The sequence below is a fragment of the Bradyrhizobium sp. genome, from assembly GCF_035652035.1.
Lineage (GTDB): Bacteria > Pseudomonadota > Alphaproteobacteria > Rhizobiales > Xanthobacteraceae > Bradyrhizobium.
Genome location: NZ_DASREO010000098.1, coordinates 111703 through 168236 on the forward strand (window position 1 = coordinate 111703; position 56534 = coordinate 168236).

Below are 56534 nucleotides of genomic sequence, written 5' to 3' on the forward strand. Positions count from 1 at the left end.
CCGACGGCCTGGGGACGCGCCGATGTCAGGGCCGCATCGATCCAGCCGACGTCTGTCACTTCGCCCTCGTTCCGGCGTCGAACAGGCCGACCGGGCGAATCTCATAGGCCCCGCCCGGATTGGCGGCGCCGAGGTCTCGCGCGACGTCGAGCGCAGCATCGAGATTTTCGCAATCGACGATATAGAAGCCGAGCAGTTGCTCTTTGGTCTCGGCATAGGGGCCGTCGAGCACGACCGGCGGACCGTCCTTGCGCAAGGTCGTGGCCGCGGTGGTCGGCAGCAGCCGGGCGACCGGACCCAGCCGGCCTTCCTTCTTCAATTTGTCCTGAACGACCGAAAGCTTCGACATGACCGCGGCGTCCTGCTCCTTGGTCCAGGAGCCGACGAAATCCTCGTCGTGATAGCAAAGTATGGCATACATCATGGGCAAGGCTCCTTCTCAGGTCCCTAGGACGGGCGGGATGGCCCCGCTCCGACATTGCTTACGGAAAAATATTCGTGCTGAAAACTAGCCCGGGTTCCGGGATGAGAGGTGAAATGACGACGAAAAAAGGCACGTTGGCGCTGTTGATCCATGGCGGCACCGAAAACTGGTCGCCGGCACGATGGAAACAACGATTTGACCAGGTCTGCGCCGACCGTCCGGTCTGGCTCGCGACTGACAGCGGCGGCGATCCGGCCAGCGTTCATTACGCCGCGGTCTGGAAGCCGGTGCCGGGCGAGTTGGCGTCGTTTCCGAACCTGAAGGTCATTTTCAACCTCGGCGCCGGCGTCGATGCGCTGATGGCCGACAAGACCCTGCCGAAAGTGCCGCTGGTGCGCGTCTCCGTCGGCGATCTCACCCACCGCATGACCGAGTATGTCGCGCTGCATGTCCTGATGCACCACCGGCAGGAACTTTATTTGCGTGACAGCCAGCGCGCGAAGCGATGGCAACCGAAATATCAATGGCCGGCCGAGGCGATCACGGTCGGGGTCATGGGGCTCGGCACGTTAGGCGCGGATGCCGCGGAAGTTTTGGTGCGACTCGGCTTCAAGGTGGTCGGCTGGAGCAACAGCCCGAAAACCATCAAGGGTGTCGAATGCTTCCACGGCAAGGCGCAGCTCGATGCGTTCCTGCAGCGCACCGACATTCTTGTCTCGCTGCTGCCGCTGACGCCGGACACACGGCACATTCTCAACCGGGAGCTTTTCGCAAAGCTGAATCGAACGAGCCCGCTTGGCGCACCGGTCGTGATCAATGCCGGCCGCGGCGGCTTGCAGAACGAAACCGATATTCTGTCGTGTCTCGACGACGGCACGTTGGGCGGCGTCTCGCTCGACGTCTACGCGACCGAGCCGTTGCCGCCGGATAGTCCGTTCTGGACCCATCCGAAGGTGGTGCTGACGCCGCACAACGCCGCTGACACAGATCCCGACGAAATCTCGAAATATGTCGCACGCCAGATCGCGCAGTTCGAGGCCGGTGAGCCGCTGGAGAATCTCGTCGATCCTACCCGCGGGTATTAAATTCTCCATGTCGTCCCCGCGTACGCGGGGACCCATAACTACGGGTCTTAGATATTTTCATGAAAGCGTCGGCTCGCACGCCAAAACGTGAAGCCGCGGCGTATGGGTCCCGGCTTTCGCCGGGACGACGACATTATTGTGTGGACGTTCCGCACATCACGCCGATCGCGCCCTTCACGATCGCCTCCAGCTCCTTACGGGGGACCCGCGCTCGCGCGCGGATGGCGATGGTGTGAATGGTGGCGGACGCCAACTGCGCCAAAACAATGGGATCGGCAGACGGCGGCAATTCGCCCTTTTCCCTGGCGCGGCGGAAGGACGACGCGAAGGCCTTGTCGAGTTCGACAAATCCGTCGAGCACCATCGCGCGAATTTCGGGATCGGCCACCGCTTCGGAAGCGGCCGTCATCACGGTGAAACAGCCTTTCGGATCCGACGTATCGGCAACATAGATATCGAGCGCCGCCGCATAGACGCGCTTCAGCCTTTCGCGGATCGGCATTTCGCCCCTGAAAATCTCGATCATCGCCGCGCGGGCGTCGGTGCGATAGCGCGCATAGCTCTTGATGTAGAGTTCGCGCTTGTCGCCGAACGCGCCGTAAAGGCTCGGCCGGTTCATGCCGGTCGCCGCGCTGAGATCGTCGAGCGAGGTCGCCGCAAAGCCGCCCTTGCGAAACAGCTCGAGCGCCTTGCCCAGCGCGACGTCCGGCTCATAGGCGCGCGGCCGTCCGCGGCGCTTGGGAGCTTCCGCATTGATTTCCGGCGGCTTTTTACTTTTTTGTACCATTTCGCAATAAATTCCTTGACGCACCTTATATTATGCGAAACAGTATAAAAATCAACCGCGCTCGAATGACACGAGCCGAATCCGGAAAGGAGCCGCCATGGATCTCTATTTCTCACCGCTCGCCTGCTCGCTTGCGACCCGCATTGCGCTTTACGAAGCCGGCAAAAAGGCGACCTATCTGGAAGTCGATGCGAAGACCAAGGTCGTGCAGAACGACGGCTCTGATTTTCGCAAAATCAATCCGCTCGGGCTGGTGCCGACCCTGCGCACCGATGAGGGAGAGGTGCTGACCGAGAACGCCGCGATCCTGCAGTATGTCGCCGATCGCTTTCCGGAAGCAGGCCTCGGCACCTCGTCAGGCATGGACCGAAGCCGGCTGCATCAATGGCTCTGTTTCATCGGCACCGAACTGCACAAGGGGTTGTTCGTGACGCTGCTTGACAAGAAGGCACCGCCGGAGGCCAAGACCTACACGCTCGGCAAGGGCCTTTCGCGGCTCGATTATCTCGAGCACCATCTCAAGGGCCGCGAATTCCTGCTCGACCATTTCACCGTTGCCGACGCCTATCTCGTCACCGTCATCAACTGGACCATGGCGACCCCGCCGATCGAGCTGGCGAAATGGCCTGCGGTGAAGGCCTATTACGAGCGGCTGCGCACGCGCCCGAGCATCGCGAAAGCGATCGCCGAAGAGTTCGAGCTGTATAAGGCCGAAATCGCACGGCACAAGACCGCGGCTTGATGGACGCTCGTGTTCCGGACGCGATGCAGCGTATCTTCACGTCGCATCGCAGATCCGGGACCTGGCAAAAGCGACGTGGACCTCGGATCAGCAGCGCACCGGAATCGCGCTGCGCGTCCGGGGAACGCGAGTGAGCTCACTAGAACGGGCTATCACCCAATCCCGGCACATCGAGAGGCCGCGGTCCCGGCGCGGGCCAATGGAAGCGGCGGTCTTTTTCGGAAATCGCGATGTCGTTGATGCTGGCTTCGCGCCGGCGCATCAGACCGTGCTCGTCGAACTCCCATTGCTCGTTGCCGTAGGAGCGGTGCCACTGGCCGCTCGCATCATGCCATTCATATTGAAAGCGCACCGCGATGCGGTTGTTGTCGAAGGCCCAGAGATCCTTGATCAGGCGATAGTCGAGCTCCTTCGCCCATTTGCGCGTGAGAAACGCAACGATCGCGGCGCGCCCCTCAAACACTTCGGAGCGGTTACGCCAGCGGCTGTCTTCCGTGTATGCAAGCGCCACGCGTTCAGGGTCGCGTGAATTCCAGGCGTCTTCCGCCATGCGCGCCTTCTGCGCGGCGGTCTCGCGGGTGAACGGCGGCAATGGCGGACGCGACATGATCATCTCCCGGCTGTTTTCGATTGCGAGCCAAGACTATCGCTTCAATCGTGGGAGTTCGATGGCCGTGTTGCTATCAGTCGATTGCGAGAACCAATCGACGCTGTTCCGAAATGCCTAGTCGAGATCGGCCTTCATCAGGGCGCGGATCGATTTCGGTATCGGCTGCGCCCTGCCCTCGCTGATGAACGCGACCCGCACCTCTGCCGTGACAAGAACGTCGTTGCCGCGCCGTACCTCCTGCGCCAGGACGATCGAGGCGCCCTTCACCGCGACCGGCCAAGTCACGACGTCGAGCACATCGTCCATCCGCGCTGGTTTGAGGAAATCGAGCTTCATCGAGCGCACCACGAAGGCAAAGCCTGGCGTCTCGGTCTCGGCTTCCGAAAACAATGCGTGCTGCTCGGCGCCCATCAGCCGCAAATGGTTGGTGCGGCCGCGCTCCATGAAGCGCAGGTAGTTGGCGTGATAGACGATGCCGGAGAAATCCGTGTCCTCGTAAAAGACGCGGATCTGCATCTGGTGGCGACCGTCGCGGATTTCGCCGTCGAGATGGGTTAAGGTCAATTGCGCACCACGTTTTGGCTTTTTCACGGTTTTGCGCAAAATCCGCCTGCCGCGCAAGCGCAGGCTGTAATGTTGAGGCGTTACGAGAGAACTGGCGCAGTTTTGCCCACCGTCACGAGCACGATTTCCGGCGGCACGCCGAGCCGGAACGGCACGATGCTGCAACCAAGCCCGCCGGAGACGACGACGTCGCAGTTCATGCGGATATGGCCGTAAGCAAGCCGTTGCCCGGAAGGCGCGACCGGCGACCAGCCGAGAAGCCTCACCTGACCGCCATGGGTATGGCCGGAGAGCTGGAGCGCGACCCGCGACGGCACGCGATGTACGACGTCCGGCTCATGCGCCAGCAAAATGACCGGCGCGTCGTCCGTCACCTTGGCGAGCGTTGCGGAAAGATCGTCGACGCCCCTCCGCCTGACGAGGCCGTAGCGGCGCGCAAAAACAAAGGCGAGTTGATCGCCGAGGCCGGCAAGCCAGAAAGGGCGGCCAGCCTTGCTCAGGCGCTGGACGTCGTTCTCGTAAACCGGAATGCCGGCGCCTTCGAGCGCGCGGCGGGCAATCGTCGTTCCTGCGCCCTGTCGCTGCACAATCAGGTCTTCCCAATAGTCATGATTGCCGAGCACGGCATGCACGCCGAGCGGCGCCTTGAGACCAGCGAGAACAGAGGCCCATTCGTTGGCCGGAATAACCCGCGTCACGTTGCGGTGACCGGCGACATAGTCGCCAAGCAAAACCGTCACGTCGGCGCCGAGCATGTTGGTGTGGTCGACGATCGTCTGGATGCGCTCCAGCGACATCCAGGGATCGCAGGCGTGAATATCGGTAATGACGGCGATCTTGAGATTGAAGTCGGCCGGCCATTGCGGCGGCGAAACGTGATAGCGCGTGACCCGAAGCTGAAGTTCCGGCTCGCTGAATCCGTAAGCGACCGTCGAAACGCCGGTAACGCCGAGACCAGAAAATGTACGCAGAAAATGGCGGCGTGAGAGCATAAAGAGCCGATTGTGATGCAGCCTGCTTTTCGCCGGAGAATACAGCTGAATTACGGAACGTTTGTGCAGATATTGCGCAGTAAGGTTACTGATTCTTCATCTGCACGAGACGATCGCGCAACAACGGCGCGCGGTGTCATTCGTCCTCGCTGTCGTTGCCGAACAATCCGAACTGCGCCGGATCGCGCGCAGGTTCCGCCAAGCCCAGGTGACGGAACGCATGCGACGTCAACAGACGCCCGCGCGGAGTGCGCTGCAGATAGCCGCACTGGATCAGAAACGGCTCGATGATGTCTTCGATCGCATCGCGCGGCTCCGACAGCGCCGCGGCAAGCGTCTCGACACCAACCGGCCCGCCGGCATAGTTCATCGCAATCGTCGTGAGATAACGGCGATCCATCGCGTCAAGGCCCGCCGCATCGACCTCCAGCGCGCTCAGCGCAGTGTCGGCAATCTTGCGATCGATGGAATCCGCATCCGCCGCGGACGCGAAGTCTCGTACACGGCGCAACAGCCGCCCGGCGATGCGCGGCGTACCGCGAGCACGGCGGGCGATTTCGTTGGCGCCATCGGCGGTCATGCCGATTTGCAGCACGCGGGCGCCGCGGGTGACGATCTTTTCCAACTCGTCTTCGGTGTAGAAATTCAGCCGCACCGGAATCCCGAAACGGTCGCGCAAGGGATTGGTCAAGAGCCCAGCGCGCGTCGTCGCGCCGACCAGTGTGAACTTGGCAAGATCGATCTTGACCGAGCGCGCCGCCGGTCCCTCGCCGATGATGAGGTCGAGCTGGAAATCTTCCATCGCGGGGTAGAGATGTTCTTCGACCGCGGGGCTCAGGCGATGGATCTCGTCGATGAAGAGCACGTCACGTTCTTCGAGATTGGTGAGAAGCGCGGCGAGTTCGCCGGCCTTGGCGATCACGGGGCCTGAGGTCGCGCGAAAGCCGACGCCGAGTTCGCGCGCAACGATCTGCGCGAGCGTGGTCTTGCCGAGACCAGGCGGACCGACGAACAGCACATGATCGAGCGCCTCGCCGCGCTTGCGCGCTGCTTCGATGAAGATCGAGAGATTCTTGCGCGCCTGGGCCTGACCGACGAAGTCGGACAGCGATTGCGGGCGCAGCGCGGTATCGCCGCCATCCTCAGCGCGGCGCTCGGGCGTGACCATGCGCGGGGGATTCATTCGTTGCCCCGCCGGTATTTGTTGGGCAACAATTCGCCGATCGTCACTACCTTCGGCGTGCGTCCGTTGTTGGGCACGATCACTTTCGCCTTGGCGTCATAGTCGTGAATCAACTCGCGGCAGATGCCGCAGGGCGAGACCACCGCGATCTTGCCGGGCTCATCGGGCTTGGGGTGACGCACGGCGACGATGGTCTCGATGCCGTGGTCGCCGCTCTCGGTGATGGCGCGGCCGATCGCAATCGCTTCGGCGCAAACCGCGATCCGGCCGATATAGGCGTCGATATTCACGCCGGTAATGATGCGGCCGTCGCGCGTGCGCATTGCCGCGCCGACTTCCTGCCAGTCGTTGCGATAGCGCTCGCTGATTGCCTTGGTGGCGGCGGCGATCAGTTCCTTGTCTTTCTTGCTCAGCATGGTCGACGATGCATTTCCTTCGAGGCGGCGGCTAGCAACGAATAACCTACTTCGCCAGTTCCTTCAGGCCCAGCCGGATGAGCTGCGCGGTCTCGGCTTTTTCACCGGCGCTGCGCGAGGCCGCGGCAATCGCGGCGGCCGCTTGCGGCTGGCCGTAGCCGAGATTGACCAGCGCGGAGATCGCATCCGTCACCGGGCGAGGCGCGCGAGAGTCGTCGATCGCGCCGGAGAGACTGACGACCGCCGGATCGACATTGGCAAAGTGAGGCGCCTTGTCCTTCAATTCGGTGACAATGCGCTCGGCGACCTTCGGGCCGACGCCGGGCGTGCGCGTCACCGCCGCCTTGTCGCGCAGCGCAATCGCATTTGCGAGGTCGGACGGCGAGAGCGTGCCCAGCACGGCGAGCGCGACCTTGGCGCCGACGCCCTGCACCGTCTGCAACAGCCGAAACCATTCGCGCTCGATGTCGCTCTTGAAGCCGAACAGCTTGATCTGGTCCTCGCGAACGTAAGTCTCGATCGAGAGCACCGCCGCCTCGCCGGGCGCGGGCAAGCCTTGCAAGGTGCGCGAGGAGCAATGCACCTGATAGCCGACGCCGCCGACATCGAGGATCACAAAATCCTCGCCGTAGGAATCGATCAGACCCTTGAGCTTGCCGATCATAGACCGACCACCTTGAGCCGCATTGCAGCGCTGGTGCGGTGATGGGCATGCGTGATCGCAACGGCGAGCGCGTCGGCCGCGTCAGCGGACTTAGGCTCGGCCTTCGGCAGCAGCACCTTCAACATCACCATGATCTGGTTCTTGTCGGCGTGGCCGGCGCCGACCACCGTCTTCTTCACCTGGTTGGGCGCGTACTCCGCAACCGAAATGCCGAACATCGCAGGCGCCAGCATCGCGACGCCACGGGCCTGGCCGAGCTTGAGCGTTGCCACGCCATCCTTGTTGACGAAGGTCTGCTCGACGGCAGCCTCGGCGGGGCGAAAATCGCCGAGGACAGTGGCCAGTCCCTCATGAATGGCAAGCAGGCGGCTCGAAAGCGGCAGATCGTCCGGCGGCTCGACCGATCCGCAACCGAGATAAACGAGCCGGTTGCCTTCAACCTCGATCACGCCCCAGCCCGTGCGGCGCAGGCCTGGGTCGATGCCGAGGATCCGGATAGGAGGGCGAATCGGCTGGGAGGACATGGGCACTTATACCCAAGATTCGCGTTTGGCGTCGCCGTTGGCGGTCGGCCGGGCGACCTTATCCGCCCATCTTGGCCACAAGCGCGTCGGAAATCTCGAAGTTGGCATAGACGTTCTGGACGTCGTCGTGCTCGTTCAGAAGGTCCATCAGCTTCAACAGCTTCTCGCCGGTTTCGTCGTCGACCGCGACCGTATTTTGCGGCTTCCAGATCACGGCTGCCTTGCGCGCCTCGCCAAACTTCGCCTCCAGCGCCTTGGCGACGTCGCGAAAGGTTTCCTGCGAGGCATAGACTTCGTGGCCGCTTTCGCTGGACAGCACGTCGTCGGCGCCGGCGTCGATTGCCGCTTCCAGCATGGCATCGTCGGACGCCACCTTGGCGTCGTATTCGATGATACCGGTGCGATCGAACATGAACGAGACCGCGCCGGTTTCCCCGAGATTGCCGCCGGATTTGGTGAAATAGGAGCGGATGTCGGAGGCCGCGCGGTTACGGTTGTCGGTCAGCACCTCGACGATCACGGCAACGCCCCCCGGGCCGTAACCTTCGTAGCGGATTTCGTCATAGGTCTCGCTGTCGCCGCCGATCGCCTTCTTGATCGCGCGCTCGATATTGTCCTTTGGCATGTTTTCCTGCCGCGCGGCGATCACCGCTGCCCGAAGCCGCGGGTTCATCGCGGGGTCAGGCGTCCCCAGCTTGGCCGCGACCGTGATTTCGCGCGCGAGCTTGCCGAACAGCTTCGACTTCTGGGCGTCCTGACGCCCCTTGCGGTGCATGATGTTCTTGAATTGGGAATGTCCGGCCATGCCTGATCTCTGGAAGTCGAAAACTAGTGGTCCGATTCTAACATTTGCATCCCGTCGCAGCGGGCGCTTTTGCGAATGTTAGAATCGAAGGACCACTAGCAAAAACATAGGTTTCTAGTGGAGTTTCGGATTTTACATTCGCTTGACGAGCCCGCTGCGAATGGGCAGCGAATGTAAAATCCACTCCACTAGGTGATTTGGGTGGAAAGCGCGGCCTTATAGGCTTCCCACTGGCTGAAATCAAAGATTTGGCGACGTTTTCGGTACCAAGGTAGCGGAAACTGCCTCCAAGTCAGGCATTTGTTAACCATGATTTCACGGCGGGGTGGGACGATGATCGTCAACATACCCGCTTACTGAGAAACCCATGGCGATTGGATTGTTCCGGAAAGCCGCCCTCCCGCCACCCGCGCCTGCGCCTCAATCCCAGGCGAAGCCGGCTCCTGTGACGGAAGATGGCGATTACTCCGAAGCCGAATCGGTCCGGCAGATTCTCGAACTGCTCGAAATCGAGCTCGGTGGCATGATCCGCCAGCTCGAACGCGCGGCGAGTGCAGTTGCCGGCGGCGCAGACGCCACCGCAGCCACGCTTGCCGCCGTCCGACAGCGTACCGACGCGCTGAGCGCGCGCTCGAACGAGGCCCAGAGCACCGCAACCATTTTCTCTCAGGCCGCCGACAAGTTCGCCGATTCGGCGAAAGGCATTGGCTCGCAGGTCCGCGATGCCGGCAAACTCGCCGACGAGGCAGCCGCGGCCGCGCACGAAGCCAGCGCCAATGTCGATCGCCTCAAGGATTCCTCGGCCGCGATCGGCAATGTCGTCAATCTGATCGCGCATATCGCGCGGCAAACGACCCTGCTCGCGCTCAACTCGACCATCGAAGCCGCGCGCGCCGGCACGGCCGGACGCGGCTTCGCGGTGGTCGCCTCCGAGGTCAAGGCCCTGGCGGTGCAGACCCAGGACGCAACCGAAGAGATCAAGAAAAAGATCGACGCGCTGCAACGCGACGCCGCCGGATCGGTCGAAGCGGTGCATCGGATTTCGCAAGCCATCCAGGCAATCCGCCCGGTGTTCGAAAACGTCAACGGGGCGGTGGCCGAGCAGCAGGCGACCACCCAGGAGATGACCGAGAACGTTGCGACCGCCTCGAACTTCATCGCTTCGGTTGGGTCCAGCGCCAGCGAGATCGATCACGCTGCGAAGGAGGCGGAGGCGCATCGCGAGCATGTCGCCAATGCCGGCAACGCGGTCACCATCTTCGCGCAAAAGCTCAAGACCCGCTGCGCGGTGCTGCTCGGCCACGACCTGCGGGCCGACCGTCGCAAACAGGAACGGCTGCCCTGCAACCTGAGGATCGAGATCGACACCCCGCAGGGCCGCATCGCGGCGCAGGTCTACGAGATTTCCGTCGAGAGCATCCTGATCGGCGGTCCGAACGCCGCCAATGTGCCGCTCAATCAAGCCCTCAACGCCACGTTGCAGGATATCGGCGCCTGCAAGATCCGCAGCGGCGAACGGTCGAGCGCTGGCGTTCAGGCGAGCATCATGACCAACGATGCGGCCCTCATCGAGACCATCGAAGACAAAATGTGGGCGATCCACGACGAGAACACCGAGTTCGTCACCCGCGCGATGGAAGCCGGTGTTCAGCTCAACCAGATGTTCGAACAGGCGGTCACAAGCGGCGCGATCTCGATGGAGGCGATGTTCGATACGGACTATGTCGAGATATCCGGCACCAACCCGGTGCAGCACCGCAGCCGTATCCTCGATTGGGCCGATCGCGCGCTGCCGGCGTTCCAGGAAGCCTTCCTCGCCAAGGATTCGCGCATGGTGTTCTGCGTTGCGATCGACCGCAACGGCTACCTGCCGGTGCACAACAAGGTCTATTCCCATCCGCAGCGGCCAGGCGACGTCGCCTGGAATACCGCCCATAGCCGCAACCGCCGCATCTTCAACGACACGGCCGGCCTTGCGGCGGGCCGCAACCAGCGCACCTATCTGATCCAGAGTTACGCGCGCGACATGGGCAACGGCGTCACGGTGATGATGCGCGAGATCGACGTGCCGATCCGCGTCAAGGGCAGGCACTGGGGCGGATTCCGCACCGCCTATAAACTTTAGGGTGGATTGCTGGCTTTCAAGGCGCGTTGCATAAGATGAGCGAGAACCCGAATCGGTTGGAGTCAGGCGATGTCCGCCGCAAAGTCTGCTGGACCTGAAGTTTCTCCCGTGCGGTCGGAGGGTGAACGGCTCGTCGATCAGCTCAGCAATCAGCTTGGCGGCCTCGGGGTCGAACTTGCCGACGTCGCCGGCAACGTGCAGGAGGTCGCCAGCCGGGTTTCGACGCAATCGGAGCACTTTGCGCATCTGCAGAAGACCGCGGAGACGATGGTCTCCGCCAACCACGACATCGCCGATGCCTCGCGGGCGGTCCAGTCGGCGTCGTCGGAGACTGTCGACGAAATCAATCAGTCGCGGGGCGCGGTCGAGGCCGCGATCAAACACATTTCGGAACTGGTCGAATCGGTCGGCCGGATCGAGGACAGGCTGAGCGCGGTCTCGTCGGCGCTGGCGCAGGTGACGAAGGTTTCTAGCTCGATCGAGGCGATCGCCAAGCAGACCAATCTTCTGGCGCTGAATGCGACCATCGAGGCGGCCCGCGCGGGCACGGCCGGCCGGGGCTTTGCGGTCGTTGCAAGCGAGGTCAAGAGTCTTGCGGAAGCCACCCGCCAGGCGACCCACCAGATCGGCGACACCATGCGCGACCTCGACGGTCAGCTCGGCAACCTGATCGGTGAAAGCGGCGAAGCCTCCTCGCGGGCCAAGACCGCGAGCGAAGGCGCCACGCAGATCCAGAACATCATCGCTCGCGTCCAGGAAGGCTTCACCAAGGTCGGCCAGGAGATCGACGGCGTCGCCAAGGCTGCAACGTCCAATCTCGGTCACTGCGATACCGTGATCGAGGAACTGCGCAACCTTGCCAAGGGCGTCGATCTCTCCTCGAGCGACCTGAAGCATGCGGACGAGCGCGTCACCAAGCTGCTCGATCTGTCCGAAAGCCTGATCGCCGCGATCGCCGACAGCGGCGTGGAAACGTCGGATGCACCACTCATCCGCGTCGTCGTCGAGACCGCCGGGCGGATCGCGGAAGTTTTCGAGGCGGCGGTCGCGCGCGGCGAGATTACGCTCGACGCGCTGATGGACGAGAACTATCGCGTGATTCCCGGGACCGATCCCAAGCAATACATGACGAACTACGTCGAGTTCACCGACCGCGTGCTGCCCACCATTCAGGACCCGATCCAGAAATCCGATCCGCGCATCGTGTTTTGCGTGGCCTGGGCCAAAGGCGGGTATCTGCCGACCCACAACCCGAACTATCGCTTGCCGCAGGGAAAAGATCCGGTCTGGAACAACGCGAACTGCCGCAACCGGCGTCTCTTCAACGATCGCGCCGTGAAAAAGGTCGCGGCCAACACCAAGCCGTTCCTGCTGCAGACCTACCGGCGCGACATGGGCGGCGGCAATTTCGTGCTGATGAAGGACGCCTCCTCGCCGATCTTCGTCCGAGGACGCCATTGGGGCGCGTTCCGCCTCGGCTTCCGGCAAAGCTGACTCGCACAAGCCTGACGCGCGGGTCCACGTTGCGCTTAGCTCGTCCAGAATTCCGGCATCGCCGGCGACAGCCGCCCGCCGGTTCGAACGGCCTCGACTTTCACCGCGAGCCCCGTCGCATCGTCGGTCTCGACCGCGACACCGCTCAATGTCGCCGGCCCCATCGCCGGCTCGAAGCGCGCCGCCGGAATGCCCGACGTAAATCTGCGGATCGGTTCGTCCTTCTGCATGCCGATGATCGAATCGTAATCGCCGGTCATGCCGGCGTCGGTCATGTACGCCGTCCCGCCTGCGAGAATCTGGTGATCGGCTGTGGGCACATGGGTATGCGTGCCGACCACGAGACTGGCGCGGCCGTCGCAGAAATAGCCGATCGCCTGCTTTTCGCTTGAGGCCTCGCCGTGGAAATCGACCACCACCGCGTCCGCCGCCTCGCGCAACGGACAGGCGGCAAGTTCGCGGGCCAGCGCTGCAAAGGGATCGTCGAACGGCGTCATGAAGACGCGGCCGATGGCGTTGACGATGAGCGCGCGCTTGCCGCTCTTCGTCTCGATCAGCGCCGCACCGCGGCCGGGCGTGCCGGACGGAAAATTCGTCGGGCGAATGAGCCGAGGCGCGCGCTCGATGAACACCAGCGCCTCGCGCTGATCCCAGGCGTGGTTGCCGAGCGTGATCGCGTCGGCGCCGGCATCGAGCAATTCCTGATAGATCGCTTCGGTAATCCCGAAACCGCCGGCCGCGTTCTCGCCGTTGACGACGACCAGATCGAGCGACCAGTTGCGGATCATCCCGGGTAGATATTCGGTCACCGCGGTGCGGCCGGACCGACCCACCACGTCACCGACGAACAGAATTCTCAATTAAGTGCTCCGAAAATCGAACGTCTTCTTCTCCGTTAGCACATAATCGAGCGCGACGTCGTGCGCGAGTGCGGGGACAGCCTTGATTTCCTGGGCGGCGAAGGCAAGGCCGATGGCCGTGATCGGCTTCATTTTCCGCAAATGGGCGAGTGTGAAGTCGTAATGACCGGCGCCATAACCGATGCGGTGGCCGAGGCGATCGAAAGCGGCAAGCGGGACCAGCATGATGTCGGGAATGAGTTCGGCCCTGGCCGGCGACGGCTCGAGAATGCCGAGCGGGCCCATCGTGAGACGATCGCCGACGACCCATGCGCGGAACGAGAGCGACTTGCCGCGCCCGAGGATCGCCGGCAGCGCGAGTTTTGCGCCTTGGCCTGCCAGTTTGCGCATCAAGGGCTCGGGATCGAGTTCGCTGCGGATCGGCGAATAGCCGGAGACGATGACGCCAGGGGATATCTCGAACGGCAGACCGCGCGCAGCCAGCTTCTCGCTGGCGGCAGTGCGCACCGCCGCCTCCATCGCATCGCGCGCATCGAGCGCGCTCTTGCGCAAGTCACCCTTGGATGGAAGTGCGGACATGCGAGGCCCCCTGCCACATCACACCAACCAGAGAGAAAGTGCGAAGCCGCGGTCGCCGTTGAAGCGCTCGATCCCGGAGTTCCCTACGAAAGTAGGTGGGCACCATATGTCCGGATCCACGGACCCGGCCAGGGACAGTTCCCTAAAGGATCGATAAGGCCCCGGGGATATATGGCTCCTGACGCGCGACGCAGCCTCGCGGGAATCAATGTAACAACGATGCGGCCGGACCGCCAGCGGCGGCCCACCGCTCTCCCGCCCAGATGTCGTCCCTGCGAACGTCCGCGGCCGATGTCACCCGTCTCGTGACGCCGCCACGTCCATCGCATCCCGCGCTACCCACGTTGGTGACGATGCGCAACGCCCCTCGGATCGGGCGCGAGACGGGGCGAAGAGCTAGCGGTGATTTGCCCGACGGGGCAAGGGGGAATTTGGCTGCCGTCCGCAAACCGCTTCGCGCAGAGCACTTTGCTCGGTCGTCATGACGAGTTGCGGGCAAGCCGGGACTCGCGCGCCTTCTGCCCCGTGGCTTCCCGTCTCGGCATGGACGGATCGCGGCCAGCGAAAGTCTTCTTGCTTGCAGGCGTCCGCCGCGCGGCGGACGGCAGTCTCTTCTTGGTGAGCTGATTGATGGGACTGCGTGGCGGGTTTGGCATGTCTCAAACCTCAATTGATGTCGATGCCTCAATCAGCAACGTTGGAGAACGTTGAAGGTTGCTTGGAGGCCCGAAGCGGGAACCATTGAGCGCGCGGTCGCACCTGAGCGGGCCGGACCACACGGCTTCGTCGTCCGTGGCCGATGTCACAAGCAGCGTGCTGACGCATCACTCCGAAGGATCTCGCACGCCGACGGCGTCGATCTCCACGAGATATCCGTGGTGAAGCTCGGACACGGGGACGACGGTGCGGGCGGGCTTCGCGCTTTCGAACGCTTCGGCGTAGATCCTGTTGAAGGCGGGCCAGTTCTCGACGCCGACGATGTAGGCGGTGACGCGCAACACGCGGTCCGGACCGCAACCCGCCTTGGCAAGAACGGCGATTACATTCTTGAGCGCCTGACGCACCTGGGTTTCGAACGGCTGGTCGGCGGAGTGGGTCCCATCGCCGCGCATCCCGAGTTGTCCCGAGGCAAAGACCAGCCCGCGCCAGGCGGTCGCGTGCGAATAGTGGCCGGCGGGCACAGCAACATCTGCCGCGGTGAACCTTTCGATTGAATTCGTCATCTCACCATCCGTTGATGCGGGGCCAGACCGCGCCGACGGCACCTCGCGCGTCGAGAACATGATAGCGATCGTGCTGCGCGCCGGTCGCGCAGGCGTGGTTCGGCAGGATCCGCACGCGCGAGCCGACCGGCAGATCCGGCAAGGCCGCGGATGAGCCTGCTCTAATCGCGACGATGCCGTGTTCCTGGTTTGCGTCAGCGACGATCACCTCGCCATAAGGCCGGCCGGCGAGATCACAGACCAGACCGTACCCCTGGTCGACTTGTTGGCGCGCGGTGCCACGGTCGCGCGACAGCGCCATCCACCCCGCGTCCGTAATGATCCAACCCTTGGCCCGCTGATGGCCGATCACAGTGGCCAGCACCGTCAGCGCAATGTCGTCGATTGCGACCGAGCCAACGCCGGCCTGAAAGAGGTCTCCGATCATGAAGACCCCGGCGCGCACCTCGGTGACGCCATCGAGGTTACGGGCGTAGCGCGCGGTCGGCGTCGAACCGATGCTGACGACCGGGCACGGCAGACCGGCCGCGCGCAGGCTCTCCGCGGCCTTCACCGCGGCGGCGCGCTCGTTCTCCGCGGCTGCGGTGAGAGCCGAAGGATCGTTCATGGAATAGCTGTCGCCGGCATGAAGCAGCACGCCCCGCAGCACCGCCCCGCCGCCGGTCAGGCGTCGGCCGATGTCGACCAGAGCTGCGGCGTCGGAGGGCGCGATACCGGACCTGTGACCGTCGGCGTCGACTTCGATGAGAACCGGCATGGCGTCGCCGCTAGCGCGGACGTGAGCGACCACGGCGTCCGCCTGTTCGACGCTGTCGAGGATGATGGCGAGGTCGACACCGCGCGAGCGGATGGCGGAAACGCGGGCGAGCTTGCCCGGCGCGATGCCGACGCCGTAGATCATGTCGCGCACGCCGCCGCCCGCGAAGTATTCCGCCTCGCGCAGCGTCGAGACCATCGCCGGGCCTTCCGGGCTTGTCATCGCGATACGCGCGACGTCGAGAGATTTCGCCGTCTTGAGATGCGGACGGAAGGCGACGCCCAGACCGGCCAGATGCTTCTTCATCCGCGAGACGTTGTCGTTGAGACGCACCTCGTCGAGAAGCAGGCAGGGCGTTTGCAGCGCCTCGAGCGTCTGAAGATCATTTGGCATCGGCGTACACCGTGGCGCGAGAGATTCCGAGATGAGCGGCGACGATCTCGGCGGACCGCCGCAACTCCATACAGCCGCTGTCCTTCAGTTCGCGCAGCAGAAGGCGGCGGTCTTCTGCGTTCAGCGCGCGCGGCGTGGTGGCGCGCCGCGCCGCAAACTGATCGATGCGGGCGCGGATGGCTTCCGCGCTGGCGGGATTGAGCGACTCGCGCGGAGCATTCTGCGCATCGACGCTGACGAACTGGCCGATGGCGCTCTGAAGACCCTGGAACAGCGTCAGGTCGACGTTCAGGCAAAGTGCGGCGACATACGTTCCGCTCGCATCCTTGATGCCGACCGAGGTGGATTTGGCTTGCCTGCCGTCGGCGAACGCGTTGGCGTAGTTCGAGATCACCTGCGCGTAGTTCGGATCGGCAATGCGGGCGAGCCCGAGCTCCGTTGCGGGCTGCCCGATCTTGCGTCCCGAGAGGTTGTTGTGGATGGCGACGATCGCATGCTTCGGATCGGTGAGATCGTGCAGCACGACTTCGCAGAAAGGCGCAAACGTTTCGCCGAGCCCTTGGGCGATCCGCTTCAACTGGTCGAACAGAACCTCCCCATCCGCGGATTTCTTCACTGTGCCGGAGGTTGGCTTCTTGCGGCTCATCGCGCGGCTCCTCATTGCACCAGTTCGGCGACGGTTGATGCCGCTTTGAGGCCGGAGCCGGTGAGGATGACGACCGTGTTCTCGCCCGGTTTGATCGCGCCGGCGCCGGCGAGCTTGTCCAGCGCCGCGGCTGCGCTCGCGCTGGTGGGTTCAGTGAACAGCCCCTGCCGGGCAAGCCGTCGCAGCGCGGCGACGATCTCGTCTTCCGTGAGCGCGATCGTGCCGCCGCCGCTTTCGCGCAGCGCGGCGATGATCTCGCGCAGGCGCATCGGATGCTTGATGGCGGTGCCTTCCGCGATCGTCTTGCGCACCTCGCGCGCCACGGGCGTATCGACGCCGGCCTGGAACGCGGCATCGATCGGCGAGCAGTTGAGCGGTTGTGCGGCGAACAGGCGCGGAAGCTTCGTGATCTGTCCGGCCTTCATCAGCTCGCGAAATCCGAACGCGCAGCCGAGCAGACTGCTGCCGGCGCCAACGGCGACGATGACGTTGTCGGGCGCGCGGAATCCGAGGTCTTCCCAGAGTTCGTAGGCGAAGGATTTCGTGCCCTCGAGGAACATCGGCTGCCAGTTATGGCTGGCGTAGAACGTCTCGTGCGACCGGCGGATCGCCTCCGTTTCCGACTCTTCGCGCGGCCCTTCGACCAGTTGCACCTCGGCCCCATAGGCGCGCACCTGCGCGATCTTCGCCGGCGACGTCGACGCGGGAGCCAGGATCTTGACGCGCATGCCGCCGGCGGCGCCGAGGCCGGCCATCGAGGACCCGCCATTGCCCGAACTGTCCTCGAGCACGGCATCGATGCCGACCTGCCGCAGGAATGACAGCATCACAGCCGAGCCGCGATCCTTGAAGGAGCCGGTCGGGTTGAACCATTCGAGCTTGAAGAGCGGGCGGAGGTCGCCCCATGCCTGCTGGACCAGTGGCGTGCACCCTTCGCCAAGCGTGATCGGTTTCGTGATCTCGACCGGCAGCGCCGCGCGATAACGCCAGAGCGATCGGGTGCGGCTGTCGATCTCATCGCGAGAGATGCCGGCGCCCGGCGTGATCAGGAGCGGCGAGCGCTCGTCCGAGCACCAGCGCGGAACGTCGAGCGGATAGGTTTTTCCGTTGCGGGGATCGATGTAGGTGGCGACAGGCATGAGATCTCCGGACAAATACGATTCTGATTGAAGCTCGCGCTATAAGAAAGCCCCAAGGCAGGCCTGAAGGCAGGCTTCGCCTTTATGTTTTCGCCTCCGTGCCCGCGACGAAGTCGGGAAGCGTTGCAAGATCGTTGCGGCAAAGCAGCGGAGCTGGCGCGCCCTCAGGAGCGACCATGTTGCTCCTGTTGTGCCACCATGTCGGCAGGCCGACCTTTGCAGTACCGAAGAGGTCGTAGGCGGATCCCGCCACAAACAGGCAGCGTTGCGGTTCGACTCGCAGCTCCCTCAGCGCAAGCTGATAAGGTTGGACTTGCGGCTTGTAATAGCCGGCGCGCTCGGCTGTCACCACCACCGCAAAGGGAACGCCGACGCAGTTCGCCGCAATCCGGCCGAGCTTCTCGGAGCAGTTGGTCACCACGCCAAGCGGGGTGCCGTCACCATGCAGCCTCTCCAGAGCATCGCGGACGCCCGGCCATGGCCGAAGTTCGGCGTATCTCGTCCCAAGTTCTGTCGCCAGATCGCGCGGCAGGCCGACGTTGTGCGCGGCTTCCGCCACCAGATCCTCATATGGCCGGTACGCGCCGGTGCCGTAGGTGATCTTGAGATATTCGGCGCGCCAGCGACCACCGGCCGCTTCGCCGCCAGCCACGCTGTTCCAGAGCGCCCAGCTATCCAGAAGCGCGGTCAGCAAATCGAAGAGAACGGCATCGTATGCGCGCGCCGGATTGGATGCGGACATGGCGGTCTCCAGACAGATGATTGAGCTACCGAGACAATATGTCTGATTTCAGACTATTTGTCTAGGGCAGCATCTCTCGTCCCTTCCTCGTTTTGGGGTCAATCGGGCCTTTTTCTCAATGCGCGGCAACTAGTTGCAGCTGCGATTTCCGGCGCCGGCAATCACCACAAAGGTCATCGTTGCGGGTGCGAAGCTTATCGCGCCCGCACCAGCCGGCAGCCCGGCGAGCCTGGGTAACCCATCAGCGGCCTCCGCCGTCAGCACCGCCCCGTTCAGGCGCACGGCCGCACTCTGCAAGCTTGCGGCGTCGAGCGTGAACCGCATCGACGAAACCGGCAGGGTCAGCTCATGCGTATTTTGCGCATCGTTGTTGATGACGAGCAGCACCACGCCGCCGGGCATTTTGCGCTGGCAATGCGCATAGACATGCAGGCCCTGCCCGATCGGCACGCCGGCATCGAGCACCACGGATCCCATCCAATGTCGCCACAACAGCGCCGCCCAGTAGTTCGGCCTCGGCCTGAACGTCGTCTCGTCGAGGAGGCCATAGTCGCTTCCGACCAGCGTGTTGTGCATCACGATCTGCACGCCGGCTTTTGCCAGCCGTCCAAGCTGGTCGAGATATCTGAAGGTGTCGAGAAACGTCGAACTCCATCGATTGCCGCCGCAGGCGGCTTCCGCCGTCTCCGTGAGCCAGATCGGCTTGCCCGGCGCGGCGCGGTCGCGCAGCGCCCGATAAAACGCCAATGTCTCGTCGGTTCGGGAGAGCCACTCCTCCGACAGAGCGGCATCGGCGGTCTGCCCTCCCGCGCAGCGCTCGGATAGCGCGCCATAGTAATGATAGGACACGGCGTCGATGCCAGGCGCCGCAGCCAGAAACAGATCCGTTGCCTCCGGCGAACGGGCCATGGTGCCGGGTGCGAGGATCATCACCTCGCCCGCCGCCTGTTTCATGAAAGCGTGAAACACGGCGAAATCCCGCGCAAAGGCGCTGGCGCTATAGCCGGTCGGCGCGCCGCCGATCGCGGGCAGATCCGGTTCATTCATGAATTCGGCTGCGGCGATGTGGCCACCGTCCTCGCGTGTCGCTGAAATGAGCTGTCGCGCCTGATCAGGCTTCCATCGTCCTTCCGCATCGCGCGTGCCCGGACTGATGGCAAAGGACGTGACGATCGGGGCATCGACTGCATTGGAAAAATCGATCACGTCGCGCCATTGGCGGCGCGTCAGCACGTACTTGAATCCGGCCGGCGCGCGAGACGGACCGCTGCTTGTACCGGCAAAGAACGTCGAATTGGCTGCGGTGCCGCTGACGCGCAAATAGGCCGGCGACAAAGCGGAGGCGAACTTCCGCAACACGGGACTGGCGAGATCGATCGGCGAACGGTTCGAAACCAGATCCGTTTTCTCAGGCGTCGCCGCCGGATAAGGCTTCCAGAACGGTCCACCCGTGACCGTGACCATCTCGACGTTGAAGGATTGAAAGCGCTCGTCGATTGTGCCGACACGCGGCAGCTCTGCGGGCACGATGGCCGCCTCGCCTGCCATTGCGCCATGGCAATGCATGGCGAAGAATGCAACTGCGACCGATGCGCGGCGCCAGGCGGTCGCCGAAGCGGTCGTTCTATTTCCAGGCGTAAAGCTTGAACTCCGGTAAATCGCTGTCTCCCGGCTTTCGCAAAACCCAGAGATTATAGGCCGCGAGGTCTCTCAGGCCCATGGCATGCATGGTGCTGTCGTACAGGTACGAGACCATATAAAGCGGGACAAAGAATTCAAAGTACGAGCTGCTGTTGTAGCCCGGCAGATGGTAGACGACGTTGAAGCCGGCGGCCTGCACCATCTTCCGGAAGGCGGAATAGTTCGTGCGATCATAGTGCGCGACGAAGCCGAGATGTTCCGACGTCTCGCCCATCGACGCGGCCAGCACGCGCTTTGACGTCGATTTCGGCAGCACCCTGTTGGCGACGGCAAAAGGCGCGTAGCGGCCCGGAAACTGTGCGATCAGGTAACCGCCGGGCCGCAACACCTCGAACGCGTTGTTCAGAAACATTTCATTGTTGCTGAAGTGCTCGATCCCCGAACTGATCATCACAAGATCGACCGTGCCCGCAGGAACGGGAATTTTCTCGACGGCATCGCACTCTATTTTCTCATCCAGAAGCATGTTGTCGTTCATCTCGGCGCCGTCGATGTCGAGCCCGATGAGTTTGATCGAGTACCAGCTCTTGTAATGCTGCGGAAAATGCCATTGCTTTCCCGCGCCAACGTCGAGCACCACCTTGGTGTCGGGATGCGACAGCAGTATCGCCCCTATCTTGTGATAGGCGGCAAAGACGTTCGCCTCGTGAAAATGATCGGGCGTGATCCGTTGTGAGAGCCTTTTGTTGGACGCAAGAAACGATTGCAACAGTCCCACCGAAACCTCCCCTCAAGCGCCACGAAAGAGGCCGCCACTGCGGCGGCCCTTAAGTTCCATCTGAACGGCGTCGAATTCTATCTGAACACCAACATGCCAAAGCACGTGATGAGCGTTGCCGTGCTCAGCACGACCGCAACCAAGGCTCGCTCTGCTTTCCTGTCCAAATCGTGTTCCGTCATGACGGAGCCGTGCCGATGACCCAAAGATGATGGCTCAAGTACGGAAGCGAGTTTTGGTTCCTTGGCGAGGTTGTGGTCTTCGTTGCCGGAATCAGTGACGGGCCAGAGACCGGTTCACGTTTGAGTTCCCCTCTCGCCAGACGGTGCGTTCCCCGTCTACCATCAGATGGATAGCATCGCGTGAGCGTGAGACCTTGGAGAGCCGTCTTGGCGACGAAGAACCTGGCAACGAAGAACCTGGCGACGAAGACCACCACGCCGATCGCCGCCTTGGCGTTCGGACTTCTGGTCGCGCTGCCCGGTTTCGTGTCTACGGCCATGGGCCAGCAAAGCGCGCTCACGCAAAGGCAGTCCGAGGCGCTCGAGGCGTACAGCAATGCCGCCGGCAAATTCGAGGCGGTCCTGCGCCAGCGCCGCGCGCAGATCGCTTCAAATCAGCCGCTGCCGAACCTGCCGGGGCAAGCGCTCTATCTTGCGCGCAACGACATGATCAGCACCTACAAGGATCTGACCGACGTGCTGCCGGGGCGGATTGGAAAGCCCAACAAATTCGCAATCCCGCCGGCCTATTTTGACGCCGACCGCGAATCGCTGCTCGATGAGTACTTCAAGATTTTCGACGTGCTGGATGCGCCGCCCGCCAATGCGCAAAAGTCGGATACGCCGTTCAAGGACGTTGCCGATCTGGGCATGGCGGTCGCGCGGGTCAAGGGCCTCGATGCGGCCGATGCGGCGATCGCGGGCCGCATCAGCGTCGGGATCTTCTACGCCGAGACCAATGGCATTCAGAACGCCGGAAATGCGCGCTCGAACAAATACAAGGGAAGCTTCCAGACCGGTCCATCCGAAGATCAAACCGGCCAGGCGAGATGGGCCGCGATCAAGAAGCAGATTGCCTCATTCGATCCTGCGCTGAGCCTGCGCGACGACAAGGAAGAGGCGCGCGCCGGCAATCTCGACCATCGCTTCAACCACTGGACCGCCGTGCGCGACGGCCTGATGAGCACGCATGCCGATATCTTCCCGCAAGTGGCCACCATCGCAAAAGTGCTGCCGGATCCGATCGATCAGATGAAGCTGTTCGAGCTGATGCAGATCATTCCGACGCCGACCAGGGCCGCGCTCAGGTCCGGCAATCTGCTTTCCTACAGAATTTCAGATCCGACGATCATGGGATATCTGCGCAACAACAGCGTCTTTGCGTTTGGCCAGACCGATCGCTCGAGAACCTCGGCAAACTACCGGGAAATCCTCGACGCGATGTGGCTTTTCAACGCCAAATTCGAGCAGGCGCGTCTCAAATTTGACGAGATGAGAACAAAGTAACAGGTCATAAGTCGCCGTTCTGAAAGCGCTTTTGTTCCAAATTTCGCATTGGAACAATTTTCAGTAACGCCTTGATCGAAATCCCTGTTAGGGTTGCGTTGCGAACGGGGAGCCATTCTGGGGAAAGCCGGGTTGCCGTTATTGGCTGAAAAAATCGCAAGCTGGGGCGCGGATGTTTCGCGTCATTGCACCGTCATCGCTGCAACCGTCGCATTGGCGCTTCTGCCGATCGGGGCAAGCCAGGCCGGCTCGCTGCTGGATATTCTCAAGGGCTCGGCGAAGGACGACAAGAAGCACGATAAATCCGCCGCGCACGCCGGCTTGTCAAAGCACGTCGCTGCCAAACACACGACTTCAAAACCTCATCACGTGAAGCTTGCAGCGCTGGGGCCCGCCAATCTGCCGCATTCAGCTTTCAAGCTGACGCCGTCCGCGTGCGAGCCCGCGAAGTTCAAGATCGACATCGACGTCGGACACACCGCGGATTCCGAAGGCGCGACCAGTGCCCGCAACAAACCCGAGTTCTCCTACAATCTGCGCCTGGCGCAACAGATCGCGGGGAAATTGAAGACTGAGGGCTTTTCCCAGGCAACGCTGCTCGTGACCGAGGGCAAAGCGAAACCCAGCCTCTTCAAACGCGTCGCTGTCGCGAACGATTCGGATGCCGATCTCTTCCTTTCGATCCACCACGATTCGGTGCCGGACAAATTCCTCGAGGATTGGGAATTCGAAGGCCAGAAAAGCCACTACAGTGACCGCTTCAGCGGCTACTCGGTCTGGGTGTCGCACAGCAATCCGGAATTCAAGACCAGCTTCGCCTTCGCCGAACTGATCGGCAAGGAGATGAAGGCGCGCGGCCTGCAATACGCCCAGCAATATACGATGCCCATCATGGGACACTACCAGCACGAGCTGCTGGACAAGGACACCGGCGTCTATGCCCATGACGAACTCGTGGTGTTGCGAAAGACCGCGATGCCGGCCGTTTTGCTGGAAGCAGGCTCCATCATCAATCGCGACGAAGAGCGCCAGATGGATTCGGCTGAACGCAGGGATACCGTCACCGACGCGGTCGTGGCGGCGGTGAAGAATTTCTGCGTTCCGCAAGCTGCCCCCTCCGCGCAGAACGCCGCCCGCCCCTGAGTGTCACGAGAACTCTCGCAGGGCGGATGCTCACGCCGCACCGCGAAGCCTTGCGCGCGAATGAATAACGCGCCTCGTCGCGGCCGCGACTGTTATCGGCCGCAACGAGAGCTCCTTCGACCGGCTTCGCAAACACGAAGGCGAAGCACGACGTGCATGACGCCGCTGATCACATCGAGGTCGATCAGCCTTGTCGGCCGCCTCGACCGCCGCCGCCTCTGCCACCGCCGCCTCTGCCACCGCGATTGCCGCTTGGCCTGCCGCCACCCGGACGGCCTGCGCTTGGCCTGCCACCGCCCGGGCGGCCTGCGCCGGGGCGATTGCCGCCTGGCCTGTTCATACCCGGACGATTGCCACCAGGCCTGTTGACGCCTGGACGGTTACCCGGCCTGCCTGGCCTGTTGATGCCTGGCCGTCCCGGTCGGATTCCCGGCCTGCGCCAACCGCGCCATCCTATCGGGCCACCCCAGCCGAAGCCGCGCCGCCAGTGATAGCCGCACCAATACCAGCCCGGCCCGTGCCAACCGTCCTCGTACCAGCAATAGCGTCGGCCTCCCCAATAAAATTGAACGCTCTCCGTGCCGACAAGATCATCGGCGATCGCCCGTACAGCGTTGGCGTTGAGCGCTGCGCCGTTGACCACGGCGGCGTGGGAGCGCCCGGCGACCATTGCACCGACGATCACGAGTGTCGCGGTCAGTATCAGGTTGAATTTGCGCATGCTTCCTCCTCATCGCGTTGTCTCAAGGGATCATTGCGATATCTCAATGAGACCGGTCATGAGACCGGCTCGCGCGGCAGCATCGTTCTTCGCGAAACTTCGGCCCGCAGAACTTTGAACCCGGTGGCAAAGGTCCCGTTGCTAAATCACAGATAGTTGAAAGCAGAAGGCGTCTCGTCATGGGCGAGAGCGGGCTTGCGGCAATCGCACGATCTGGACGGGATTTTTTCAGCAGGCCAAATGCCCAATGAAAGCCGCCACGTCAGCAAACTTCCGACACATGATCGCGGCGAAACGGGACACTCCAGCATCACGCCGCGCGCGAGCGTAGCCCCTAGTCCGGCGTTACGCGCAAACAGATTCAATTTCGACAAGAGGCCTTCGTGTCGCAAAAGCTCGTCTCCGCGATCCTGCTCGCCTTTGCTCTCTTCACCACACAGGCTTTCGCCCAGTCCAATGCGCCGGCGACTGGCGACAAGCCGGCGGCCGTCGCAAACAAGCCCGACGCACTGACGCCTGAACAGGCGAGGCAAGCGCTCGACACGTTGCAGGATGACGGCAAGCGTGCACAGATGATCGAGACGCTGCGGGCGATCGCCAATGCGTCACCGCAGACGCAGGCGGCGCCGCCCGCGGGCGAAAAACAATCCGCGATTCCGCTCACCCAGGACAGCCTTGGCGCCCAGCTCCTTGAGATGGTGTCCGACCAGATCGGTGAGATATCGCGTGAAGTCGCCGACGTCGCGCGCTCGCTGACGCACTTCAGAGCGTTCTACTGGTGGTTTTTCCGCACAGCCAACGATCCCGACGCATACGGCCAATTGCTCGATATCGCCTGGAAGCTGGCGCTGGTGTTCGGCTGCGCCTTCATTGCTGAATGGCTGGTCTTCCGCCTGATCAAACGGCCGGTGTCGCTTCTGGAGGCGCACATTCCGCAGGCCGCAAAGGCGCCGGCGCAGACGCTCGCAATGGTCGATCCCCCATCCTCCGTGGCCGATGTGATGGCAGGACAGGAGCAGCACCGCCGCCGCCTCAGCTTCGCGCGCGCCTGGCAATCGGTGATCCGATTGCCCTTCGTGCTGGGACGACTGTTGCTCGAATTGCTTCCCGTCGTCGTCTTCGTCGGCATCGCAACCTTGCTGCTTGGCACGCAGATCGGCGAGGTGCGGACCACGCGGCTTGTGATCCTTGCCGTCGTGAATGCCTACGCGCTGTCACGCGGACTGATCTGCGCCGTGCGCGCGCTGGCCGGTCCATATGGCCTGCTCCGCGTACGCGCGGAGACCGCGGCCTATATCGAAATCTGGGCGCGTCGCATCGTCGGCGTTGCGGTCTCGGGAATTGCGTTTGCCAACGTGGCGCTGCTGCTGGGGCTGCATCACAGCGGCTATGCCGCGCTGCTGCGACTGGTGATGCTGGTCGTCCACCTCTTCATCGTCGTCATCATCCTGCAATGCCGGGCGCAAGTGGCCGAGCTCATCCGCGCGCCGAGGGGACGCGAAGGCCTCGCCGCCAGAGCACGCAATCGCCTCGCCGCCGTGTGGCATTATCTCGCCATCGTCATCGATATCGCGCTGTGGGCGGTGTGGGCGCTGAATATCCACAACGGCTATTCGCTGCTGCTGCAATATTTCGTCGGTACCATTGCGGTGATCCTGATCGCGCGCATCGTCACCATCGTGTCGCTCAGCCTGATCGACCGCGGCTTCTCGATAGGCCCTGAAATCCTGCAGCGCTTTCCTGGCCTGGAAACGCGCGCCAACCGCTATCTGCCGATGCTGCGAAGGATCGTCGCCGGCATCATCGCGTTCATCGCCTTCGTCGCCGTGCTCGAAGTCTGGGGCGTGGATGCCATCGTCTGGTTCTATGGCGGCCAGATCGGTAGCCGATTGTTGTCGGCGTTCGCAACCGTCGGTATCGCCGCGCTGGTTGCGGCGGCAATCTGGGAAGTCTCCAATGCGCTCTTGGATCGCCAGATCAATTCGCTGTCGCACGAGGGTCACTACGCGCGGGCCGCGCGATTGCGCACGTTCCAGCCGATGCTGCGCACGGCGCTGCTCTGCCTGATCGTCACCGTCGTCGGCCTGACGGCGTTGAGCGAAATCGGCGTCAATGTCGCGCCGCTCCTGGCCGGCGCCGGCATCGTCGGCATCGCCATCGGCTTCGGCTCGCAGAAACTGGTGCAGGACCTGATCACCGGACTGTTTCTGCTGCTGGAGAATGGCGTCCAGGTCGGCGACAATGTCAGCGTCGCGGGCCTCACCGGCAATGTGGAGAATGTGTCGATCCGCACCATCAGGCTTCGTGCCGGTGACGGCTCGGTCCATATCGTGCCCTTCAGCGCGGTGACGACCATCACCAATGCGAGCCGCGGCGCCGGCAATGCCGCCGTCAGCGTCAACGTCGCCTACAAGGAAGACACCGACCGCGTCAGCCAGATCCTTCACGACATCGTCGCGGAGATGCGCAAGGAGGCTGAATACCGGATGTTGATCCGCGGCGATCTGGAGCTGTGGGGCATCGACAAGATCGACGGCGCGATGGCGACGATCGTCGGCCAGATCCGCTGCACGGACGGCGGCCGCTGGCCGGTTCAGCGCGAATTCAACCGCCGCATGAAGCGCCGCTTCCAGGAATGCGGCATCGAGATCGCCAGCACCGGCCAGACCATCCTGATGCAAATCCCCGCACCGGCAGCAGCCGAGGGCAACCCTGAGGCGATGCGGCGACGCTCGGCAGGCTGATTGCCTTGTGCCAAAACAGTCCGGCATTCCCTGCACGATGGTTTACGGCCTGCTCCGCGCACCCTGGCGATCGGCTTTTTGTCGGTATCGCCGACGGATCATCCAGCCGACTTGATGCCAGCGTCGCCAGCCGAACTCTCGTCCAAAGTTCGGGATGCTCAAGGAACTTTCGAGATAAAGAGCGGTTCTCGCTCAAGCCAAGAGTTCCGCCATGCGCAGCATCCGCTGGCTCGCCGTCATCCCGTTTCTGGCGTTGATCGTCGGCCCGTTTTTCGTCAACCGAGCAACGCCGGTCATTCTCGGCCTGCCGTTTCTGCTCGCCTGGATCGTGGCCTGGATCCTGCTGACCTCCCTCATCATGGCGGTGATCTACGCCGCCGATCCGGCCAACCGGGAAGACGAGACATGAACGGCGCGCTGCCCTTCATCGTCGGTGCCGCGCTTTTAGCGCTGGTGCTCGGCTTTGTCGCCCGCCGCGGCAAGAACATGAATCTCGAACAGTGGACGGTGGGCGGGCGCGGCTTCGGCGCGATCTTCGTCTTCCTGCTGCTTGCCGGCGAAATCTACACCACCTTCACCTTCCTCGGCGGCAGCGGCTACGCATACGGCAAGGGCGCGCCGGCCTTTTACATTCTCTGCTACGGCACGCTCGCTTACGTGCTCTCCTACATCATGCTGCCGCCGATCTGGCGCTATGCCAAGGACAACCGGCTCTACTCCCAGTCGGACTTTTTCGTCCGCAAGTATGAGAGTCCGACGCTCGGCGTGATCGTTGCGCTGGTCGACATCGTGGCGCTGATCCCTTACCTCGTGCTTCAGTTCAAGGGGCTCGGCATCATCGTCGAAGTCGCCGGTTACGGCGCGATCTCCTCGACGCTTGCGATCTGGATCGGCGCCGTCATCGTTGCCGCTTATGTGATGGTGTCCGGCGTGCATGGCTCGGCCTGGACCTCGGTCGCCAAGGACATCATGATTCTCTGCGTCGTCATCTTTCTCGGCCTCTATCTTCCGTATCATTATTACGGCGGGCTCGGCCCGATGTTCGAGGCGATCGAGAAGGCCAAGCCAAACTTCACTGTGTTGCCGTCGCGTGGCGAGAGCCTGTGGTGGTTCGCCTCGACCGTGCTGCTCACCGCGCTCGGCTTTTTCATGTGGCCGCACACTTTCGGATCAATCTATACCGCCAGAAGCGCCAGGGTGATCCGCAAGAACGCGATCCTGCTGCCGCTTTATCAACTGATCCTGCTGTTCGTCTTTTTCGTCGGCTTCGCGGCGACCTTGCAAGTCCCCGGCCTCACCGGTTCCGACATCGACCTCGCGCTGTTCAAGCTGTCGGTGAAGACATTCGATCCCTGGTTCGTCGGCGTAATCGGCGCAACGGGCGTGCTCACCGCGCTCGTACCCGGCTCAATGATCATGATGACGGCGGCGACCTTGATCGCCAACAATCTCTACCGCGCCGTCAAGCCACAGGCCGACGACCGGCAAGTATCGCGGCTTGCGAAATTCCTGGTGCCGCTGGTGGCGCTGGTTGCCGTATTCTTCACCCTGAAGGGTGGCGAGACCATCGTGGCCCTTCTCTTGATGGGCTACAGCTTCGTGACCCAGTTATTTCCCTCTCTGGTGCTCAGTCTCGCACAACGAAACATCGCTACGCGCGAGGGTGCGGCTGCCGGCATCATCGCCGGCGTCGCCACTGTCGCCAGCCTCAGCCTAACCGGCGCGAGCCTCCACAAGCTGTCCTGGCTGCCAGGCGAAATCCAGGATCTCAACATCGGCATCGTCGCGCTGGCGGTGAATTTCATCGTGCTGATCGCAGTCAGTCTCGCAATGCGATCCGCCGCCGCGCCGACGCATGCGGCCGCCGAGTAGGTTCGAGGAGGGATCGTTATGTCTGTGACAACAGCGGGCTCTTATTCCAGCCGCTGGGGCCGGCTGATACCGATCGCGTTCATCACCTACAGCCTCGCCTATGTCGATCGAGCCAATTACAGCTTCGGCGCCGCCGGGGGCATGGCGCATGATCTCAAAATCGACGCTACCGCGGGCTCGCTGCTTGGTGCGCTGTTCTTCCTCGGCTATTTCTTCTTCCAGGTACCGGCCGCCTATTACGCGGAGAAGCGAAGTGCGAAGGATCTGATCTTCTGGAGCCTCATCCTGTGGGGCATCTTCGCCGCCGCGACCGGGCTGTTGAGCGACATCCGGCTGCTCTACCTGGACCGCTTCGTGCTTGGCGTCATGGAAAGTGTCGTGTTACCGGGCATGTTGATCTTTCTCGGCCACTGGTTCACCAAAGAGGAACGCTCGCGCGCGAATACCTTTCTCATCCTTGGTAACCCGATCACCGTACTGTGGATGTCGATCGTCTCCGGCTATCTGGTCCAAGCCTTCGGCTGGCGCGGCATGTTCATCGTCGAGGGCGCGCCGCCCATTATCTGGGCCTTCGTCTGGCGCGCCATGGTCGAGGATTGGCCGCGCGACGCGGCCTGGCTCGATCCCGATGAGCGCGCCGAGCTCGAACGCAAGCTCGAAGACGAACAGCGCCAGTTCGCGCCAGTGCGGGACTACGCGGCGGCGTTTCGCACGCCCTCGGTGATTGCGCTTGCGATCCAGTATTTCTGCTGGAGCATTGGCGTCTACGGCTTCGTCATCTGGCTGCCATCGATGCTAAAGGCGGCCGGTGAAAGCTCGATCGTGCTGCTTGGCTGGTTGTCGGCCGGGCCATATCTTGCCGCCGCCGTGTTGATGGTCATCGGCTCGTATTTTTCGGATGCCAGCGGCGACCGCAAGAACTTCGTCTGGCCGTTCCTGCTCATCGGAGCGGTCGCGTTCTACGGATCCTACCTGGTGGGAACGTCGAGCTTCTGGCTCGGCTACTACCTGCTCGTCCTCGCGGGTGCCACGATGTACGCGCCCTACGGCCCGTTCTTCGCCTGGATCGCCGAGATGCTACCTCGCAACGTGGCGGGCGGCGCGATCGCGCTGATAAACTGTTTCGGTGCGCTTGGCTCGTTCGTCGGATCGTATTTCGTCGGATGGCTCAACGGAGTGACGGGTGGTTCAGGCGCGTCATTCCTGTTCATGGCGGCAGCCCTACTGGTTTCGGTGGTCCTCACGCTGACGCTGCGTCGCCCCGGCAACGTCGAAATGCCCGCTCGCACGGCAACCTGATCGCATTGGCGTCAATTTGCGAAGTGCGCGGCGACTGGTGGCGGCTCGTGACAGCTGCGAATCCCCTGAAACGTGGTCGTCGCCGGCGCGAAGGCATATCCGCCGGCATAAGGGTCGCCTCGCCCTCGCGGCGGCCCAATCGGCTTTCGACCGAGCGGGTAGCATTGATCTAAATCAGAAGAACCTGACCGGCCGTGCTGCAAATTCAACTTGCGCCTTGACCGCTAGGGCGATAGCCGAAAGGAGCAACCTTATGGCCTCGACGAGAATGCCGTTCTGGCTTCGAGCGGCATCGCTCCTTGGCGTCGTCGTTTTTTGCACCGGCGCAGGCCTGTTGGGATATCGCTGGTTTACTCGCCCGGTGACGTTGACGGTCGCGGTTGGCTCACTGGATGGTGAGGCAGCCAAAGCGATGTCAGCGATTGCTAGCCAGTTCGTAACGGATGGCGCGCCGGTGAGGCTGAAGGTTGTTGACACGGGCAATGCTGTTGAATCCGCCAAATCATTCGCAGCCGGAAAGGTTGACCTCGCCGTCGTTCGCGGTGACGTTGGTGATTTGTCTCAGGCACAGGCGATCGCCGTCCTGTCGCACCTGACCGTGCTCCTCATCGCGCCTCCCGGCTCGGCGATCGACAGCATCGAGAAGTTTTCAGGCCGAACCATTGGCGTGCTCGGAGGCGATACGAACGCAAAGATCGTCGACGTCCTGAACAAGACCTACGACCTCCCCCGCAACAAGGTGGCTTTCAAGACTGTGAACCTGCAGGACGCGCGCCAGGCCGTTCAATCGAAGCAGGTCGGCGCCCTGCTCGTGGCAGTACCTTTGACCGAAAAATATCTGACGCTGGTCAAAGGATTTTTTCCGCAAGGACCAAAATCACTGCCAGTCCTGATCGGATTCGAGTCAGCCGCCGCCATTGCCGCGGCCAATCGGGCCTATGAGAGTTTCGACGTGCCCAAAGGGACGTTGCGCGGATCTCCTCCTGTCCCGGAAGACGACGTGACCACTTTGCGGACGTCGCTGTACATCGTCGCGAAAAAGAGCCTCAATTCCGACGCGGCGACAAATCTGGTTCAGTCGATCATGAAAGTTCGCAGGGAGCTGTCGCGCGAGAATCCGCTATTCGCCCAAATCACCGCGGCAAGCGTGGAAGCGGACTCCTATCTTCCTGTCCATCCCGGCGCCGCTGCCTTCTACAACGGCACGCAGCAAAGCTTCATCGACGAATACAGCAACTATATCTATCTGGCTCCGATGTTTCTGGGCGGTATTGCGTCACTGCTTGCCGCCGGCTGGAAATTCCTGGGGATCGGACAGCCCAAATTCCGGGCGGGACCTCTCGACACCCTTTACGGTTTTTCACGTCGAATACGCAGCGCTGGCTCGGAAGCAGAACTGTCGAGCATTGAGGAAGACATCGACAATATTCTCAGGACTGAACGCGTGAAAGCGGAGAGCGACGACGAAAATGCGGTCGACACCGCAACTTTGAACGTCGTCGCGCATCGACTTGAGAACCTGATTCATGACCGGCGCGCGATCCTCGTCGCGAAGCCAGTGGCCACCGTTCCCGCATGAGTTCCAAAGGCGCGAGGGTTCGGGCCAATGGTTGGTGGTCCTTGGAACGTCTGCTCACCCGATCGCAACGCCCCCGCCGACGGTGCGGTTGAGCACCTGCGTGGTTTTCTCGATGCGGTCAGCGGCCGCGTTGAGCGCGCTCGCCACCGCGGCCTGCGTCGCCCTGGCGCGGTCGGCGGCGACCTCGCGCACATCGGCGAGCGCAACCAGTTCCTGCTCGAGGCCGCGGATGCGATTGCCCGCATCGGAGAGCTCGTCGCAGACCGTGAGCGCGGCCATCACGGTGAGCCGGGCGTCGCCGATCTCGCCGAACTTGCCGCGCAGGCTCTGGATCCGCGATTCAAGGCTTTCGGCGAGACGAAGCAGCCGCGTCTCCTGTCCTTCCTCGCAGGCCATGCGATATTGCCGGCCGTTGATGGTGACGTTGACGTGGTTCATGACATCTCTTCTCCCGCCTCCAGCACCTCGCGGATGGTGCCGATGGCCGCATCGAGCCGTTCGGCGATCTCGCGGTTGGAGCGCTCGAGCCGCTTCGACCTCACCAGCGATCCGTCGAGTTCGTCGGCAAGACGCGCCCGATCGGCGCCAAGCGCCTGGATTCGCGCGGCAAGTTCGTCCTCGTCGCGATCGGCGTCGCGCCGCCGCTCCACCGCCCGCTCCAGCGCATCAAGCGCTGCCATCAGGCGGCGCGTGGCGGCATCCAGATCGGCGAAAGCAGGCTCCGTATGGGTCGAACCGTTGACCGTGTGATCGTCCATGTCATCGCTCAGCATGCTTCCGGCGGAGCCGGATGCTTTTTGCAAAATCAAGCGCTTGGGAGGAGAAGCTTACGTAACGACCATGGCCAGTGCAACGCCGCTTCGGAACTATGCACTGCAAAGCAGGTTTTACCGTCGCAAAGCCCGCCACTTCCTTTGACTTTGGCAGATCAGGTGCTAATCCACCCTCGACTTCAGGTTCCATTCGAGGCAACCGCCTCGGCCTATTCACCCAAGCACCTCATTATCTGACGGAATTTCATCATGACGCAGGTCGATCACGTCCGTATGGCCAATGCGATCCGGGGCCTTGCGATGGACGCGGTCGAAAAGGCGAAGTCCGGGCATCCCGGCCTGCCGATGGGCGCCGCCGATATCGCGACCGTTCTGTTCACGCAGTTTCTGAAATACGACGCGGCGAATCCCGCATGGCCCGACCGCGATCGCTTCGTGTTGTCGGCCGGCCACGGCTCGATGCTGCTTTATGCGCTGCTTTATCTCACCGGCAACAAGGACATGACGCTGGACGAGATCAAGCGCTTCCGTCAGGTCGATTCGACGACGCCCGGGCATCCAGAGAATTTCCGAACCAAGGGCATCGAGACCACGACCGGTCCGCTCGGCCAGGGCATTTCCACCGCCGTCGGCATGGCGCTCGCTGAAAAGATGCTGGCGGCCGAGTTCGGCAAGAAGATCGTCGACCACCACACCTATGTGCTCTGCTCCGACGGCGACCTGATGGAAGGCGTGTCGCAGGAAGCGATCGGGCTGGCCGGCCATTGGCGGCTCAACAAGATGATCGTGCTCTATGACGACAACGGCATTTCGATCGACGGCCCGACCTCGATTGCCGACTCCGTCGATCAGGTGAAGCGCTTCAAGTCCGCCGGCTGGGCGGCCGAACTGATCGACGGCCAGGACCAGGCCGCGATTGCGGCCGCGATCACCCGCGCTCAAAAGTCCAACAAGCCGTCGCTGATCGCCTGCAAGACCACCATCGGCTACGGCGCGCCCCACAAGGCCGGCACCGCCAAAGCCCATGGCGAGGCGCTCGGAGCCGACGAGCTGAAAGGCGCCAAGGAAAAACTCGGCATCTCGCTCGAGCCGTTCTCGGTGCCGGATGACGTGCTGAAGGCCTGGCGCGAGGCGGGAAGCCGCGGCGTGGCCGCGCGCGCCGAATGGGAAGCGCGCTATGCCGAGCTTGGTCCGCGCAAGCGCGCCGAGTTCGAGAGAAGGTTGCGTCATGAACGCCCGGCCTCGCTTGCGAAGGCGCTGCGCGACCACAAGAAGAAGCTGCTTGAGAGCCCGCTCAACATCGCCACGCGCAAGTCCTCCGAAGCCGCGATCGATGCGATCGCGGCTGCGATGCCGATGGAATTCGTCGGCGGCTCGGCGGACCTCACCGGCTCCAACAACAACAAGCCAAAGGATGCGGCCGCGTTCTCCGCCAAGACGCCGAAGGGCCGCTTCATCCATTACGGCATCCGCGAGCACGGCATGGCGGCCGCCATGAACGGCATCTTCCTGCACGGCGGCTTTGCGCCGAACGGCGCGACCTTCCTCGTCTTCACTGACTATGCGCGGCCGGCGATGCGGCTTGCCGCGCTGATGGGAACGGGCGTCGTCTACGTCATGACCCACGATTCGATCGGGCTTGGCGAAGACGGCCCGACGCATCAGCCGGTCGAACATCTCGCCGCATTGCGCGCCATGCCCAACATGCGCGTGTTCCGCCCCTGCGACGCAGTCGAAGTCGCCGAGTGCTGGGAACTGGCCCTTAACCGTACCACGGGTCCGACCGTGCTGGCGCTCACCCGCCAGAACGTGCCGCAGCTTCGTAACCAGGCGCCGTCGGACAATCCGTGCAGCCATGGCGCGTATGAACTGGTCGCGGCTGGCGGTGACGCGAAAGTGTCGCTGTTTGCTTCCGGTTCCGAAGTCGAGATTGCGGTCGCAGCCCAGAAGGAACTTTCGAGCCGCGGCATCGCGACGCGCGTGGTTTCGGTGCCTTCGCTTGAACTGCTGCTGTCGCAGCCGCAGGACAGGCAAAAGGCCATCATCGGCAACGCGCCGGTGAAGGTCGCGATCGAGGCCGCGGTCCGCTGGGGCTGGGATGCCGTGATCGGCCACGACGGCGTCTTCATCGGCATGCATGGTTTCGGAGAAAGCGGCCCGGCCAAGGACCTTTACAAGCACTTCGGCATTACCGCCGAGGCGGTGGTGGAAGCATCCGTCAAGCGGCTCTCGTAACCGTATTAAGGCCGTCCTTTAACCAAGAAACTTCTTTGGGCGGCCTAAAGGTTTTCTTTGGCGTTGAGCTTTCGCTCTGAAATTCCGCAAGGAATCTGTCTGCGCCTTGCAGTTCGGCATGGGAGGACATATCGGCGCGGCTGGCCGGGACGGTTGAGCTAGGCCGCGAAAGGGTCTACCTAACACGTATCTTTACCGTCCTCGTCCGGCCGAACCGGGCGAACCGCCCAAAACCTCCTTGCGGGACCCGCCCGTAAGGACGGCAGCGGCTATTAGAGGAGAAACACCATGGCAGTCCGGGTCGCTATCAACGGGTTTGGCCGCATCGGCCGCAACGTGCTGCGTGCCATCGCCGAGTCCGGCCGCAAGGACATCGAAGTGGTCGGCATCAACGATCTCGGCCCGGTCGAGACCAACGCCCACCTGCTGCGCTTCGACAGCGTGCACGGCCGCTTCCCCGGCACCGTGACGGTGGAGGGTGACTCGATCAGCCTCGGCAACGGCAAGATCAAGGTTTCGGCCGAACGCGATCCGTCGAAGCTGCCCTGGAAGGCGCTCGGCGTCGACATCGCGCTCGAATGCACCGGCATCTTCACCGCCAAGGAAAAGGCCTCCGCGCATCTGACCGCCGGCGCCAAGCGCGTGCTGGTCTCGGCGCCCGCCGAGAACGCCGATGCCACGGTCGTCTACGGCGTCAACCACGACAAGCTCACCAAGGATCATCTCGTGGTCTCGAACGGTTCGTGCACCACGAACTGCCTCGCGCCGGTCGCCAAGGTGCTCAACGACACCGTCGGCATCGAGACCGGCTTCATGACCACGATCCACGCCTATACCGGCGACCAGCCGACGCTCGACACCTTGCACAAGGATCTCTATCGCGGCCGCGCCGCGGCGATGTCGATGATCCCGACGTCAACGGGTGCGGCCAAAGCGATCGGCCTCGTGCTGCCGGAGCTGAACGGCAAGCTCGACGGCGTCGCAATCCGCGTGCCGACCCCGAACGTCTCGGTGGTGGACCTCAAGATCGTCGCCTCCCGCAAGACCACCAAGGAAGAAATCAACGAGGCGATGAAGCGCGCGGCCGAGCAGCAGCTCAAGGGCATCCTCGGCTACACCACCGCACCGAACGTCTCGATCGACTTCAACCACGACCCGCACTCCTCGACGTTCCACATGGACCAGACCAAGGTGCAGAACGGAACGCTGGTGCGCGTGATGTCCTGGTACGACAACGAGTGGGGCTTTTCGAACCGCATGGCGGATACCGCCGTGGCGATGGGCAAGCTGGTTTAACCAAAAAATCTTTATTGGCCGGGCTCGTCCCGGCCATTTGTTTGTTTACCCCGTCGTTCCGGGGCGCGAAGCGAACCCGGAACCTCAAGATTCCGGGTCTGGTCCTTCGGACCATCCCGGAATGACGCCTCAGGAAGCGTGCCATGAAACCATTCCGCACCCTCGACGACGTCGACGTGAAGGGCAAACGCGTATTGCTCCGCGTCGATCTCAATGTTCCCATGGAGCAGGGCCGCGTCACCGACGCCACCCGCCTCGAGCGCGTCGCGCCGACGATTACCGAAATCGCGGACAAGGGCGGCAAGGTGATCCTGCTCGCGCATTTCGGCCGGCCCAAGGGGCGCGATCCGAAGGACTCGCTGAAGCCCGTCGCGGCCGCGCTGGCGCAGGTGATCAAGAAGCCGGTTGGCTTTGCAGATGATTGCGTCGGCGACGTCGCGCAAAAGGCCGTCGGGGCGATGAAGGACGGCGAGATTCTTTGCCTGGAGAACACCCGCTTCCACAAAGAGGAAGAAAAGAACGATCCCGCCTTTGTCGCCGAACTCGCCAAGCTCGGCGACATCTGGGTGAATGATGCGTTTTCGGCTGCGCACCGCGCGCACGCCTCAACCGAAGGCCTCGGTCACAAGCTTCCGGCCTATGCCGGGCGCACCATGCAGGCTGAACTCGATGCGCTTTCGAAAGCGCTGGAAGCTCCGAAGCGGCCGGTGATCGCGATCATCGGCGGCGCAAAGGTTTCCACCAAGATCGATCTGCTCGAAAACCTCGTCAGCAAGGTCGATGCGCTCGTGATCGGCGGCGGCATGGCCAACACCTTCCTGCACGCGCAGGGCGTCAGCGTCGGCAAGTCGCTGGCCGAGAAAGATCTCTCCGCAACGGCGCAGCGGATTCTCGAAAAGGCCGACGCGGCCAATTGCGCGATCCTCCTTCCGGTCGACGCGGTGGTGGCATTTCATTTCGCCGCCAATTCGCCGTCGCATGCCTATGGCCTCGATGCTGTTCCCGCCGAAGGCATGATCCTCGACGTCGGCCCGCAATCGAGCGCGCGCATTCACGCCGCTATCGATGACGCCAAGACGCTGGTCTGGAACGGCCCGCTCGGGGCGTTCGAGATGACGCCGTTCGACCGCGGCACCATGGTGGCGGCGCGCCATGCGGCCGAACGGACCAAAGCCAAAAAACTGGTGTCGGTCGCCGGCGGCGGCGACACCGTGGCGGCGCTTAATCAGGCAGGCGTGTCTGGCGATTTCAGCTATGTTTCGACCGCAGGCGGTGCATTCCTGGAATGGATGGAGGGGAAACCTCTGCCCGGCGTCGAAGTTTTAAAGAAGCAATAATTCATTTCGGGCTGATAGCCCCAACCGGAGAACAGATTTCATGGCTCGGATCACGTTGCGCCAATTGCTCGACCACGCAGCGGAGCACGACTACGGCGTGCCGGCCTTCAACATCAACAATATGGAGCAGGCGCTGTCGATCATGGCAGCGGCTTCGGAAGTCGACGCGCCCGTCATCATCCAGGCCTCGCGCGGCGCGCGCTCCTACGCCAACGACGTCATGCTGCGCCACATGATGGATGCGGTCACCGAAATCTACCCCTCAATTCCGGTCTGCGTGCATCTCGATCACGGCAATGAGCCCGCGACCTGCATGACCGCAATCCAGGCCGGATTTACCTCCGTGATGATGGACGGCTCGCTGAAGGCCGACGGCAAGACGCCCGGCGACTGGGATTACAATGTCGGCGTGACCAAGACCGTCACCGGCATGGCGCATCTTGGCGGCATTTCGGTCGAAGGCGAACTCGGCGTGCTCGGCTCGCTCGAGACCGGCATGGGCGACAAGGAAGACGGCCATGGCGCCGAGGGCAAGCTGTCGCATGATCAGCTCCTCACCAATCCCGACGAGGCCGTGAAGTTCGTCAAGGAGACCAAGGTCGACGCGCTCGCGATCGCGATGGGCACCTCGCACGGCGCCTACAAGTTCACCCGCAAGCCGGACGGCGACATTCTCGCCATGAAGGTGATCGAGGAAATCCACCGCAAGCTGCCGAACACGCACCTCGTCATGCACGGCTCATCGTCGGTGCCGCAGGACCTGCAGGAGATCATCAACGCCAATGGCGGCAAGATGAAGCCGACCTGGGGCGTGCCGGTCGCCGAAATTCAGCGCGGCATCAAGAACGGCGTGCGCAAGATCAACATCGACACCGACAACCGGATGGCGATGACCGGACAAATTCGGAAAGTTCTGAAGGACAATCCGGAGGAATTCGATCCGCGCAAGTACCTCAAGCCCGCGATGGACGCGATGACCAAGCTGTGCAAGCAGCGGCTCCAGGAGTTCAACACCGCAGGCCAGGCGAGCAAGATCAAGAAGGTCTTGACGACCGCCGAGATGGCCAAGCGCTACGCCAAGGGCGAGCTCGATCCGAAAGTGGCGTGACCTTCGCTTCTTATCCCTCCCCCGCGGAACGCGTGGGGAGGGTGGCCGTCGCGAAGCGACGGTCGGGTGGGGGCGCCAATATCTTCGAGGACGAGCGGGCAACAAAAGACGCTTTTGAACCCCCACCCCGGCTCGCTCACGCTCGCCGACTCTCCCCGCAAGGGGGAGCGATAAGCGAGTGCGCCGGCTTTCCTGCGACCAACGTTAACCTCCTCTTTTGCCCGAGAACGGTCTATTTTGGTCGCCAAAAGCGGGCAGCTTCCGGAGGACGTTTGCGATGAATCTCCCCGATCTCAACAAAGTCGCCGTTGCCATGGTCACGCCAGGCAAGGGCATTCTTGCCGCCGATGAATCGACCGGCACCATCAAGAAGCGCTTCGACGCCATCAAGGTGGAATCGACTGAAGACAACAGGCGCGACTATCGCGAGATGCTGTTCCGCTCAAAGGAGGCGATGAACCACTACATCTCCGGCGTCATTCTCTATGACGAAACCATCTGGCAGAACGCGAAAGACGGAACGCCGCTGGTCAAGCTGATCGAGCAGGCCGGTTCCATTCCCGGCATCAAGGTCGACGAGGGAACGCAATCGCTGCCGAACTGCCCCGGCGAACTCGTCACCGTCGGTCTCGACAAGCTCACCGAGCGGCTCAAGAAATATTACGAGCGCGGCGCGCGCTTTGCGAAATGGCGCGCGGTGATCGATATCGGCAAAGGCATTCCCTCGATGACCGCGATCCGGGTCAACGCGCATGCGCTGGCGCGTTACGCCGCATTGTGCCAGGCAGCCCAGATCGTGCCGATCGTCGAACCGGAAGTCTTGATGGACGGCGATCATGATATCGACCGCTGCTATGAGGTGACGCAGCGCGTGCTCAACAAGACGTTTCAGGAATTGCGCGTGCAGCGCGTCGCGCTCGAAGGCATGATCCTGAAACCCAACATGGCCGTCGCAGGCAAGAAATCGCCAAAGCAGGCGTCCGTGCAAGAAGTCGCCGAAAAGACGGTTCGTCTCTTGAAGTCTTGCGTGCCGGCAGCCGTGCCCGGCATCGCGTTTCTGTCGGGCGGACAGTCCGATGAGGAAGCGACCGCGCATCTCAACGCCATCAACACGATTCCCAACCTGCCGTGGAAGGTCACTTTCTCCTATGGCCGCGCCTTGCAGGCCGCGCCGCAAAAGGCCTGGTCGGGCAAATCCGAAAACGTCGCCGCCGGACAACGCGCCTTCAGCCATCGCGCACATATGAACGGGCTCGCCAGCACCGGCAAATGGACGACCGATCTTGAAAAGAAGGCGGCGTAGTGCGGTGAATTTGAAGCTCCTATCAGTGTCGCTGCGAGTTCGTTATAGGAGCTTCAAATTCAAAAAGCCGCACTACGAACTAAAACTTTCTAGAGCTCCTTTGATTCCGAAGTTCGCATCAGAGGTTGCTGCAGTCGCCTTGCGAACTTCGGAATCGGAGCGCTAGAATTGTCAAAGACGATCCCGCCGCGCCCCTTGCCGCGCCTTTATCTGGCTACGCCTGTCATCGACGATCCGCAGTCGTTTGCGAAAGTGCTGCCGTCGGTCCTGGCGGAGGCCGACGTCGCCGCCGTCCTGCTGCACCTAAAACCGTCCGACCCGCGCACGCTGATCTCGCGCGTCAAGACGCTCGCACCCCTCATCCAGGACAAGGGCGCGGCGCTTCTGCTCGACGGACATGTCGATCTCGTCGCGCGCGCCGGCGCCGATGGCGTACACTTGCCCGGTCTTTCGGCGTTCGAGGAAGCGCTGCCGACGCTCAAGCCTGACCGCATCGCGGGCGTCGGCGGTCTGGCGACACGCCACGACTCGATGACGGCGGGCGAACTCGGCGCCGATTACGTGTTGTTCGGCGAGCCCAACGAGAAGGGGGAGCGCCCGTCGATCGCGGCTATCTGCGAGCGCCTCGGCTGGTGGGACGAATTGTTCGAACCGCCCTCGGTCGGTTTTGCGGCCACGCTGGAAGAAGCAGGCGCGTTCGCCGGCGCCGGCGCCGATTTCATTCTCGCCGGCGATTTTGTCTGGAGCGCTGCGGAGGGTCCGGCGGCCGCGTTGCGTGCGACTGATGCCGCCATCCGCAAGGCCCACGCCGCGAGGCCGGCAAAAGCCGACGCGTCGCAGGGGTAAAATGCAGACATGAGATTGACGCTCGCCTTTCTGCTCTGCGCTGCGATATCGCTGGTCGCGCCCGCATCAGCACAGGTTTCGCCGACCCCAGCCGCGCCGGAAAAGCCGGCGGCTGCACCGGCAAAGCCAGCCCCTGCGGCAAGTCCGAAGGTCAGGCCGACGACAGCGGCGAAGAAGGCCGCCCCCTCCCCGCTGCCCGCGGCCACGCCGGCGCCAGTCGAGACGCCTGATGATCCCAATGTCGACCTGGTGTTCGGCGCCTTTCAGCGCGGTCTTTACAAGACTGCGTTCGACCTGGCGACGAAGCGCGTGCAGGAGAAGGGCGATCCCAAGGCGATGACGATGCTCGGCGAGCTCTACGCCAACGGCTTTGGCGTCAAGCGCGACGACGCGAAGGCGGCTGATTGGTACAAGCGCGCTGCGGATGCCGGCGATCGCGAAGCGATGTTCGAACTGGCGATGCTGCGCATTGCCGGCCGCGGCGGCGCGGTCAATCGCCAGGAAGCCGCGAGACTGATGGCGTCTTCCGCCAAGCTCGGCAATCCCAAGGCGACCTACAATCTCGCTTTGCTGTATCTCGGCGGCGAGGTCCTGCCGCAGGACGTCAGGCGTGCCGCAGAACTGATGCGCCTTGCAGCCGATGCCGGCAACCCCGAAGCGCAGTATGCGCTCGCGACCTTCTACAAGGAGGGAACGGGCGTGCCCAAGGATCTCGAGAAGGCGGCGCGGCTGCTCCAGCAGGCCTCGCTCGCCGGCAACGTCGATGCCGAGGTCGAATATGCGATCGCGCTGTTCAACGGCACCGGCACGTCGAAGAACGAGGCGGCGGCGATCACCCTTCTGCGCAAGGCAGCCAGGCAGAACAACCCGATCGCGCAAAACCGCCTGGCGCGCCTATTGGCCAGCGGCGAGGGCATGCCGGTCAACAAGATCGAGGCGCTGAAATGGCACACCATTGCCAAGACCGCCGGCAAGGGCGATCCGGAGCTCGACCAGGCCCTCTCCACCATGAGCGCCGAGGACAAGGCCAAGGCGGACATCGCCGTGCGCAGGTGGCTCAGCACCAAATGACCTTGACGGCGTCGGCGCTAACGGGCACGCACTGTCGCACATCGCGCCGCCACACGGGCAATCAGGGATAAACGACAAGCTTTACCATGCTGCAATCAGCCCTCCTCAACGTCATGGTCAAGGCGGCGCGGCGCGCCGGCCGCAGCCTCAAGCGCGACCTCGGCGAAATCGAAAACCTGCAGGTCTCCATGAAGGGGCCGGCCAATTTCGTCAGCCTCGCCGACAAGCGCGCCGAGGAAATGCTGTACACGGACCTTTCCAAGGCGCGCCCCGGCTACGGCTTCATCGGCGAGGAAGGGGGACAGCGCGAGGGCGCCGACAAAACCCACACCTGGATCGTCGACCCGCTCGACGGCACCACCAACTTCCTGCACGGCATTCCGCAATTTGCGATCTCGATCGCGCTTCAGCGCGAAGGCACGATCATCGCCGGCGTGATCTACAATCCCGCCAATGACGAGCTCTACACCGCCGAACGCGGCAAGGGCGCGTTTCTCAATGACCAGCGCCTGCGCGTCGCGGGACGACGCAAACTCAACGAATGCGTCATCGCCTGCGGCCTGCCGCATATCGGACGCGGCGATCACGAGTTGTCGCGCCAGGAGATGGCCGAACTGCAGCCCCGCGTCGCGGGCCTGCGCCGGTTCGGCGCGGCCTCGCTCGACATGGCCTTTGTCGCAGCCGGCCGCCTCGACGGCTATTGGGAGCGCAACCTGCAGCCCTGGGACGTCGCGGCCGGCCAGATCCTCGTGCGCGAGGCCGGCGGGGTGGTCTCCGGCATTGCCGGCAATGACGATCCGCTGCAAACCAAGAGCGTGATCTGCGGCAACGAGTTCGTCCACGGCGAGCTGGTGAAGATCCTGAAGCCGCTGGGGATCTGAGACCGCGGCGAACAATCCTTTACCCACCCCGCAGCAATGGGAAATTCTCGACGAATGGCGGTTCGTTGAATCGGGCTTGCCGATTAAAAATCTCGCTGCAGTGCGTTCGGGGCGACACCGTGGAACCAAATGGTGCGGATGACGGTTGCTCCCGCGACAAAAGGAGAGTTGAAAGCGCGAGCGTGCATCTTTAACGTCGATCCGAAGCCAGGCGACTCCAACATCAGGTAAATGTCCCATGCGCGCCGCGATTCCCGTGCTGTTGATCCTGGCGATCGCAGCCTGCGCACCCTCCGCCAAAGCCGGCTTGAGCGAGACCCCTCGAGCGACGACGGCATCCGTCGAACCGGCGTCGCTGACCGACGAAGCCACCCAGCAAAGCGAAGATCAGATCGGCCTGACCAGGACCAAGCGCCGCGATGTGCAGCGCCGGCTCACCAAGCTTGGCTACGATACCAAGGCCAACGGAAAGTTCGACGACGCAACCCGCGATGCTATCTCGCGCTGGCAGGAGCAGCACGGCTATCCCAAGAGCGGCTTTCTCAACACCGCGCAGCATCAGGCGCTCTTGAGCGAAAGCGCAGCAGCGGTGGAGGCCAGCCGATCCGAGCATCGTAGCCGCGGCCGCCGGTCGCGCGGGATCGGCGGTCCGATCGGGGCGATCGGTCACGTCGTGGGCGGAATACTCGGCCGGTAAACGACATTCGAAACCTGCGCGGCCTTCATCCGGTAGTGGCTGACGCCCCATTCGTCGCCGCCCGAAAAGCCGAACAGGCCGGAGGTGGCGAGGAAGAACCAGCGCCAGCGCCGCATCCAAAGCGCTGTCTCCTCCTTATATGCGGCGCGTAAAATGGTTTCGATCTCGCCGGCATGGCGATCGAAATTGGCGAGCCAGTCGAGCGCCGTGCGCTTGTAATGCTCGCCGCTCCAGCGCCACTCCCGCTCGACTTCAAACAGATCGGCATATTGCCGGATCAGCTGATGGCTCGGCATCACGCCGCCGGTGAAGAAATGCTGCGCGATCCAGTCGTCCTTGTCGTTGCGGTCGAACAGATAGGCGCCGGAGCGGTGGGTAAAGATGTGCATGAAGAAGCGGCCTTCCGGCTTAAGCCACGACCGCATGCGAGTAAGAAGTTCGCGCCAGTTCATTATGTGCTCGAACATTTCCACCGACACGATGCGGTCGAAGGAGCGCACCGGATCGAATCCGTTCATGTCGGCCGTGATGACCGACAGGTTCACCAGCCCGCGCGCGGCCGCCTCGCTTTGGATATGCATGCGCTGCGAATGGGAGTTGGAGACCGCAACTATTCTGGCATGGGGAAATCGCTGCGCCATCCAGAGCGACAGCGAACCCCAGCCGCAACCGAGCTCGAGGATCGATTGCCCGTCGGCGAGATCGGCATGCTCGGCGGTCTGGCGCAGCGCCTCTTCCTCGGCTTCCTGCAACGTCGCATTGGGCGCGGGATAGAAGCACGACGAATACTTGCGGTTCGGCCCGAGCACACGCCCGAAGAACGCAGCTGGCACCTCGTAATGCTGGGTGTTCGCCGCGTCCGTATGTTCGGCTATGGCCCGAGCCGCCATCGCCTGCGCGAATGCGGCATCGCTTTTGATATTTCCGGCGGAAAGCCGCGCTGCGGTACGCGAGCAGAGCTGGTGGATAGCGGTGCGGATCAGAAGATCCGGCAGCGGCACCCGCTCGGCAAAGCCGATAACCTCGGACGTGATACTCACCCGGCCCCTCCCTTTGCTCCTGTTTCGCGCGGCGGCAGCGGGAAGAAGGTGCTGGTGCGCGACTGATAGTCGCGATAGCGGTCGCCCCGCGACTTGAGCATCTGCGTTTCCAGCGGCGGGATGCCGGTGACATGGACCAGGATCCAGTACATGAACGCCGGCGCCAGCAACGCGGCCCAGCCCCAAACATGATCCGCCGAGATCGCGATGACGGGGTATGCGAGCCAGCCCAGCCATTCGAAAAAGTAGTTCGGATGCCGCGACCAGTGCCACAGGCCGATGTCGCAAACCTGGCCTTGGCTGCCTGGACGCTGCCTGAACCGCTTGAACTGGGCATCGGCAACCGCTTCGCCGAGGATACCGACAAGCAGCACCAGCACGCCGAGATAATCCTGCAGCCGCAGATCGGGCGACGGGGCATGTGCGGCGACAAAGATCGCAAACACCAGCGGGATCGACCCCAGGGCTTGATTTTGCAGGAATAAAAACATCCGGCGCGGCGCGCCTGCACCCCATTCTTCCGCAAATGCCGCATAGCGCGAATCGTCCGATATGTTTGCGGTCCGGGTCGCGATGTGGACGCCAAGCCGCAGCGACCAGGCTGTGACAAGGGCGGCCACAAGCCATTGCCGCGCATTCGGTCCGCCGGCTTCAATCGGCCAGAGCGCGCCGGTGGCGCCGACCAGACCGACCGAAAATGTCCAGATGGTATCGACCCAGCCGGAATTGCCGGTGCGCTGTTGCACGACCCAGGCGCCCATCATCAGGATGGAAAGCGAGGCGGCCGCCAGCGCCCCGAGGAATGAAGTCACGGACATTGCAAGCCGCCTGTCCCGTTAACCGCCTGTCGCATTAAATGCCTGTCCTGCCGAAGCTTTGCCAAAAATACGTGGAAGGTCCGCTTGAGGTTTCACGCGGAAGTTCCCGCCTCAAGCTCTCCCCGCGCCGCAACCGGCCTTTTATCTCTGCCTCGCTGTGCCATAGTGGGGCCTCTCGCAACGGATGACCTTGAGAAATGGCCAACTCGTCCCGCTCCGCGATGGAGCTTGAATTCACAAAGCTCGCCCCGCCGCGGATCTTCCTGGTGCGGATGCTGGTCTTTCTGGTGCTGTGCGCGCTGATTGCAGTCGTGCTCTACAAGCAGATTGTCGCCGCATTCTTCGCCAATCCTGGCCTCAACGCGCTGATCGGCCTCGTGCTTCTGGTCGGCATCATCCTGTCCTTCCGCCAGGTGGTCCGCCTTTATCCGGAGGTCTCCTGGGTCAATAATTTCCGCATCGCCGATCCGGGCCTGGCGCTCACGCGCAATCCGACGCTGCTCGCGCCCATGGCGGCCATCCTCGGCGGCGAGCGTTCGGGGCGCATCACCATCTCGCAGCAGACCATGCGGCATCTGCTCGATTCCATCGCCACCCGCCTCGACGAGGCGCGCGATATTTCCCGCTACATGACCGGGCTGCTCGTCTTTCTTGGCCTGCTCGGCACCTTCTGGGGCCTGATCGAGACCGTGGGCTCGGTCGGCAAGGTGATCGACGGGCTGAAGGTCGGCGGCGATGCCGGCGCCCTGTTCGACACCCTCAAGGAAGGTCTGGCCGCGCCGCTCGGCGGCATGGGCATTTCGTTTTCGTCCTCGCTGTTTGGTCTCGCCGGATCGCTGATCCTGGGCTTTCTCGACCTGCAATCGAGCCAGGCGCAAAACCGCTTCTATACCGACCTCGAGGACTGGCTGGCGACGACCGTGCGCGGCTATTCGAGCGAGGGCGGAGCGGGCGGCGATCTCCAGGCCGCACTGGAGCGGCTGCGCGCGTCGATGGAAGAGGGCGGCGGCGGCAAAGCCACGACCACGGCCATGGCAAGCCTCGCCGAAGCGATCCAGGGCCTCGTCACCCATATGCGCACCGAGCAACAGATGATCCGCGAATGGGCCGATGGCCAGGGCGAGCAGAACCGCGAGATCAAAAAACTGCTCGAACGCCTCGCCCGCCAGAAAGAGAAGAGTTGAGCACGCAGGATGCTGGATCACGTCACGCTTGGCGTCAGCGATCTCGAGCGATCGAAGACATTCTACGATCGCGCGTTAGCCCCCTTGGGAATCGCGCGGCTTTATGCGGAGGCTGGGCGCTTTGCCGGCTATGGCGTCGATCCGAAGGCTTTTTTCTGGATCGGGACGCGGCCCAGCTCGCAGTCCGGCGCGCACATCGCCTTGACCGCGAAAGATCGCGCGACCGTCGACCGGTTTTACGAGGAGGCGATCGCGGCCGGGGCGACGGACAACGGCCGGCCGGGCCTTCGCCAGCACTACCATGCGAACTACTACGGCGCTTTCGTGCTCGATCCCGACGGTCACAACATCGAGGCCGTCTGTCACCTGCCGGAGAAATAGTTCGCCGTGCCCCGGATGCGGCGCATCATGAAATGATGTGCCGCTGATCCGGGGGTCCACGGCAACAGGTCCCGGATCTGCGATGCCGCGTGAAGAACGCTGCACCCGCGTCCGGGACACGAGAGAATGGAGATTGCTGATGGCCCTTGCCCGCGCGCGGCGCAGCGAAAGCGCCTTCAACTACTGGCCCGGCTTTGTCGATGCGCTATCGACGCTGGTGCTGTCGATCGTGTTCCTGCTCTCGGTGTTTCTGGTGGTGCAGTTCTTCCTGTCCCAGGAGGTGACCGGCAAGGACAAGGCGCTGGAGCAACTCAACGCCAAGATCGCCGAACTGAACGACATGCTGTCGATGGAAAAGCTCGGCGAGGTCAATCTCAAGGACCAGCTTTCGCAGGTGCGCGCCGGATTGGCGACGGCCGAGGGCGAACGCGATCGCGTCAAGGGACTCTATGAAGGTCTTGCGAACGCGGGCAGCGATGCGGCGAGCCGCACCGGCGAACTCAACAAGGCGCTCGATTCCGAAAAGCAGGTCTCCTCGCGTGCGCTGGCGCAGATCGAGGTGCTGAACCAGCAGATCAGCGCGCTGCGACGGCAGCTCGCCGCGCTGGAAGAGGCCTTGCAGGCGTCCGAGAAGCGCGACAAGGAATCGCAAAGCCGCATCGCCGATCTCGGCCAGAGATTGAACGTCGCGCTGGCCCAGCGCGTCCAGGAATTGTCGCGTTATCGCTCCGAGTTCTTCGGACGCTTGCGGGCCATTCTCGGCAACCGGCCGGACATCAGGATCGTCGGCGACCGCTTCGTGTTCCAGTCCGAAGTGTTTTTCGATACCGGGCAGGCGACGCTGTTGCCCGAAGGCAAATCCGAACTCGACAAGGTCGCAAGCGCCCTGACCGACCTCGACAAGCAGATCCCCAGCGAAATCGCCTGGGTGCTACGGGTCGACGGCCACACCGACGTGCGGCCGATCACCAACAGTCCCCAGTTCAAGTCGAACTGGGAGCTATCATCAGCGCGCGCGATATCGGTGGTGCAATACCTGGTCTCGCTCGGCGTCCCCGCACAACGGCTGGTCGCGGCCGGCTTTGCCGAGTTTCAGCCGCTCGACACCGGCAACACCGAGGAGGCGTACCGGCGCAACCGCCGTATCGAGTTGAAGCTGACGGAGAAGTAGCGTGGCACCACGCAACAAGCTCAGTCGTCATGGCCGGGCCTGTCCCGGCCATCCACGCCTTGGGCTGCAAAGGAAGACGTGGATGCCCGGCACAAGGCCGGGCATGACGACGGAGTGAGCAGTTGCCTCCCCTCACCCTCCGTCCCTATCGCCCCGAGGACGAAGACGCCGCGATCGCGCTGTGGCTTGCGACCTGGAAGCAAGCCTATCCTTCGCTCGATTTTGCCGCGCGCGTGCCGTGGTGGCGCGAACGCTGGCGCAACGAACTGGTGCCGAAGGCTGCGATCATCGTCGCGGAAGAAGCCGGCGCCATGGTCGGCTTCGTGACCGTCGATGATGAGGCCTATCTCGACCAGCTCGTGGTCGCGCCCGACCTCTGGGGCTCGAAGCTCGCGGATATGCTGGTCAACGAGGCCAAGCGCCTGTCTCCCGATTCCATCACCCTCTTGGTCAATGAGGATAACGCGCGCGCTATCCGCTTCTACGAACGCAACGGCTTCGCGCATGCCGGCAAGGATGTGAACCCGACTTCGGGCCGGCCGGTGTTGAAGATGGTGTGGCGGGCGTGAGTTGCTACGTCTTACCCTCTCCCCTTGTGGGAGAGGGTGGTTTCGAACGGAGTGAGAAACCGGGTGAGGGGTTTTGGTTGCGTTCGAAGCCACCCCTCACCCGCCCTCGCTACGCTCGGGCACCCTCTCCCACAAGGGGAGAGGGCCAAGAGCTACGCCCCCTCGAACTGCAACCGCGCCAGCCGCGCATACAGCCCGCCTGCGGCGACGAGCGACGCGTGGGTGCCTTGCTCGACAATCCGGCCCTGCTCCATCACCAGGATGCGGTCGCAGGAGAGGACCGTGGCGAGGCGGTGCGCGATCACCAGCGTGGTGCGGTGGCTCATCAACTCTTCCAGCGCGGTCTGCACCAGCGTCTCGGATTCAGCGTCGAGCGCGGATGTTGCCTCGTCGAGCAGGAGCAGCGGCGCATCGCGCAGGATGGCGCGCGCGATCGCGATGCGCTGGCGCTGGCCGCCCGAGAGCGTTACGCCGCGCTCGCCGAGCTGTGCGTCGAGCCCGCCGGGCAACCGGCGCAAGAATTCGGAGGCATGGGCGAGATCGGCGGCGCGTTCGACCTCCGCATCGCTCGCCTCGGGCCGGCCGAAGCGGATGTTGTCGCGCGCGCTCGCCGCGAACACCATGGGGTCCTGCGGCACCAGCGCAATCCGCTTGCGCACTTCGGTGGGATCAGCCGCGCGAATGGGAACGCCATCGACCGAAATCGTTCCGGAAGCCGGATCGTAGAAGCGGAGCAGCAGATGAAACAGCGTGCTCTTGCCTGCACCCGACGGGCCGACGATCGCGACCTTCTCGCCGGCGCGCACCGAGAACGAAACGCCGTCGACAGCCGAGATGCCGGGGCGCATCGGATAGGCGAAGCTGATATTTTCAAAGCTGACGTCGCCGCGCGCGGGCTCGGGTAGCGGACGCGGCGAAGCCGGCGCCGTAATCTCCGACTTGACCCGCAGGATTTCGAACAGCCGCTCGGCGGCACCTGACGCCGCGGAGACCTCGCCCCAGACTTCGCTGAGCTGGCCGAGGCCGCTCGCCGCAAAGGCCGTGTAGAGAACGAACTGACCGAGCCGGCCCGGACTGATCAGGCCGGCCTCGACGTCATTCGACCCGATCCAGAGAATCGCGACGACACTGGTGAAGACGATGAAGATGACAATTGCGGTCAACACGGCACGCGCGCGGGTCGACGAGCGGGCCGCGCCATAGGCCTGTTCGACCTCGCCGGTGAAGCGCGTATTGGCGATCCGTTCGCCGGTATAGGCCTGCACGGTGCGGATCGCACCGACCAACTCGGACGCATAGGCGCTGGCGTCCGCCAGCGTGTCCTGAGCATTGCGCGACAATCGCCGAACCCAGCGCCCGAACGCCATCAGCGGCAGCACGACGACGGGAATGGCAAGCAGCACGAGACCGGACAGTCTTGGGCTCGTGACCACCATCATTGCGGTCGCGCCGATGAACAGCATGACGTTGCGCAGCGCAATCGACACTGAGGCGCCGACGGCCGATTTGATCTGGGTGGTATCGGCGGTGAGGCGCGAGATCAGTTCGCCGCTGCGCGAGGAATCGAAGAAGGCCGGCGACAGCGACATCAGATGCGCGAACACATCACGTCTCAGATCCGCGACGATGCGCTCGCCGATGGTCATAACGAGGTAGAAGCGCGAGGCGCTGGCGAGCGCCAGCACGCCGACCACGGCAATCATGACGCTGAAGTAACTGTTGATGCGGGCGATGCCTTCCGGCGTGAAGCCGAAGTCGATCATGCGCCGCACCGCGACCGGCACGACCAGCGTGGTGATCGCCGCAACCGTCAGCGAGATGAAGGCAAGCGTGGCGCGCCCGCGATAGCGCGCCACGTAAGGCGCGAGCGCGAGCAGCGGACGCAGCCGCGCGCTGCGCTCCGCGGGTGGCGAAGTCAGAGCAGCCTCGATTTGTCCGGCCGGCTCGAGCGCGCTGCCGGTCGCAGCCCTATTTTCAGGCGTGGTTTGACCGCCCCGGTCTTCAAGCCGTTCCACTGCGCTCATGAATATAGATCACCCGTTTTCCCATCCCCAGATAGGCCGCATAGGCCCACCTGGCAAATCCGCGAGATGCCCGATGAGCGGCCTCAAATCCGGTAGCCCGCGCGCTTGTTTTAAGGGGCCGCTTGCGTTATAGACCCGACCAAATCCGACACCGTAACAACGAGATACAGGCGCCGGCGCGCCGAAGGACCTGCTATGAAAGCGGAAATTCACCCGAATTATCATACGATTACGGTCGTGATGACCGACGGCACCGAGTACCAGACCCGCTCCACCTGGGGCAAGGAAGGCGACAAGCTGAACCTTGATATCGACCCCAAGTCGCACCCGGCCTGGACCGGCGGCGCCCAGCAGCTGATGGACCGCGGCGGCCGCGTCTCCCGGTTCCAGAAGAAGTTTTCCGGCTTCCTCAAGAAGGATTGAAGCCTTTCAGGCGCGTCGCTGCGCCGAATACAAAACGCCCCGCTTTGAGCGGGGCGTTTTTGTTTGGCGGTCATTTTCCGACCAAGCCAACGGCGCGTGAATGCACGCCCGACAGCGGGCTCGGCGCGAATCCGCGCAATTGCCCATGCGGGCTTGTGCTGGCACCTCGTTTAGCAATTCCCAAGCGGACATGACGCCCCGGAGGGCGGCCGTGATCCCCGATCACCCGACATAGGTCGGCAATTCCGTTCAGCGCGCATTAACCGCGGTTCGCAAGGCTTCCACAGCCCATCGATTGCGACTTGCAAACTGACCTGCTTCCAGATAAATGAACATTGTTCAAATTTAACGACCCACCCTCATCCATGAGGTTTTGGCGATGTCCGTAACTGCTGCAGCTCTTGATCAGTCCGCTCGCATTCCTCTCGGCGTGAAAGTCGGTTTCAGCGCCTTCATGGCAGTGCTGGTGCCGACCTATCTTTACTGGTACGGCCCAACGAACTTTCTTTATTTCTGCGACGTGAGCTTGCTTCTCACGCTGTTCGGAATCTGGACCGAAAGCGCCCTCCTCATCTCGATGTGCGCGATCGGAATCCTGGTGCCGCAAATCATCTGGGTCATCGATTTTCTCGCGCATGTTGCCGGCTTCTCGCTCACCGGCATGACCGATTACATGTTTATCGCGGATCACTCTTTCTTCCTGCGTTTCTTGTCCGGGTTTCACGGCTGGCTGCCATTCTTGCTCATGTTCCTGGTCTGGAAAGTCGGTTATGAGCAGCGCTCGCTTCTCGCCTGGACAATACTGGCCTGGGCCTTGCTGCTGGTCTGCTATTTCGTAATGCCGGGACCACAGCCGAACGCTGGCCTTACGCCAGTCAACATCAACTATGTCTTCGGCACGAGTGACGCGAGCCCGCAGAATTTTGTGCTGCCGCTGGTGTGGCTCGCTGGCCTGATGATCGGTCTTCCGCTTCTCGCTTTTATCCCGACCCACCTCGTCCTGCGGCGCTTTGCGCCGCAGGCATAATCTTGCCGAGCGCCTCCCGGCAAAGCGCGGCTATTGCTCGAACGCCGCCTTGAGGCGGTTGAGCTGCGGCACCAGCGGATTGCCGATCGGCGCGCGCTCGGTGGGACCGGCGTGGATCGTGGAATCGAGCCGCCGTACCTTACCTTGCAACGCCATCGAACGGACGATCAGGTCCTGCAAATGCTGGGGCAGCTTTTCGATCATCTCGCTCGGGCCGGGATCGGCGGCCGAGAGCTTGACCTTGGTCTTTTCGCGGTTGGCCTGGGTCAAGGTCATTTCGCCTTCCTTGACCGCGCGATGCAGGAGCAGCCATGACGCGAGCTGCATCAACCGGGTGGTCAGCCGCATGCTTTCGGTGGCGTAGGTCAGACTGACGGAACGCTCGAGCGCCTTGGCCTCAGAGCGGCCGGCGCCGTCGAGATAGGCGGCGGTCTCCTCAACCAGGTCCATGCCTTCGCGAAACAGGGTGCCGAATGCCGCCGAATTGGTCAGCCGCTCGCTGAACTGGACAAGCGGGGTTTCGCCTTGCGACCGGTCCGACATCTCTGAACGCCTCACGCAACTGTTCACCGCGGCTCTTACGGCCGGAAAATTATGATGAACAAATCATTGCGCACGCGCCTGTGATAGTCCAGCCGCAATGCAAATTATGGTTTCCAGCAACCTCAACCAAAACATTTACGAGTGTTTCTGGGACTTTAGATTGTCGCGCTATGTCCCGGAAGATACGAAAAAAAGAGCCGCCGTTTCCGGCGGCTTTTGAAGTTGATAACAGGGAGGCGTCAAACAGAGTGGACAGGAGCCACTCGGTGTCCAAAGAGGACGCTGCAAGTCATACCTGGGAAAGCTTAATCAACCGTAAACGAACGAATTTTTTTAGAGATTGTTTGCCATGTCGGTCAGTGGCCGAGTGCCAGTTCTTCACCTACGACTTGAAGAAGCTGTTGGCGGCGTCCTTGGAGGCACGCTTCTTCGTTGCCGCCGCCTGCAGGCGCTCGATCTCGGATGTGAGCAGCGCGATCCGGTCGTTCAGTTCCTCGACCGAGAGCAGCGAGAGGTCCTGCCCGATCTCGTGGGTGACTTTCTTTCGCGGCCGGTCGTCATCTTCGCTTGCCATGCGCGTTACTCCTCACTGAGGTGACCGGTTGCCAGGGTGAAGGCCGCTGGCTAATCAGAGGTCCGTTTCCCGGAAATTCTAACGTCTGGCCAAGGACAAATCATGGAAAAAGTCCCTTCGCAAATGACCGTCGTCGCAATCAGCAAGCCCGGCGGCCCGGAAGTGTTGCTGCCAGAGACCCGCGCCGTTCCTGCGCCGGGGCCAGGCGAAATCCTCATCAAGGTCGCGGCCGCCGGCGTCAACCGGCCCGACGTGGCGCAGCGCTCCGGTTCCTATCCGCCGCCGCCCGGTGCGAGCGACCTGCCCGGACTTGAAGTCGCGGGCGAGGTGGTCGCGCTTGGCGCCGGCAGTCACAAGCACAAGGTTGGCGACAAGGTCATGTCGCTCGTGGCCGGCGGCGGCTACGCCCAATATTGCGTCGCGCAGGACGCGCAGGCGATGGCGGTCCCCGCCTCGCTGTCGATCCTCGAGGCCGGCGCCACGCCGGAAACGCTGATGACGGTGTGGCACAACGTGTTCGAACGCGGCGGGCTCAAGGCGGGCGAAACGATCCTGATTCATGGCGGCTCGTCCGGCATCGGCACCATGGCGATCCAGTTGTCCAAAGCCTTTGGTGCGAAGGTGATCGTCACCGTCGGAGCGAAAGACAAGGCCGATGCCTGCCTCAAGCTCGGCGCCGATCATGCCATCAACTACAAGACCGAAGACTTCGTCGCCGTTTCGAAATCACTCACGTCGGGAAGCGGACCCAACCTCATTCTCGACATGGTCGGCGGCGATTACGTCGAACGCAATTACGACGCCGCTGCGGCCGACGGGCGCATCGTGCAGATCGCAACGCTTGGCGGCGCCAAGATATCGACCAACATCGCAAAGCTGATGGTGAAACGGTTGCATCACACCGGCTCGACACTTCGCCCCCGTAGTAATGCGGATAAGGCCGCCATGGTCGCCGCCATCGAGGCCAAGGTGATGCCGCTGCTGTGCGAAGGCCGCATCAAACCCCTGATGGACAGCACTTTCCCGCTGGAGAAAGCGGCGGATGCGCACCGGCGTATGGAGACCAGTGCACATATTGGCAAAATTGTGTTGGCGCTTTAACGCTCGCGAGCGATCGGGCGGCGGAAACCCTTTGATTTCCTTCGCATTCGTGTCATCTATCCTGACGCGCCGGGCGCTCGGCCTCGCCCGCGAATCGTGCTGCTGACTTCGGAGAACCGACATTGCGTCTGATCAGGTGCCTGGCAGCGTATGCGCTGGGCCTCATGATGGTTGCGGCCACGCCGGCGTGGGCTGTCGACGCGGTCAGCGTCCGCGGCGACGTGTCCGCCATCGACCTGACGGCCGTGCTGGAGCATCCGCACAGCGACACTGATCGCATCCAGGTCTCGACCGCGCCCGGCCCTGACGGCATCGTCCGTCGCATCGAAGTGCGGGCGCGAGAAGGCGGCCAGAACTGGGTGGTGTTCGCGCTCGCCAACAACACCGACGACCAGCTCGATCGTCTCATCGTCGCGCCTCACTATCGCATCGTGTCGTCGGGATTGCTGTGGCCCGATCTCGGGCTGTCGCGCATCGCCACCATCACGCCGTCGACCGGCGATCGCCCCGATCGGCAGGAGAGCGCGACCGCCGACATCTTCCGCATCACGCTCGATCCCGGCGCGGTCGTCACCTACGTCGCGGAGCTGCGCACCGACAAGCTGCCGCAGCTCTATCTGTGGGAGCCAGACGCCTACAAGGACAAGGTCAACTCCTTCACGCTCTACCAGGGCATCGTGATCGGCATCTCCGGCCTGCTCGCGCTGGTGCTGACCATCCTGTTCGTGGTCAAGGGCTCGATCATGTTCCCGGCCGCCGCCGCGCTCGCCTGGGCGGTGCTGGTCTATATCGGCGTCGACTTCGGCTTCTGGGGCAAGGTGCTCGACATGTCGAACAATGCCGAGCGGGTCTGGCGCGCCGGTGGCGAAGCGATCCTGGCGGCGACGCTGCTGGTATTTCTGTTTGCCTACCTCAATCTGTCGCGCTGGCATGTGCGCTATTCCCACATCACCGTCGGCTGGCTGGTGTTTTTGGGTTCGCTGGTGGCACTGGCGCTGTTCGATCCCGCGGTCGCCTCCGGCATCGCGCGCATGTCGCTGGTCATGATTGCCTTCGCCGGCTTTGCGCTGATCGTCTATCTCTCGACGCATGGTTTCGATCGCGCGGTGCTGCTGATCCCGACCTGGTTCCTGCTGGTGGTCTGGGTGATCGCGGCCGGCATGACGGTCGCAGGCTCCGTCACCAACGACATTGTCGGTCCCGCCCTGCTCGGCGGTCTGGTCCTGATCGTGATGCTGATCGGCTTCACGGTGATGCAGCACGCCTTCGCCGGCGGTGGCGCCACCACCGGCATCGTGTCCGACGTCGAGCGCCGCGCGCTCGCGCTCGCCGGCTCCGGCGACCTGATCTGGGATTGGGATGTCTCCTCCGACAAGGTCTTCACCAGCCCCGAGACCGAAACCTTGCTGGGACTGAAGCGCGGCACGCTGGAAGGCCCGGCGGCAAAATGGTTGGAGGTGCTGCATCCGCTCGACCAGGATCGTTTCCGCGCAGCGCTCGACAGCGTGCTCGATCAGCGCCGCGGGCGTCTGGTGCAGGACTTCCGCCTGCGCACGCCCGACGGGCACTTCATGTGGTTCGCGCTGAAAGCGCGTCCCGTCGTCGGCTCCGATGGCGAGGTCTCCCGCGTGGTCGGCACGCTGACCGACGTCACCGAGGCCAAGAACGCCGAAGAGCGCATGCTCCATGACTCGGTCCACGACAATCTCACCGGCCTGCCGAACCGCAAATTGTTCATGGACCGTCTCAACGCGGTCGCCAATTTCGCCAAGACCATGCCGAACCTGCGGCCGACGCTGATGGTGATCGACCTCGATCGCTTCAAGCAGGTGAACGATTCCGTCGGCATCGCGGTCGGCGATTCCATCCTGCTGACGCTCGCGCGCCGTCTCACCCGCATCCTCAAGCCGCAGGATACGCTGGCGCGGCTCGCCGGCGACCAGTTCGGCCTGATCCTGATGTCGGAACAGGACCCGGCGCGCATCACCGCCTTTGCCGAAACCATCCGCAAGACCATCCGCGCGCCGATCGCCTTCAACGACCGCGAGATTTTCCTGACCGCATCAATCGGACTTGCGCTGCCTGATCCGCAA

56 protein-coding genes and 1 other RNA gene (2 of these 57 only partly in view) are annotated in these 56534 nt (G+C 63.0%); 28 read left to right on the plus strand and 29 right to left on the minus strand.

The window, feature by feature from the left end:
• Positions 1–59: the start of an RNA polymerase sigma factor gene (locus VFB05_RS27125; protein WP_325018206.1), read on the minus strand. 1207 nt of this gene lie to the left of the window's left edge; only the first 59 of its 1266 coding nucleotides appear in the window; its start codon is at positions 57–59; its stop codon lies beyond the left edge, outside the window.
• A complete protein-coding gene (locus VFB05_RS27130) occupies positions 56–424 on the minus strand; it encodes a YciI family protein (RefSeq protein WP_325018208.1) in 369 nt (122 codons plus the stop codon). The genes VFB05_RS27125 and VFB05_RS27130 overlap by 4 nt, the downstream gene beginning before the upstream one ends.
• Before the next feature lie 113 nt (positions 425–537).
• Here VFB05_RS27130 and VFB05_RS27135 point away from each other — a divergent pair, with 113 nt between their 5' ends.
• Positions 538–1509, plus strand: coding sequence for a glyoxylate/hydroxypyruvate reductase A (locus VFB05_RS27135; protein WP_325018210.1), 972 nt, complete (start codon positions 538–540; stop codon positions 1507–1509).
• 133 nt (positions 1510–1642) lie between these two features.
• Here VFB05_RS27135 and VFB05_RS27140 read toward each other — a convergent pair whose 3' ends face one another.
• Complete coding sequence (locus VFB05_RS27140) at positions 1643–2296, minus strand: TetR/AcrR family transcriptional regulator (RefSeq protein ID WP_325018212.1); 654 nt, start codon at positions 2294–2296, stop codon at positions 1643–1645.
• Between the two features lie 97 nt (positions 2297–2393).
• Here VFB05_RS27140 and VFB05_RS27145 point away from each other — a divergent pair, with 97 nt between their 5' ends.
• Positions 2394–3038 carry a glutathione binding-like protein gene (locus tag VFB05_RS27145; protein WP_325018214.1) on the plus strand — a complete coding sequence of 215 codons (645 nt, stop codon included), beginning with the start codon at positions 2394–2396 and terminating at the stop codon, positions 3036–3038.
• 139 nt (positions 3039–3177) lie between these two features.
• Here the strand turns inward: VFB05_RS27145 and VFB05_RS27150 are convergent, their stop codons facing one another.
• The 8 genes from VFB05_RS27150 to VFB05_RS27185 all read right to left on the minus strand — a co-directional run bounded on the left by VFB05_RS27150 (position 3178) and on the right by VFB05_RS27185 (position 8796).
• A complete protein-coding gene (locus VFB05_RS27150; RefSeq protein ID WP_325018217.1) occupies positions 3178–3645 on the minus strand; it encodes a nuclear transport factor 2 family protein in 468 nt (155 codons plus the stop codon).
• Positions 3646–3762: 117 nt separating this feature from the next.
• Positions 3763–4212: a tol-pal system-associated acyl-CoA thioesterase gene (gene ybgC, locus VFB05_RS27155; RefSeq protein WP_325018219.1), complete on the minus strand. Its 450-nt coding sequence runs from the start codon at positions 4210–4212 to the stop codon at positions 3763–3765.
• 80 nt (positions 4213–4292) lie between these two features.
• Positions 4293–5204: a metallophosphoesterase gene (locus tag VFB05_RS27160; protein WP_325018221.1), complete on the minus strand. Its 912-nt coding sequence runs from the start codon at positions 5202–5204 to the stop codon at positions 4293–4295.
• A 136-nt stretch (positions 5205–5340) separates the two neighbouring features.
• Positions 5341–6387: a Holliday junction branch migration DNA helicase RuvB gene (gene ruvB, locus VFB05_RS27165; protein ID WP_325018223.1), complete on the minus strand. Its 1047-nt coding sequence runs from the start codon at positions 6385–6387 to the stop codon at positions 5341–5343.
• Positions 6384–6803, minus strand: coding sequence for a cytidine deaminase (locus VFB05_RS27170; RefSeq protein WP_325018225.1), 420 nt, complete (start codon positions 6801–6803; stop codon positions 6384–6386). The genes ruvB and VFB05_RS27170 overlap by 4 nt, the downstream gene beginning before the upstream one ends.
• Before the next feature lie 46 nt (positions 6804–6849).
• Positions 6850–7467: a Holliday junction branch migration protein RuvA gene (gene ruvA / locus VFB05_RS27175; RefSeq protein WP_325018227.1), complete on the minus strand. Its 618-nt coding sequence runs from the start codon at positions 7465–7467 to the stop codon at positions 6850–6852.
• The gene (gene ruvC / locus VFB05_RS27180; RefSeq protein WP_325018229.1) at positions 7464–7991 is read right to left on the minus strand and encodes a crossover junction endodeoxyribonuclease RuvC; all 528 of its coding nucleotides are present in this window, start codon (positions 7989–7991) and stop codon (positions 7464–7466) included. The genes ruvA and ruvC overlap by 4 nt, the downstream gene beginning before the upstream one ends.
• Positions 7992–8049: 58 nt before the next feature.
• A complete protein-coding gene (locus tag VFB05_RS27185) occupies positions 8050–8796 on the minus strand; it encodes a YebC/PmpR family DNA-binding transcriptional regulator (protein ID WP_325018231.1) in 747 nt (248 codons plus the stop codon).
• A gap of 367 nt (positions 8797–9163) precedes the next feature.
• Between VFB05_RS27185 and VFB05_RS27190 the strand changes: the two genes are divergently transcribed.
• Both VFB05_RS27190 and VFB05_RS27195 read left to right on the plus strand, forming a co-directional pair.
• Positions 9164–10921: a methyl-accepting chemotaxis protein gene (locus VFB05_RS27190; protein ID WP_325018234.1), complete on the plus strand. Its 1758-nt coding sequence runs from the start codon at positions 9164–9166 to the stop codon at positions 10919–10921.
• Between the two features lie 69 nt (positions 10922–10990).
• The gene (locus VFB05_RS27195) at positions 10991–12415 is read left to right on the plus strand and encodes a methyl-accepting chemotaxis protein (protein WP_325018236.1); all 1425 of its coding nucleotides are present in this window, start codon (positions 10991–10993) and stop codon (positions 12413–12415) included.
• 35 nt (positions 12416–12450) lie between these two features.
• Here the strand turns inward: VFB05_RS27195 and VFB05_RS27200 are convergent, their stop codons facing one another.
• The 10 genes from VFB05_RS27200 to VFB05_RS27245 all read right to left on the minus strand — a co-directional run bounded on the left by VFB05_RS27200 (position 12451) and on the right by VFB05_RS27245 (position 21173).
• A complete protein-coding gene (locus tag VFB05_RS27200) occupies positions 12451–13275 on the minus strand; it encodes a TIGR00282 family metallophosphoesterase (protein WP_325018238.1) in 825 nt (274 codons plus the stop codon).
• Positions 13276–13854 (minus strand): 5-formyltetrahydrofolate cyclo-ligase, encoded by a 579-nt coding sequence (locus tag VFB05_RS27205; protein ID WP_325018240.1) that lies wholly within the window; start codon positions 13852–13854, stop codon positions 13276–13278.
• Positions 13855–13893: 39 nt separating this feature from the next.
• Positions 13894–14054: non-coding RNA, 6S RNA (gene ssrS, locus VFB05_RS27210), on the minus strand.
• A gap of 624 nt (positions 14055–14678) precedes the next feature.
• Complete coding sequence (locus tag VFB05_RS27215) at positions 14679–15077, minus strand: RidA family protein (protein WP_325018242.1); 399 nt, start codon at positions 15075–15077, stop codon at positions 14679–14681.
• Position 15078: 1 nt separating this feature from the next.
• Positions 15079–16227: a DSD1 family PLP-dependent enzyme gene (locus VFB05_RS27220; RefSeq protein WP_325018244.1), complete on the minus strand. Its 1149-nt coding sequence runs from the start codon at positions 16225–16227 to the stop codon at positions 15079–15081.
• A complete protein-coding gene (locus tag VFB05_RS27225) occupies positions 16217–16873 on the minus strand; it encodes a helix-turn-helix transcriptional regulator (RefSeq protein ID WP_325018247.1) in 657 nt (218 codons plus the stop codon). Before VFB05_RS27225 ends, VFB05_RS27220 begins: the two co-directional genes overlap by 11 nt.
• 11 nt (positions 16874–16884) lie before the next feature.
• On the minus strand, positions 16885–18012 hold the full coding sequence (locus VFB05_RS27230) for a threonine synthase (RefSeq protein ID WP_325018249.1): 1128 nt from the start codon (positions 18010–18012) through the stop codon (positions 16885–16887).
• Between the two features lie 82 nt (positions 18013–18094).
• Positions 18095–18754 carry an HAD-IA family hydrolase gene (locus VFB05_RS27235; RefSeq protein WP_325018252.1) on the minus strand — a complete coding sequence of 220 codons (660 nt, stop codon included), beginning with the start codon at positions 18752–18754 and terminating at the stop codon, positions 18095–18097.
• 129 nt (positions 18755–18883) lie between these two features.
• On the minus strand, positions 18884–20281 hold the full coding sequence (locus VFB05_RS27240) for a hypothetical protein (RefSeq protein WP_325018254.1): 1398 nt from the start codon (positions 20279–20281) through the stop codon (positions 18884–18886).
• A 97-nt stretch (positions 20282–20378) separates the two neighbouring features.
• Positions 20379–21173, minus strand: a complete 795-nt coding sequence (locus VFB05_RS27245) for a class I SAM-dependent methyltransferase (RefSeq protein WP_325018256.1) — start codon at positions 21171–21173, stop codon at positions 20379–20381.
• Between the two features lie 500 nt (positions 21174–21673).
• Here VFB05_RS27245 and VFB05_RS27250 point away from each other — a divergent pair, with 500 nt between their 5' ends.
• Together VFB05_RS27250 and VFB05_RS27255 are read left to right on the plus strand one after the other, a co-directional pair.
• Complete coding sequence (locus VFB05_RS27250) at positions 21674–22681, plus strand: hypothetical protein (protein ID WP_414643327.1); 1008 nt, start codon at positions 21674–21676, stop codon at positions 22679–22681.
• Positions 22682–22822: 141 nt separating this feature from the next.
• A complete protein-coding gene (locus VFB05_RS27255; protein WP_325018258.1) occupies positions 22823–23824 on the plus strand; it encodes an N-acetylmuramoyl-L-alanine amidase in 1002 nt (333 codons plus the stop codon).
• Between the two features lie 184 nt (positions 23825–24008).
• On the opposite strand, the gene VFB05_RS27260 is transcribed toward VFB05_RS27255, so the two are convergent.
• On the minus strand, positions 24009–24545 hold the full coding sequence (locus tag VFB05_RS27260) for a hypothetical protein (RefSeq protein WP_325018260.1): 537 nt from the start codon (positions 24543–24545) through the stop codon (positions 24009–24011).
• 383 nt (positions 24546–24928) lie between these two features.
• Between VFB05_RS27260 and VFB05_RS27265 the strand changes: the two genes are divergently transcribed.
• The 5 genes from VFB05_RS27265 to VFB05_RS27285 all read left to right on the plus strand — a co-directional run bounded on the left by VFB05_RS27265 (position 24929) and on the right by VFB05_RS27285 (position 32039).
• Entirely contained in the window at positions 24929–27289 is a 2361-nt protein-coding gene (locus VFB05_RS27265; RefSeq protein ID WP_325018263.1) for a mechanosensitive ion channel domain-containing protein, read from the plus strand.
• 211 nt (positions 27290–27500) lie between these two features.
• Complete coding sequence (locus tag VFB05_RS27270) at positions 27501–27698, plus strand: DUF3311 domain-containing protein (RefSeq protein WP_325018265.1); 198 nt, start codon at positions 27501–27503, stop codon at positions 27696–27698.
• Positions 27695–29161: a sodium:solute symporter family protein gene (locus VFB05_RS27275; protein ID WP_325018268.1), complete on the plus strand. Its 1467-nt coding sequence runs from the start codon at positions 27695–27697 to the stop codon at positions 29159–29161. Before VFB05_RS27270 ends, VFB05_RS27275 begins: the two co-directional genes overlap by 4 nt.
• An 18-nt stretch (positions 29162–29179) precedes the next feature.
• Positions 29180–30460, plus strand: a complete 1281-nt coding sequence (locus tag VFB05_RS27280; RefSeq protein WP_325018270.1) for an MFS transporter — start codon at positions 29180–29182, stop codon at positions 30458–30460.
• A 253-nt stretch (positions 30461–30713) separates the two neighbouring features.
• Entirely contained in the window at positions 30714–32039 is a 1326-nt protein-coding gene (locus tag VFB05_RS27285; RefSeq protein ID WP_325018271.1) for a TAXI family TRAP transporter solute-binding subunit, read from the plus strand.
• Positions 32040–32093: 54 nt separating this feature from the next.
• Here the strand turns inward: VFB05_RS27285 and VFB05_RS27290 are convergent, their stop codons facing one another.
• Positions 32094–32477 carry a cell division protein ZapA gene (locus VFB05_RS27290; protein ID WP_325018273.1) on the minus strand — a complete coding sequence of 128 codons (384 nt, stop codon included), beginning with the start codon at positions 32475–32477 and terminating at the stop codon, positions 32094–32096.
• Positions 32474–32797 (minus strand): DUF4164 domain-containing protein, encoded by a 324-nt coding sequence (locus VFB05_RS27295; protein WP_325018275.1) that lies wholly within the window; start codon positions 32795–32797, stop codon positions 32474–32476. The genes VFB05_RS27290 and VFB05_RS27295 overlap by 4 nt, the downstream gene beginning before the upstream one ends.
• Positions 32798–33061: 264 nt before the next feature.
• Here VFB05_RS27295 and tkt point away from each other — a divergent pair, with 264 nt between their 5' ends.
• The 9 genes from tkt (at position 33062) to VFB05_RS27340 (ending at position 43586) form a co-directional block, all read left to right on the plus strand.
• Positions 33062–35047: a transketolase gene (gene tkt / locus VFB05_RS27300; protein ID WP_325018277.1), complete on the plus strand. Its 1986-nt coding sequence runs from the start codon at positions 33062–33064 to the stop codon at positions 35045–35047.
• Between the two features lie 288 nt (positions 35048–35335).
• Complete coding sequence (gene gap / locus VFB05_RS27305; protein WP_325018279.1) at positions 35336–36343, plus strand: type I glyceraldehyde-3-phosphate dehydrogenase; 1008 nt, start codon at positions 35336–35338, stop codon at positions 36341–36343.
• A 143-nt stretch (positions 36344–36486) separates the two neighbouring features.
• A complete protein-coding gene (locus VFB05_RS27310) occupies positions 36487–37680 on the plus strand; it encodes a phosphoglycerate kinase (RefSeq protein WP_325018281.1) in 1194 nt (397 codons plus the stop codon).
• 40 nt (positions 37681–37720) lie between these two features.
• A complete protein-coding gene (gene fba / locus VFB05_RS27315; protein ID WP_325018283.1) occupies positions 37721–38788 on the plus strand; it encodes a class II fructose-bisphosphate aldolase in 1068 nt (355 codons plus the stop codon).
• A gap of 277 nt (positions 38789–39065) precedes the next feature.
• Entirely contained in the window at positions 39066–40091 is a 1026-nt protein-coding gene (locus VFB05_RS27320) for a class I fructose-bisphosphate aldolase (RefSeq protein WP_325018285.1), read from the plus strand.
• Positions 40092–40259: 168 nt separating this feature from the next.
• Positions 40260–40937, plus strand: a complete 678-nt coding sequence (locus tag VFB05_RS27325; protein ID WP_325018287.1) for a thiamine phosphate synthase — start codon at positions 40260–40262, stop codon at positions 40935–40937.
• 9 nt (positions 40938–40946) lie between these two features.
• The gene (locus VFB05_RS27330; RefSeq protein WP_325018289.1) at positions 40947–42008 is read left to right on the plus strand and encodes a tetratricopeptide repeat protein; all 1062 of its coding nucleotides are present in this window, start codon (positions 40947–40949) and stop codon (positions 42006–42008) included.
• Between the two features lie 86 nt (positions 42009–42094).
• Positions 42095–42889: an inositol monophosphatase family protein gene (locus tag VFB05_RS27335; RefSeq protein ID WP_325018292.1), complete on the plus strand. Its 795-nt coding sequence runs from the start codon at positions 42095–42097 to the stop codon at positions 42887–42889.
• A 238-nt stretch (positions 42890–43127) separates the two neighbouring features.
• Entirely contained in the window at positions 43128–43586 is a 459-nt protein-coding gene (locus VFB05_RS27340; RefSeq protein ID WP_325018294.1) for a peptidoglycan-binding domain-containing protein, read from the plus strand.
• Here VFB05_RS27340 and VFB05_RS27345 read toward each other — a convergent pair.
• Together VFB05_RS27345 and VFB05_RS27350 are read right to left on the minus strand one after the other, a co-directional pair.
• Positions 43556–44626 carry a cyclopropane-fatty-acyl-phospholipid synthase family protein gene (locus tag VFB05_RS27345; protein ID WP_325018296.1) on the minus strand — a complete coding sequence of 357 codons (1071 nt, stop codon included), beginning with the start codon at positions 44624–44626 and terminating at the stop codon, positions 43556–43558. The genes VFB05_RS27340 and VFB05_RS27345 overlap by 31 nt on opposite strands.
• Positions 44623–45444 carry a DUF1295 domain-containing protein gene (locus VFB05_RS27350; RefSeq protein ID WP_325018298.1) on the minus strand — a complete coding sequence of 274 codons (822 nt, stop codon included), beginning with the start codon at positions 45442–45444 and terminating at the stop codon, positions 44623–44625. The genes VFB05_RS27345 and VFB05_RS27350 overlap by 4 nt, the downstream gene beginning before the upstream one ends.
• Positions 45445–45641: 197 nt before the next feature.
• Here VFB05_RS27350 and VFB05_RS27355 point away from each other — a divergent pair, with 197 nt between their 5' ends.
• The 4 genes from VFB05_RS27355 to VFB05_RS27370 all read left to right on the plus strand — a co-directional run bounded on the left by VFB05_RS27355 (position 45642) and on the right by VFB05_RS27370 (position 48749).
• The gene (locus VFB05_RS27355) at positions 45642–46628 is read left to right on the plus strand and encodes a flagellar motor protein MotA (RefSeq protein ID WP_325018300.1); all 987 of its coding nucleotides are present in this window, start codon (positions 45642–45644) and stop codon (positions 46626–46628) included.
• A 9-nt stretch (positions 46629–46637) separates the two neighbouring features.
• Complete coding sequence (locus VFB05_RS27360) at positions 46638–47009, plus strand: VOC family protein (RefSeq protein WP_325018302.1); 372 nt, start codon at positions 46638–46640, stop codon at positions 47007–47009.
• A gap of 139 nt (positions 47010–47148) precedes the next feature.
• Complete coding sequence (locus VFB05_RS27365) at positions 47149–48180, plus strand: peptidoglycan -binding protein (RefSeq protein WP_325018304.1); 1032 nt, start codon at positions 47149–47151, stop codon at positions 48178–48180.
• Positions 48181–48302: 122 nt separating this feature from the next.
• Positions 48303–48749, plus strand: a complete 447-nt coding sequence (locus VFB05_RS27370; RefSeq protein WP_325018307.1) for a GNAT family N-acetyltransferase — start codon at positions 48303–48305, stop codon at positions 48747–48749.
• Between the two features lie 152 nt (positions 48750–48901).
• Here VFB05_RS27370 and VFB05_RS27375 read toward each other — a convergent pair whose 3' ends face one another.
• Complete coding sequence (locus VFB05_RS27375) at positions 48902–50773, minus strand: ABC transporter ATP-binding protein/permease (protein ID WP_325018309.1); 1872 nt, start codon at positions 50771–50773, stop codon at positions 48902–48904.
• 195 nt (positions 50774–50968) lie between these two features.
• Here VFB05_RS27375 and rpmE point away from each other — a divergent pair, with 195 nt between their 5' ends.
• Together rpmE and VFB05_RS27385 are read left to right on the plus strand one after the other, a co-directional pair.
• A complete protein-coding gene (gene rpmE / locus VFB05_RS27380; protein ID WP_325018311.1) occupies positions 50969–51196 on the plus strand; it encodes a 50S ribosomal protein L31 in 228 nt (75 codons plus the stop codon).
• A 379-nt stretch (positions 51197–51575) separates the two neighbouring features.
• Positions 51576–52223, plus strand: a complete 648-nt coding sequence (locus VFB05_RS27385; protein WP_325018313.1) for a hypothetical protein — start codon at positions 51576–51578, stop codon at positions 52221–52223.
• Between the two features lie 30 nt (positions 52224–52253).
• Here VFB05_RS27385 and VFB05_RS27390 read toward each other — a convergent pair whose 3' ends face one another.
• Together VFB05_RS27390 and VFB05_RS27395 are read right to left on the minus strand one after the other, a co-directional pair.
• Positions 52254–52766, minus strand: coding sequence for a DUF1465 family protein (locus VFB05_RS27390; protein WP_325018315.1), 513 nt, complete (start codon positions 52764–52766; stop codon positions 52254–52256).
• A 382-nt stretch (positions 52767–53148) separates the two neighbouring features.
• Positions 53149–53340 (minus strand): DUF1192 domain-containing protein, encoded by a 192-nt coding sequence (locus VFB05_RS27395; protein WP_325018317.1) that lies wholly within the window; start codon positions 53338–53340, stop codon positions 53149–53151.
• A 102-nt stretch (positions 53341–53442) separates the two neighbouring features.
• Here VFB05_RS27395 and VFB05_RS27400 point away from each other — a divergent pair, with 102 nt between their 5' ends.
• The gene (locus tag VFB05_RS27400) at positions 53443–54441 is read left to right on the plus strand and encodes an NAD(P)H-quinone oxidoreductase (protein ID WP_325018320.1); all 999 of its coding nucleotides are present in this window, start codon (positions 53443–53445) and stop codon (positions 54439–54441) included.
• A gap of 122 nt (positions 54442–54563) precedes the next feature.
• A protein-coding gene (locus tag VFB05_RS27405) for an EAL domain-containing protein (protein WP_325018322.1) crosses the window boundary here: on the plus strand, positions 54564–56534 show its 5' portion. It continues 903 nt past the right edge of the window; 1971 of the gene's 2874 nt are visible here — the first part of the coding sequence; its start codon is at positions 54564–54566; its stop codon lies beyond the right edge, outside the window.

Excerpts from the sequence above, each read along its gene's own strand:
- VFB05_RS27130 (WP_325018208.1), bottom strand. The coding sequence starts at position 424 with ATGATGTATGCCATACTTTGCTATCACGACGAGGATTTCGTCGGCTCC.
- VFB05_RS27135 (WP_325018210.1), top strand. The coding sequence starts at position 538 with ATGACGACGAAAAAAGGCACGTTGGCGCTGTTGATCCATGGCGGCACC.
- VFB05_RS27140 (WP_325018212.1), bottom strand. The coding sequence starts at position 2,296 with ATGGTACAAAAAAGTAAAAAGCCGCCGGAAATCAATGCGGAAGCTCCC.
- VFB05_RS27145 (WP_325018214.1), top strand. The coding sequence starts at position 2,394 with ATGGATCTCTATTTCTCACCGCTCGCCTGCTCGCTTGCGACCCGCATT.
- VFB05_RS27150 (WP_325018217.1), bottom strand. The coding sequence starts at position 3,645 with ATGTCGCGTCCGCCATTGCCGCCGTTCACCCGCGAGACCGCCGCGCAG.
- VFB05_RS27160 (WP_325018221.1), bottom strand. The coding sequence starts at position 5,204 with ATGCTCTCACGCCGCCATTTTCTGCGTACATTTTCTGGTCTCGGCGTT.
- ruvB (WP_325018223.1), bottom strand. The coding sequence starts at position 6,387 with ATGAATCCCCCGCGCATGGTCACGCCCGAGCGCCGCGCTGAGGATGGC.
- VFB05_RS27170 (WP_325018225.1), bottom strand. The coding sequence starts at position 6,803 with ATGCTGAGCAAGAAAGACAAGGAACTGATCGCCGCCGCCACCAAGGCA.
- ruvA (WP_325018227.1), bottom strand. The coding sequence starts at position 7,467 with ATGATCGGCAAGCTCAAGGGTCTGATCGATTCCTACGGCGAGGATTTT.
- ruvC (WP_325018229.1), bottom strand. The coding sequence starts at position 7,991 with ATGTCCTCCCAGCCGATTCGCCCTCCTATCCGGATCCTCGGCATCGAC.
- VFB05_RS27185 (WP_325018231.1), bottom strand. The coding sequence starts at position 8,796 with ATGGCCGGACATTCCCAATTCAAGAACATCATGCACCGCAAGGGGCGT.
- VFB05_RS27190 (WP_325018234.1), top strand. The coding sequence starts at position 9,164 with ATGGCGATTGGATTGTTCCGGAAAGCCGCCCTCCCGCCACCCGCGCCT.
- VFB05_RS27195 (WP_325018236.1), top strand. The coding sequence starts at position 10,991 with ATGTCCGCCGCAAAGTCTGCTGGACCTGAAGTTTCTCCCGTGCGGTCG.
- VFB05_RS27205 (WP_325018240.1), bottom strand. The coding sequence starts at position 13,854 with ATGTCCGCACTTCCATCCAAGGGTGACTTGCGCAAGAGCGCGCTCGAT.
- VFB05_RS27215 (WP_325018242.1), bottom strand. The coding sequence starts at position 15,077 with ATGACGAATTCAATCGAAAGGTTCACCGCGGCAGATGTTGCTGTGCCC.
- VFB05_RS27220 (WP_325018244.1), bottom strand. The coding sequence starts at position 16,227 with ATGCCAAATGATCTTCAGACGCTCGAGGCGCTGCAAACGCCCTGCCTG.
- VFB05_RS27225 (WP_325018247.1), bottom strand. The coding sequence starts at position 16,873 with ATGAGCCGCAAGAAGCCAACCTCCGGCACAGTGAAGAAATCCGCGGAT.
- VFB05_RS27230 (WP_325018249.1), bottom strand. The coding sequence starts at position 18,012 with ATGCCTGTCGCCACCTACATCGATCCCCGCAACGGAAAAACCTATCCG.
- VFB05_RS27235 (WP_325018252.1), bottom strand. The coding sequence starts at position 18,754 with ATGTCCGCATCCAATCCGGCGCGCGCATACGATGCCGTTCTCTTCGAT.
- VFB05_RS27250 (WP_414643327.1), top strand. The coding sequence starts at position 21,674 with ATGGGCCAGCAAAGCGCGCTCACGCAAAGGCAGTCCGAGGCGCTCGAG.
- VFB05_RS27260 (WP_325018260.1), bottom strand. The coding sequence starts at position 24,545 with ATGCGCAAATTCAACCTGATACTGACCGCGACACTCGTGATCGTCGGT.
- VFB05_RS27270 (WP_325018265.1), top strand. The coding sequence starts at position 27,501 with ATGCGCAGCATCCGCTGGCTCGCCGTCATCCCGTTTCTGGCGTTGATC.
- VFB05_RS27275 (WP_325018268.1), top strand. The coding sequence starts at position 27,695 with ATGAACGGCGCGCTGCCCTTCATCGTCGGTGCCGCGCTTTTAGCGCTG.
- VFB05_RS27280 (WP_325018270.1), top strand. The coding sequence starts at position 29,180 with ATGTCTGTGACAACAGCGGGCTCTTATTCCAGCCGCTGGGGCCGGCTG.
- VFB05_RS27285 (WP_325018271.1), top strand. The coding sequence starts at position 30,714 with ATGGCCTCGACGAGAATGCCGTTCTGGCTTCGAGCGGCATCGCTCCTT.
- VFB05_RS27290 (WP_325018273.1), bottom strand. The coding sequence starts at position 32,477 with ATGAACCACGTCAACGTCACCATCAACGGCCGGCAATATCGCATGGCC.
- VFB05_RS27295 (WP_325018275.1), bottom strand. The coding sequence starts at position 32,797 with ATGGACGATCACACGGTCAACGGTTCGACCCATACGGAGCCTGCTTTC.
- tkt (WP_325018277.1), top strand. The coding sequence starts at position 33,062 with ATGACGCAGGTCGATCACGTCCGTATGGCCAATGCGATCCGGGGCCTT.
- gap (WP_325018279.1), top strand. The coding sequence starts at position 35,336 with ATGGCAGTCCGGGTCGCTATCAACGGGTTTGGCCGCATCGGCCGCAAC.
- VFB05_RS27310 (WP_325018281.1), top strand. The coding sequence starts at position 36,487 with ATGAAACCATTCCGCACCCTCGACGACGTCGACGTGAAGGGCAAACGC.
- fba (WP_325018283.1), top strand. The coding sequence starts at position 37,721 with ATGGCTCGGATCACGTTGCGCCAATTGCTCGACCACGCAGCGGAGCAC.
- VFB05_RS27320 (WP_325018285.1), top strand. The coding sequence starts at position 39,066 with ATGAATCTCCCCGATCTCAACAAAGTCGCCGTTGCCATGGTCACGCCA.
- VFB05_RS27330 (WP_325018289.1), top strand. The coding sequence starts at position 40,947 with ATGAGATTGACGCTCGCCTTTCTGCTCTGCGCTGCGATATCGCTGGTC.
- VFB05_RS27335 (WP_325018292.1), top strand. The coding sequence starts at position 42,095 with ATGCTGCAATCAGCCCTCCTCAACGTCATGGTCAAGGCGGCGCGGCGC.
- VFB05_RS27340 (WP_325018294.1), top strand. The coding sequence starts at position 43,128 with ATGCGCGCCGCGATTCCCGTGCTGTTGATCCTGGCGATCGCAGCCTGC.
- VFB05_RS27350 (WP_325018298.1), bottom strand. The coding sequence starts at position 45,444 with ATGTCCGTGACTTCATTCCTCGGGGCGCTGGCGGCCGCCTCGCTTTCC.
- VFB05_RS27355 (WP_325018300.1), top strand. The coding sequence starts at position 45,642 with ATGGCCAACTCGTCCCGCTCCGCGATGGAGCTTGAATTCACAAAGCTC.
- VFB05_RS27360 (WP_325018302.1), top strand. The coding sequence starts at position 46,638 with ATGCTGGATCACGTCACGCTTGGCGTCAGCGATCTCGAGCGATCGAAG.
- VFB05_RS27365 (WP_325018304.1), top strand. The coding sequence starts at position 47,149 with ATGGCCCTTGCCCGCGCGCGGCGCAGCGAAAGCGCCTTCAACTACTGG.
- VFB05_RS27375 (WP_325018309.1), bottom strand. The coding sequence starts at position 50,773 with ATGAGCGCAGTGGAACGGCTTGAAGACCGGGGCGGTCAAACCACGCCT.
- rpmE (WP_325018311.1), top strand. The coding sequence starts at position 50,969 with ATGAAAGCGGAAATTCACCCGAATTATCATACGATTACGGTCGTGATG.
- VFB05_RS27385 (WP_325018313.1), top strand. The coding sequence starts at position 51,576 with ATGTCCGTAACTGCTGCAGCTCTTGATCAGTCCGCTCGCATTCCTCTC.
- VFB05_RS27390 (WP_325018315.1), bottom strand. The coding sequence starts at position 52,766 with ATGTCGGACCGGTCGCAAGGCGAAACCCCGCTTGTCCAGTTCAGCGAG.
- VFB05_RS27395 (WP_325018317.1), bottom strand. The coding sequence starts at position 53,340 with ATGGCAAGCGAAGATGACGACCGGCCGCGAAAGAAAGTCACCCACGAG.
- VFB05_RS27400 (WP_325018320.1), top strand. The coding sequence starts at position 53,443 with ATGGAAAAAGTCCCTTCGCAAATGACCGTCGTCGCAATCAGCAAGCCC.